Annotated in this window: 50 protein-coding genes (2 of these 50 running past the window's edge); 11 read left to right on the top strand and 39 right to left on the bottom strand. The window is 33.5% G+C overall.

Annotated features, from left to right (window positions below):
* The 9 genes from JC605_RS03540 to JC605_RS03500 form a co-directional block, all read right to left on the bottom strand.
* A protein-coding gene (locus JC605_RS03540; protein ID WP_198854897.1) for a SusE domain-containing protein crosses the window boundary here: on the bottom strand, positions 1 to 353 show its beginning. It extends 730 nt beyond the left edge of the window; only the first 353 of its 1083 coding nucleotides appear in the window; it begins with the start codon at positions 351 to 353; its stop codon lies beyond the left edge, outside the window.
* Positions 354 to 451: 98 nt separating this feature from the next.
* Entirely contained in the window at positions 452 to 1945 is a 1494-nt protein-coding gene (locus JC605_RS03535; protein ID WP_198854896.1) for a RagB/SusD family nutrient uptake outer membrane protein, read from the bottom strand.
* Between the two features lie 8 nt (positions 1946 to 1953).
* On the bottom strand, positions 1954 to 5181 hold the full coding sequence (locus JC605_RS03530; protein WP_233074019.1) for a SusC/RagA family TonB-linked outer membrane protein: 3228 nt from the start codon (positions 5179 to 5181) through the stop codon (positions 1954 to 1956).
* 190 nt (positions 5182 to 5371) lie between these two features.
* Positions 5372 to 6550, bottom strand: coding sequence for a FecR family protein (locus JC605_RS03525; protein ID WP_198854894.1), 1179 nt, complete (start codon positions 6548 to 6550; stop codon positions 5372 to 5374).
* 470 nt (positions 6551 to 7020) lie between these two features.
* A complete protein-coding gene (locus JC605_RS03520; protein ID WP_198854893.1) occupies positions 7021 to 7584 on the bottom strand; it encodes an RNA polymerase sigma factor in 564 nt (187 codons plus the stop codon).
* A gap of 385 nt (positions 7585 to 7969) precedes the next feature.
* Positions 7970 to 8626 (bottom strand): hypothetical protein, encoded by a 657-nt coding sequence (locus JC605_RS03515; protein WP_008466087.1) that lies wholly within the window; start codon positions 8624 to 8626, stop codon positions 7970 to 7972.
* Positions 8627 to 8750: 124 nt separating this feature from the next.
* Positions 8751 to 9122 (bottom strand): YraN family protein, encoded by a 372-nt coding sequence (locus tag JC605_RS03510; RefSeq protein WP_198854892.1) that lies wholly within the window; start codon positions 9120 to 9122, stop codon positions 8751 to 8753.
* A 182-nt stretch (positions 9123 to 9304) separates the two neighbouring features.
* Positions 9305 to 10204, bottom strand: a complete 900-nt coding sequence (locus JC605_RS03505) for an LD-carboxypeptidase (RefSeq protein ID WP_111378905.1) — start codon at positions 10202 to 10204, stop codon at positions 9305 to 9307.
* Between the two features lie 154 nt (positions 10205 to 10358).
* Positions 10359 to 11435, bottom strand: coding sequence for a serine hydrolase (locus tag JC605_RS03500; RefSeq protein ID WP_198854891.1), 1077 nt, complete (start codon positions 11433 to 11435; stop codon positions 10359 to 10361).
* Positions 11436 to 11564: 129 nt separating this feature from the next.
* On the opposite strand from JC605_RS03500, the gene JC605_RS03495 reads away from it, so the two are divergent.
* Positions 11565 to 12662, top strand: a complete 1098-nt coding sequence (locus JC605_RS03495; protein ID WP_198854890.1) for an endonuclease/exonuclease/phosphatase family protein — start codon at positions 11565 to 11567, stop codon at positions 12660 to 12662.
* 103 nt (positions 12663 to 12765) lie between these two features.
* Entirely contained in the window at positions 12766 to 13305 is a 540-nt protein-coding gene (locus JC605_RS03490; RefSeq protein ID WP_198854889.1) for a 3-hydroxyanthranilate 3,4-dioxygenase, read from the top strand.
* 122 nt (positions 13306 to 13427) lie between these two features.
* On the opposite strand, the gene JC605_RS03485 is transcribed toward JC605_RS03490, so the two are convergent.
* Entirely contained in the window at positions 13428 to 14384 is a 957-nt protein-coding gene (locus JC605_RS03485; protein WP_198854888.1) for an MBL fold metallo-hydrolase, read from the bottom strand.
* Positions 14385 to 14564: 180 nt separating this feature from the next.
* Between JC605_RS03485 and JC605_RS03480 the strand changes: the two genes are divergently transcribed.
* Positions 14565 to 16118: an aldehyde dehydrogenase family protein gene (locus JC605_RS03480; protein WP_198854887.1), complete on the top strand. Its 1554-nt coding sequence runs from the start codon at positions 14565 to 14567 to the stop codon at positions 16116 to 16118.
* A gap of 64 nt (positions 16119 to 16182) precedes the next feature.
* On the opposite strand, the gene JC605_RS03475 is transcribed toward JC605_RS03480, so the two are convergent.
* The 18 genes from JC605_RS03475 to aspS all read right to left on the bottom strand — a co-directional run bounded on the left by JC605_RS03475 (position 16183) and on the right by aspS (position 36210).
* Positions 16183 to 19032 (bottom strand): T9SS type A sorting domain-containing protein, encoded by a 2850-nt coding sequence (locus tag JC605_RS03475; protein ID WP_198854886.1) that lies wholly within the window; start codon positions 19030 to 19032, stop codon positions 16183 to 16185.
* 469 nt (positions 19033 to 19501) lie between these two features.
* Positions 19502 to 20272 carry a Bax inhibitor-1/YccA family protein gene (locus tag JC605_RS03470; protein ID WP_198854885.1) on the bottom strand — a complete coding sequence of 257 codons (771 nt, stop codon included), beginning with the start codon at positions 20270 to 20272 and terminating at the stop codon, positions 19502 to 19504.
* A gap of 161 nt (positions 20273 to 20433) precedes the next feature.
* Positions 20434 to 21825, bottom strand: coding sequence for an NADH-quinone oxidoreductase subunit N (locus JC605_RS03465; RefSeq protein ID WP_198854884.1), 1392 nt, complete (start codon positions 21823 to 21825; stop codon positions 20434 to 20436).
* Positions 21826 to 21891: 66 nt separating this feature from the next.
* Entirely contained in the window at positions 21892 to 23331 is a 1440-nt protein-coding gene (locus JC605_RS03460; RefSeq protein WP_198854883.1) for a NuoM family protein, read from the bottom strand.
* A gap of 10 nt (positions 23332 to 23341) precedes the next feature.
* Positions 23342 to 25225 carry an NADH-quinone oxidoreductase subunit L gene (nuoL, locus tag JC605_RS03455; protein WP_198854882.1) on the bottom strand — a complete coding sequence of 628 codons (1884 nt, stop codon included), beginning with the start codon at positions 25223 to 25225 and terminating at the stop codon, positions 23342 to 23344.
* A 6-nt stretch (positions 25226 to 25231) separates the two neighbouring features.
* Positions 25232 to 25552 (bottom strand): NADH-quinone oxidoreductase subunit NuoK, encoded by a 321-nt coding sequence (gene nuoK, locus JC605_RS03450; RefSeq protein ID WP_008466103.1) that lies wholly within the window; start codon positions 25550 to 25552, stop codon positions 25232 to 25234.
* Entirely contained in the window at positions 25552 to 26091 is a 540-nt protein-coding gene (locus JC605_RS03445; RefSeq protein WP_008466105.1) for an NADH-quinone oxidoreductase subunit J, read from the bottom strand. The genes nuoK and JC605_RS03445 overlap by 1 nt, the downstream gene beginning before the upstream one ends.
* Positions 26092 to 26637, bottom strand: a complete 546-nt coding sequence (locus JC605_RS03440) for an NADH-quinone oxidoreductase subunit I (protein WP_109191389.1) — start codon at positions 26635 to 26637, stop codon at positions 26092 to 26094.
* 88 nt (positions 26638 to 26725) lie between these two features.
* Positions 26726 to 27778, bottom strand: a complete 1053-nt coding sequence (gene nuoH / locus JC605_RS03435; protein WP_198854881.1) for an NADH-quinone oxidoreductase subunit NuoH — start codon at positions 27776 to 27778, stop codon at positions 26726 to 26728.
* Between the two features lie 6 nt (positions 27779 to 27784).
* Positions 27785 to 28813 (bottom strand): 2Fe-2S iron-sulfur cluster-binding protein, encoded by a 1029-nt coding sequence (locus tag JC605_RS03430; RefSeq protein WP_091490522.1) that lies wholly within the window; start codon positions 28811 to 28813, stop codon positions 27785 to 27787.
* Positions 28814 to 28905: 92 nt separating this feature from the next.
* Positions 28906 to 30276, bottom strand: a complete 1371-nt coding sequence (nuoF, locus tag JC605_RS03425) for an NADH-quinone oxidoreductase subunit NuoF (RefSeq protein ID WP_179003261.1) — start codon at positions 30274 to 30276, stop codon at positions 28906 to 28908.
* Position 30277: 1 nt separating this feature from the next.
* Positions 30278 to 30808 carry an NAD(P)H-dependent oxidoreductase subunit E gene (locus JC605_RS03420; protein ID WP_012023324.1) on the bottom strand — a complete coding sequence of 177 codons (531 nt, stop codon included), beginning with the start codon at positions 30806 to 30808 and terminating at the stop codon, positions 30278 to 30280.
* A 56-nt stretch (positions 30809 to 30864) separates the two neighbouring features.
* On the bottom strand, positions 30865 to 32103 hold the full coding sequence (locus JC605_RS03415) for an NADH-quinone oxidoreductase subunit D (protein ID WP_111368854.1): 1239 nt from the start codon (positions 32101 to 32103) through the stop codon (positions 30865 to 30867).
* Between the two features lie 21 nt (positions 32104 to 32124).
* A complete protein-coding gene (locus JC605_RS03410; protein WP_198854880.1) occupies positions 32125 to 32646 on the bottom strand; it encodes an NADH-quinone oxidoreductase subunit C in 522 nt (173 codons plus the stop codon).
* Position 32647: 1 nt separating this feature from the next.
* On the bottom strand, positions 32648 to 33196 hold the full coding sequence (locus JC605_RS03405; RefSeq protein WP_198854879.1) for an NADH-quinone oxidoreductase subunit B: 549 nt from the start codon (positions 33194 to 33196) through the stop codon (positions 32648 to 32650).
* A 150-nt stretch (positions 33197 to 33346) separates the two neighbouring features.
* Positions 33347 to 33712, bottom strand: a complete 366-nt coding sequence (locus JC605_RS03400) for an NADH-quinone oxidoreductase subunit A (protein ID WP_095929654.1) — start codon at positions 33710 to 33712, stop codon at positions 33347 to 33349.
* Positions 33713 to 33955: 243 nt separating this feature from the next.
* A complete protein-coding gene (locus JC605_RS03395) occupies positions 33956 to 34150 on the bottom strand; it encodes a cold-shock protein (protein ID WP_007137066.1) in 195 nt (64 codons plus the stop codon).
* A gap of 308 nt (positions 34151 to 34458) precedes the next feature.
* Entirely contained in the window at positions 34459 to 36210 is a 1752-nt protein-coding gene (gene aspS, locus JC605_RS03390; RefSeq protein WP_198854878.1) for an aspartate--tRNA ligase, read from the bottom strand.
* Between the two features lie 156 nt (positions 36211 to 36366).
* On the opposite strand from aspS, the gene JC605_RS03385 reads away from it, so the two are divergent.
* Positions 36367 to 37359 carry a TlpA disulfide reductase family protein gene (locus tag JC605_RS03385; protein WP_198854877.1) on the top strand — a complete coding sequence of 331 codons (993 nt, stop codon included), beginning with the start codon at positions 36367 to 36369 and terminating at the stop codon, positions 37357 to 37359.
* Positions 37360 to 37570: 211 nt separating this feature from the next.
* Positions 37571 to 37918, top strand: coding sequence for a toxin-antitoxin system YwqK family antitoxin (locus JC605_RS03380; protein WP_198854876.1), 348 nt, complete (start codon positions 37571 to 37573; stop codon positions 37916 to 37918).
* Between the two features lie 53 nt (positions 37919 to 37971).
* Here JC605_RS03380 and JC605_RS03375 read toward each other — a convergent pair whose 3' ends face one another.
* From JC605_RS03375 to JC605_RS03345, 7 genes are all read right to left on the bottom strand, one after another.
* Positions 37972 to 39084, bottom strand: coding sequence for a PepSY domain-containing protein (locus tag JC605_RS03375; protein ID WP_198854875.1), 1113 nt, complete (start codon positions 39082 to 39084; stop codon positions 37972 to 37974).
* A 64-nt stretch (positions 39085 to 39148) separates the two neighbouring features.
* Positions 39149 to 40699 (bottom strand): PepSY domain-containing protein, encoded by a 1551-nt coding sequence (locus JC605_RS03370; protein ID WP_198854874.1) that lies wholly within the window; start codon positions 40697 to 40699, stop codon positions 39149 to 39151.
* 5 nt (positions 40700 to 40704) lie between these two features.
* Positions 40705 to 41004 carry a hypothetical protein gene (locus tag JC605_RS03365; protein WP_198854873.1) on the bottom strand — a complete coding sequence of 100 codons (300 nt, stop codon included), beginning with the start codon at positions 41002 to 41004 and terminating at the stop codon, positions 40705 to 40707.
* A gap of 13 nt (positions 41005 to 41017) precedes the next feature.
* Positions 41018 to 41350 carry a hypothetical protein gene (locus JC605_RS03360; protein ID WP_198854872.1) on the bottom strand — a complete coding sequence of 111 codons (333 nt, stop codon included), beginning with the start codon at positions 41348 to 41350 and terminating at the stop codon, positions 41018 to 41020.
* A gap of 61 nt (positions 41351 to 41411) precedes the next feature.
* On the bottom strand, positions 41412 to 43904 hold the full coding sequence (locus tag JC605_RS03355) for a TonB-dependent receptor (protein WP_198854871.1): 2493 nt from the start codon (positions 43902 to 43904) through the stop codon (positions 41412 to 41414).
* A gap of 217 nt (positions 43905 to 44121) precedes the next feature.
* The gene (odhB, locus tag JC605_RS03350) at positions 44122 to 45360 is read right to left on the bottom strand and encodes a 2-oxoglutarate dehydrogenase complex dihydrolipoyllysine-residue succinyltransferase (protein WP_198854870.1); all 1239 of its coding nucleotides are present in this window, start codon (positions 45358 to 45360) and stop codon (positions 44122 to 44124) included.
* Positions 45361 to 45446: 86 nt separating this feature from the next.
* Positions 45447 to 48221 (bottom strand): 2-oxoglutarate dehydrogenase E1 component, encoded by a 2775-nt coding sequence (locus JC605_RS03345; RefSeq protein WP_198854869.1) that lies wholly within the window; start codon positions 48219 to 48221, stop codon positions 45447 to 45449.
* Positions 48222 to 48337: 116 nt separating this feature from the next.
* Here JC605_RS03345 and JC605_RS03340 point away from each other — a divergent pair, with 116 nt between their 5' ends.
* Entirely contained in the window at positions 48338 to 48889 is a 552-nt protein-coding gene (locus JC605_RS03340) for a hypothetical protein (protein WP_198854868.1), read from the top strand.
* A 24-nt stretch (positions 48890 to 48913) separates the two neighbouring features.
* On the opposite strand, the gene JC605_RS03335 is transcribed toward JC605_RS03340, so the two are convergent.
* The 4 genes from JC605_RS03335 to JC605_RS03320 all read right to left on the bottom strand — a co-directional run bounded on the left by JC605_RS03335 (position 48914) and on the right by JC605_RS03320 (position 53166).
* The gene (locus JC605_RS03335; RefSeq protein WP_198854867.1) at positions 48914 to 50038 is read right to left on the bottom strand and encodes a SprB repeat-containing protein; all 1125 of its coding nucleotides are present in this window, start codon (positions 50036 to 50038) and stop codon (positions 48914 to 48916) included.
* 74 nt (positions 50039 to 50112) lie between these two features.
* Positions 50113 to 50466 (bottom strand): hypothetical protein, encoded by a 354-nt coding sequence (locus JC605_RS03330; RefSeq protein ID WP_091490550.1) that lies wholly within the window; start codon positions 50464 to 50466, stop codon positions 50113 to 50115.
* 66 nt (positions 50467 to 50532) lie between these two features.
* Complete coding sequence (locus JC605_RS03325; RefSeq protein ID WP_198854866.1) at positions 50533 to 51507, bottom strand: polyprenyl synthetase family protein; 975 nt, start codon at positions 51505 to 51507, stop codon at positions 50533 to 50535.
* A gap of 144 nt (positions 51508 to 51651) precedes the next feature.
* On the bottom strand, positions 51652 to 53166 hold the full coding sequence (locus tag JC605_RS03320) for a matrixin family metalloprotease (RefSeq protein WP_198854865.1): 1515 nt from the start codon (positions 53164 to 53166) through the stop codon (positions 51652 to 51654).
* A gap of 320 nt (positions 53167 to 53486) precedes the next feature.
* On the opposite strand from JC605_RS03320, the gene JC605_RS03315 reads away from it, so the two are divergent.
* From JC605_RS03315 to JC605_RS03295, 5 genes are all read left to right on the top strand, one after another.
* On the top strand, positions 53487 to 54008 hold the full coding sequence (locus JC605_RS03315) for a YceI family protein (protein WP_198854864.1): 522 nt from the start codon (positions 53487 to 53489) through the stop codon (positions 54006 to 54008).
* Positions 54009 to 54116: 108 nt separating this feature from the next.
* Positions 54117 to 54716 (top strand): TetR/AcrR family transcriptional regulator, encoded by a 600-nt coding sequence (locus JC605_RS03310; RefSeq protein ID WP_198854863.1) that lies wholly within the window; start codon positions 54117 to 54119, stop codon positions 54714 to 54716.
* Between the two features lie 93 nt (positions 54717 to 54809).
* The gene (locus JC605_RS03305) at positions 54810 to 56144 is read left to right on the top strand and encodes a TolC family protein (protein ID WP_198854862.1); all 1335 of its coding nucleotides are present in this window, start codon (positions 54810 to 54812) and stop codon (positions 56142 to 56144) included.
* 12 nt (positions 56145 to 56156) lie between these two features.
* A complete protein-coding gene (locus JC605_RS03300) occupies positions 56157 to 57224 on the top strand; it encodes an efflux RND transporter periplasmic adaptor subunit (protein WP_198854861.1) in 1068 nt (355 codons plus the stop codon).
* Between the two features lie 92 nt (positions 57225 to 57316).
* A protein-coding gene (locus JC605_RS03295) for an efflux RND transporter permease subunit (RefSeq protein WP_198854860.1) crosses the window boundary here: on the top strand, positions 57317 to 57671 show its beginning. 2822 nt of this gene lie beyond the right edge of the window; the window shows 355 of its 3177 coding nt (coding positions 1-355); its start codon is at positions 57317 to 57319; its stop codon lies off the right edge, out of view.

Here is a 57671-nt window from a genome sequence, read left to right as displayed (position 1 = left end):
GCAATTTTATTGAAATCTCTAACTGAAAAAGTCTTAGTCAAAACATCTTGTCCTACTTCAATACGAGTTGCGTTTAGCCATGCATTTGAGCCTGTTATATCTGAAGGAACATCAAATTGTACTGCATATGTTACAGGCGCTTCAATAGGAAAAGTAACTTTATCCCAAGAAATGGTAATTGCATCTGTATCTGCATTGTCTTCCAGAAGCACAAAAGTGGTACTTGGTGTAATTTTTATTTCAGATGGGAACTGAACATCTTTTAGATAGGTCAATTCGGCATCATTTTCACAAGCAGCTCCAACAATAAGCAAGGCTGTAAGTGCAAATAATCTATTTATATATTTTTTCATATGTAGTTATTATTTGTTTTAAAGTACCATGAGACTGCCGAACTTCTTTTATTGAATTTATTTTTGAGGAACGGCAATTTCATATCAAGTACTTTTAATTAGTAACCTGGATTTTGTTTAAGACTTGGATTAGCATTTAAAGCCGAAGTTGGAATAGGATATATTTTTCTATATTCTTCTGAACTTTCCATGAATTGTTTTGGAGATAAAAAGGTACCAAAACGAATCATATCTTGTCTTCTGTGACCTTCCCAGTTCAATTCTAATCCTCTTTCGTTATAAATATCAGTTAGAGTTGGCACATTATCCAAAGCGCCTAAACCAGCACGTTGTCTAACAGCATCGATAGATGGTTTTGCAGCGGCAGGATTATTTAAACGAACATTACATTCTGCCATCATTAAAAGAACATCTGCATATCTGTAAATAGGGAAGTCGTTTGATGCTCCTCCGCCGTTTCTTGGGGTTGCTGGGTAGAATTTAACGTTACGAACACCTTCTTGCGCACCAGCTCCAGGATTATCCAATGAACTTATATCAAGAGTATAGTTTGTTCCACCTGGTTGTTCTCCTATTAAGAATTGTTTTTTACGAATATCATTGTCAGTATATTTTAGATAAAAATCTTTTGGAACAATTGTACCATTCCATCCGCTGTATCCAAAAAGAGCTTGGCAGTGAGGACCGTATAAACTTCTAACAGTAAAAATATTTCTAGACACAACATCTACAGTAGTGTATATAGAAAGGATAGTTTCGTCATCTGGTAGCACATCGCCAAACAATTCATAATACGTATTTCCAAGCGGACTTGAGGCATTGTTTGATGCAGGGTGAAGATTAAAGTTTCCTTCAGAAACCTTTTGACAAGCAGCTAAACACTCAGCCCATTTTGCTTGCCCTGTATAAACTTCTGCATTTAAGTATACTTTTGCTAATAAGGTATAAGCAGCCCATTTATTGAAACGCCCGTAATAATTTCCTCCTTTTGTTCCAGAAAGCAATTCTACGTTTTCAGTCAATTCTTTTACAATGAAATCATAAACTTCTTTACGACTCACTTGCGGAATTTTATCTACGGTTGTGTTATTGTCTGTGTAGAAAGGAATGTTTCCGTAATCGTCCATTAATAGATAATAGAAAAAAGCGCGCAATACTTTAGCTTCTGCAATCTTTGAAGCATCGGCTTTGGCGGTTTCCAGTTGAGAAACAGCTAAATTGGCAGCGAAAATAGATTTGTAAAGCCAATTCCAAGTATTGTTTACCATTAAATCTGTTGGAAGCCATTGATGCATGTAAACACGAGCAAAATCCAACTGCCAGTCACCTGTATTTCTATGCGGAATAACTTGTTCATCTGCCGACATACAGTTTAAATCGTACCAGCCGTTATCAGCTCCAGCATAACCCTTTCCATCCCAATTTCCTCCAATTTGACCATAAACACTGGCAAGGGCAACATCAGCACCTTCGGGTGAATTATAAAAATCGTTCTGAGGGTATTTATCGTACACATTTTCATCAATATTGGTGCAACCAACAAGAGACAGGAAAGTTAAACTCCCTAGTATTAATATATTTTTGATTTTCATTTCTTTTACTATTTAAATTTTACATTTAAACCTATAGCGATACTTCTTGTACGAGGATAAATTCCTCTATCTGCACCAAAGTTGTCCTCAGGTTTTCCACTTCCACTCAAAGTTACCTCTGGGTCTATACCAGAATAGTTGGTAATAAGTAAAAGATTGTTTCCAGTAAGTGAGATTCTAACAGATTCGATGTATTTAACATCTGTGAAACGAAAATTATATCCAGCAGTAACATTTTCTAGACGCAAGAATGAACCATCTTCTAAATACATATCTGAGGCATAAGGAGAAGAATAAATTCCTTCGTCTACAGCACTTGCTAAAATGTTAGATTTACCAATATTTTCAAGGCGGCTTATGTTGGCACGTACTTGGTTATAGATTTTATTTCCTCCCGAACCTCTCCACAACATTGAAGCATCAAAATTTTTATGAACAAAAGTTGGATTAAATGCATAAGTATATTTTGGTAATGCAGATCCGCTAATAACTCTATCTGGGCTTCTGTCACCTTGATCAATTATACCATTTCCATCACGATCTTCAACAGTTTCAATTCCTGCAGCATCTACACCCGTATGATGTAAAATATTGTAAGTTCCAACAGGCTGTCCTTTTATTAAATAAGAGTTAGCGCCATTTGCTCCCCAAGCAACATAATCTGTGTTTAAAGGAACTCCATTGATGCTTCCGCTTAAATTAAGCACTTCGTTTTTTATTAGCGAAACGTTTCCTGCAAGTGTAAGAGTTGTATTTTCATTTTTAATTACATCATAAGCAAGAGAAACCTCAAGACCTTTATTCAAAATGCTTCCTACGTTTGCCTTAATTTTATTGTAAGGATATGGAGGCTGAGGTACTGTATAATCAAATAATAAATTATCAGTTGTAGAAGTATAAACATCGATAGTTCCTCGTAGTCTACTTTCTAACAAAGCAAAGTCAAGACCAATGTTGGTTTGTTTTTTTGTTTCCCATTTCAAATCAGGATTTGCATTTTGACTTGGAAAAAAGTTTGTGATTTGCTGACCTCCAAAATAAATTGTTGAAGGATCTCCAAGTCCGACTAATGCAATTGAACCTTGCGGCAATAAATTTTGCTGATTTCCTGTAACTCCATATCCTGCACGTAATTTAAGCTCATTAAATAGTGTTTGGTTTGCCATGAATGACTCCTTAGTTACTTGCCAAGCTACAGAAGCAGAAGGGAAATATCCCCATTTTTGATTAGATCCAAAAACAGAAGCACCATCTTTTCTTAAACTTGCCGTAAATAAATAACGATCGGCATAAGAGTAGTTAATACGATTTAAGAAAGAAACTAAAGTTCTGTCTGACTTAGACGATTTCATATCTCCAGGAAGAACTTTAGAGAAATCTCCAAGCTGTAGACTATTATAAGTTGTTATGTCGTTAATAAAACCTCTTATTTGAGAATAATTATCTTGATATAATTGTTTTTGCCATTCGTACAAAGCCAAAACATTAAGACTGTGAAGACCAAAAGTCTTTTTGTAATTCAGGCTAATATCCATCAATTTTTCATTTTGTCTGCTATCTGTGATATTAGCAAAGCCTTTTTGATCAATTGCGTGCGAATCTGTAGATTTTGCAGGATCATAAAAACCTATAGTTTTATTGGTTTTTCTCCAGCTTCCAAACCATCCAGCTGTTAATCCGTCAAATAAATCTAAGTCAGCTTTTAAACTTCCAAATAAATTATCAGCCTCAGACTCATTTATAATTTCCTGTTGTGCAGCGTATGGATTTAAGTATTGAAAAACGTTTGGATCTGTAAAATACGTTCCGTCAGTATTAAAAACAGGATCAGTTGGGCGCATTAAATATGCATTTGTAATTAAGTTAGAAACATAATTTACACGTCCGATAGATTGAATACTAGATGTTGTAAAATCGGTTCCGTTGTTTAAATTATAAGTCAGTTTTAATTTTCCGTCTAAGGCAGTTTGTGATGCTTGAACACGGGCAATGTATTTTTTATTGTTTGAATTAATTACAACCCCATCTTGCAAAATGGCACTAATTGAGGCTCTATAACTAAATTTATCAGCACCACCGCCAAAAGACAAAGTATGGTTTTGAGTTACTCCAGTTTTAGTCAAAAGACCATACCAATCTGTGTCAGAACCATGATTTGCAGATGCAGGAACACCAACTTTTTGTGCAGCTTCCCACCATTGATTTGCATCTAGCATATCCAATTTTTTTGGGATAAAATCAATAGAAGTATTTCCAATGTATTCTATAGTAGTTTTGCCTGCTTTATTTTTTTTAGTAGTAACCATAATTACACCAGAAGCACCTCTAGAACCATAAATAGCTGTTGCCGATGCATCTTTTAAGATATCGATATTTTCGATTTCAGTTGGTGGAATCTGACTTAATAAGTCTAAGTTTCCCTGAATTCCATCTACAACAACTAAAGGATCGTTTCCCCCAATAAGAGAAGAAATACCTCTAATACGCACACTCGGAGCACCTCCTGGCTCACTACCAATTTGATTGATATTTACACCCGCAGCTTTTCCCGAAATCAATTGTAATGGATTTACAATTGCTCCTTGATTCATATCTTTTGAATTGATAGAAGATACTGCTCCAGTAACATCCTTACGAGCTGCAGTACCGTAACCTACCAATACAACTTCTTGTAAATTTGTTGCATCTGGTTCCAGTTGAACATTTAAAGTACCATTACCAGCTGCAACTTTTTTTGTTTTATATCCTACAAAACTTATTACAATCACAGAAGAACTGCTTTCGACAATAAATTTAAATTTACCATCATAATCAGTTACAGTGCTGTTTTTTGTGCCTTCTTCTAAAATAGACGCACCAGGAAGTGGAGCACCATTTTCGTCAGTAATAATTCCAGAAATAGTTTCTTTTTCATATTCAATATTTTGTGATTTTAGTTCTGGCTTTTTAAGGATAATTTGCGTGTCACGAATTTTAAATTCAGTAAACGTTCCTTTAAAGATTTTATCCAAAACAGTGTAGATCGATTGTTCTTTTACAGAAATCGAAACCGTTCGATCTAAGTCGACATCACTCATTTTGTAAATAAATCTGAAATCCGTTTTTTGTTCAATGGTCTCAATAACCTTTTCGATTGTTGAATTGTTCAAATCAAGAGTAACTTTTGTTTTTTGGGCATAAGTACTTGCTTTGATATTAAACATGGCGACCAAAATAAGTAGTGTAGTTAATTTCAATTTTAGGTCATTTTGGAACAATGAGTATAGAAACCCATTATTCTTAGATTTTTTTTTCATAATTTTGTTAATTGATTGTAGTTAATTCGTTATATTCAATCACTTAGTTAATCGGAAATTGTTCGCAGCTCTTTCCGATTTTTTTATTCCCGTAATGTTATCTCATCATATATAGTATTGGTTTTAGTGGTTATTTAATTAGTATTTGATCGTTTTTTATGGTGTAATTAATGCCATGAACGTCATTAAAATAACTCATAACATTTTCAATTGATTCTTCTTTAAAGCTGGCATTAAATTTCTCATTAGCCAGTTTTTCATTTTTATTAATGATCGTTACGTTGTAGCGTCTTTCTAGTTTAGTAATAATGTTTTTGAAAGTCATATTTCTAAAAGTAAGTCCGCCATCTATCCAAGAAGTATAAATTTCTGTAATAACCTGTCTGGTAAAGATTGAAGCATTTTCTTTGTTGAAGCTTCCTTTATAACCCGGTTTTAAAATGGTATTTTTAGAAGCGTCAAATTCTTCGTTTGAGCGATACATTCCAACAGAGCCTTCAACTAAAACTACATCGGTAACGGCATCTTCAGGATAATTAGAAACATTAAAATGTGTTCCTAAAACGCGTACATTTAAGTTGTCAGCATTTACAATAAAAGGGTGTTTTTTATCTTTTGCCACATCAAAAAAAGCTTCTCCATCAAGATATACTTGACGATTTTCTCCAGCAATAAATTTTATCGGATATTTTAAAGTAGAGCCAGAGTTTATATGAACCATAGTTCCGTCAGATAATTGTAGGCGAAATTTTTTGCCAAACGGAATTTTAAGAGTGTTGTAAGCCAACTTATCAGAATTAGTTTGATTTTGGTAAACCAATTTATCACCACTTTGATTCCCGACAATATTTCCGTTTTTGTCATGAACTTGAACTTTTCCATTTTCAGAAATAATCTGAACGCTACCGTCTTCCATTTGAAGAACAATGTCAGAACTTTTAAAATCGAACGGGACATCTGCAGTTTTACTAAAAAAACCTTGTTTGTAAGCAAATCCAACTCCAAGAAGAACCAAAACAGAAGCAGCAATAGAAATGTACTTTCTGTAATTTGATTTTTGAGGCTCTAATTTGATAATTGTTTCTTGATCTTTTGCTGTAGATAAAATGTTGTCAAAAATTAAATTGGCTTTCTGCTCATCCATTTTTGGCATTTCGCCTAAGAGATTTTTTACTTCCTCTACTGTCGGAAATTCATCGGTAAGGTTATTATTGCGGCAATAGGCAACAACTTGCTCTGTTTCTTCGGCAGTACATTGATTTAAAATAAACTTCTCTAAAAGCGTTTTTATTTCAGAATTTGAATTCATTAAGAATGTTTTTAGGTTCTGTGTTTCTATAATACAGCTGAGATGCAATTGAGTACTACTCAAACGTTATAAATTTTTAAATTTTAACATTTTGTGTTTTTTATGTGTTTGATTGTTAGTGTTTTGTGAATAAGAAAAGAGTGAAATAATTTTCGAAAATAATTTCAATTGCCTCTAGCTTTAGCTGGAGGTTAAAAAAAATTAGTGTCAAATTATGGCTTTAGCCAAATGAGATAATTTTGGCTAAAGCCTAAATCTTAATTTCTCATAAACCTCCAGCTAAAGCTGGAGGCAATAGATTTTTTTTTGCCACAGATTAAAAAGATTAAAAGGATTTTAATACGTTGAAATTCTTCTCATTTCAGATTAAAAAAAAAAATCTGTGAAAATCCTTTAAATCTGTGGCAAAAAAATAATCAAAAAAAAATCACTCCGAAGAGTGATTTTAAGGGCAATATTTGTGGTTTTGGTTAGATAATTTCATCGTGAAGTTGAAAAAAACCGCGCATCGATTCGAGCGCTTTGCTCATTTGGTTCCGGACTGTATTTATCGAGATTCCGAGTTCCTCGCTTATTTCTTCGTAGCTCATTCCTTTTTTCCGCGACATTTTAAAAATCTGCCGTCGTTTTGGCGGGAGCTGTTTTATAGCTTGTTTTCGAAGTTTTTTGCAATCGGCTTCCCGAACCGCATAATCTCCGTATTCATGTGATTTCTGACTTTCGTAGAAAACGGCTTCTTTCAATAAAATTTCATTCGCAGCCTTATTCAAAACATTAAAAGCCTGATTTCTGGCAATTGTAAAAATGTAGGATTTAAAAGATTGTTCTACATTCAAACTTTCGCGATTGAGCCAGACTTTCAAAAAAACATCCTGTACATTTTCCTCTGCAGCTTCTTTTGATTTTAGAAGACTGATGCTATATCCATAAATATCTTGGTGGAATAAATCAAAAAGTTGGCGAAAGGCTTTTTCGTTTCCTTTTTTGAGTTCACTTACCAATAATTTTTCACTATGGTTGGCCGCTTCTAACAATTTAATTTGCGTTTATTTAATTCCAATGGTATTAAACTATCAAAATGCGAGGTCTGATGTCTGACTTCATCGCAAATATATAAAAATAATATTCGCAACAAATTATATATAAAAAAACTTAATTCGGATTTTTTGTTAGTTTTTTAAAGAAAGAAACAAAAACTCTTGTTAAGTCGCAGTCGCACTAGTAAGTGTTATTTTGACGCTATTGCAAAATAAATTTTAATTATGAATTTGACTTTTGAGAATATTCTTATCTACGAAATATGAAATTTGGTCTTTTATCTCATTTTATTTCAAAAGAAAAATCCTTTTATCTATAGAAGACAAAAGGATTTTAGTGTTATAAACTCTAATTTGATTTTTAAATTAGATATTTTCTAAATTAGTTTTTTAAGTCTTTAATTACTTTAAAAGCAACATCAACTTGATCTTCTCCAACTAAAATGGTAAACTCATTTGAAGTTGAAATTACCTCGTTGATGATGATTCCTTCCCAAGCCAAACGTTGGAAAATGAAGTAGTAAATACCAGGAACAACAATGTTTTCTTTTGGTAATTTTACTGTAATAGAAGCTAAATTATCTAATTTTTGGATTAATTTTTCTCTCATGAAATGTTTCTCAACTAAGTGATTTACACTACTGCTGACAACGATATTAGTTTCGTTTACTCCACGAGATGAGGTATAAAAAATATCAGACAAAGCATTAATATCAGAGATCAAATCTGCTTGTTTGTTTAAAACAGTTTCAGATGCTGCAAAAGTGTAATCTGTAAGTTCAGAGCGAACCGTGATTTCACCAATATTTTTAATTACTTTATTGATTTTGTGATTTAGTTTAAAATCTAATTCTTCCGTCAGTCGTTTTAAAGACATTACTACAGCGCCTTGTTTCACTTCTTTACCAAACTCACTTTCTAATTCGGTCATAATATTTCGCGAAAGTGAAGTTAAGTTGATAATTCCGAGTGACAGGGCATTTAATAAAAATGGTTTTGTTTTAATGTAGTTTTCTACAATAGAAGAAACAGTTTTCATAATTCTTTTTTTTTTTTTTTGGTAACAGTTGAGTTGGTAGTTAATTTAACATTGCGATGTTATAATTCTTTGCAAATATAAATAAAAAAACAAATTGTTACAATTATAACAATAAAAAATTATGTTAAAAGTGATAAAAAGCGTCAGTAAGATGTTCAATTGCAAATGATTCCCCGTTTTTATGGATTGCAACGATGTCAAAACGGATTTCTAAATCTTCCTGAAAATCCTTTTCCCTATCGTTTATGTAGGCATTTACTGCTTTTATGAGTAATTGAATCTTTTTTTGCTTCACAAAATCTTGCGGAGAACCAAAATCTAAACTCGAACGAGTTTTAACTTCAACAATCGCTAAAACATAATCTTTTTGTGCAATTATATCTATTTCTGCTTTTTGGATAACAAAGTTTCGTTCTAGAATTGAATATCCATTTTCTTCCAAATAAGCCGTTGCGAGATCTTCGCCTAATTTTCCTAAATCGTTATGTTCTGCCATTATTGTAGTATTCAGTCTCAGCCACAGTTTTCACTGTGAATCTTTGAGTTTATTTTTACTAAATGAAATTATTGCACGAAAAAACGCAAAATCACAAAGCATTTTAAAACTTGGCGATCTTGCGTCTTTGCGAGATTTTATGTGGTATTGTTAGATTTGCTTAAATAACAAGCAATGTGATACTACTTTTTAAAAGTAACTGTGCTTCCAGAAGCAGTAACTTCTATAGAAACGGTATTTCCCATAATTAAAGCTCTGTTGTCTCTAATATGCCCTGCTGGGAAATTAAAAATTACAGGAATATTGTATTTTTTGGTTACGTCATCTATAATTTCTAAAGCATTTTTTCCCCAAGGCACTTCATTGTCTTTCATGCTTGTCATTCCGCCAATGATAATTCCTTTTAGATTTTCGATGCATCCGTTACGTCTTAGATTCATCATCATACGGTCGATGTGATACAGATATTCATCTAAATCTTCGATAAATAAAATTTTATCTTTGCAATCAATTGCAGAAGGAGATCCTAATAAACTGTATAAAATAGATAAATTCCCTCCAACTAATTCTCCAGTAGCACTTCCTAAACGATTCATCGGACTTGGACTAATAGAGTAGGAAATAGGTTCGTTAAATAAAGCGGCTTTTAACGAGCTCACAGCATCTGGAGTTGCTCTAGGTACTGTTACCGGCATAATACCATGAATAGATTTGTAGCCCATCGTATTCAAATGATTATGAAGAACCGTTACATCACTAAAACCGATAACCCATTTTGGATGCTGTTTGAATTTGGTAAAATCTAGTAAATCTAACATTCTAACAGTGCCATATCCGCCACGAACGCACCAGATCGCTTTAATATTTGGATTGTCCATTTGTTTCTGAAAATCGGCAGCTCTCTGTTCATCTGTTCCAGCCAATTGATTATAATCTAAACCGATTGTTGATCCGATTACGGCTTCTAAACCCCAACTGTGCAATAAATCTATTGTTGGTTTTAAATTGTCGTCGATGTTTTTTCTTGCTGTTGCCAAAAGTGCTACAGTATCTCCTTTTTGTAAATAAGGCGGTGTTATCATGTTTTGTTGAGATTGACAGTTGAATGATTGTAAAGCAAAAATAAGAAATGCGAGTTTACAAAAGACAAAGTGTCTCTTTATATAGTGAAAGCAGTTTTTATTCATTTTTTTCTTTTGCTTAAAATTATAAAATTAATTTTTAAGGTTTAATAATTTAACCTCCATATTGTTTTTGCAATTCGGCAAGAAGCAACATTAAACCTTTGTCAGCTTCTTCAGATTGCACATTCGCAAATATTATAAAAGCCTTATCGATATCTTTGCAAATATACACTTTGGTTAAAAATGTTCCTGGATTTCCGTAGTGAAAAGAATATTTTAAACCCGATTTTTCATTTATTTCAGAATACCATCTAAAAGAAAATTCAGGAAAACCGAAATGCATTTTATTAAATTCTTCTTCAGACAATACTTTTGATTTCCCTAACAAACCTTGTAGCTGCATCTGCGTAAATCTGCAAAAATCAGGGAGGTTTACATTAATATTTCCTGCTGATGAAAGCCAATTTAATTTATAATTTACAAATGGTTTTTCAGGCTTCAAATTCTCATCATGTCCCCATGGCTGGTTTACATTAGTAACGTTTGGCTGTCCAAAACCAAAGTTTATGTTTAGCTTTTTGCCCAATTCTTTTACTAAAGTTTCATAACTTTTTCCAGTTGCTTTTTCGAGCATCAAACCTGCCGCAACAAAACTTGGATTAGAACCATACCAATCTTGTTTCTCAGTAACAATTTGTTTTTGCTTAAAAAACCAACTTATAAATTCATAACGTTGTTCCTGATTGTTGCCCTTAATTTCTTGTTGATTTGGCGTTTCATTTCCATAAGACCAAGTTGGAATTGGTGCTCTAAATGTCAAGAAATCTTGCAAGGTTACGTTATAGATTTCTGGATTACTTCCTGCTTTTAATTCAGGATATAAATCAAAAAATTTAGTATTCCATTCTATTTTTCCTTCTTTAACTAAAGTCGCCGCGATATAACTTGTGATCGTTTTTGTGATGGATCCTAAACGGAATATATCATTAATTTTTGCTTTATGAGAAGACTTGTAACGTTGAAATCCTAAAGCTTCAATTTCAAGAATAGAATCTGAAGAAACAACTGCATAAGCCAATTCTGGAATTTTGTATTGTTTTCTGATTTCCTCTGCTCGAGAACTGCTTTTCTGTCCGTAAAATGTATTTAAAGAGCTTAAGAAGAAAGTAAAAAACAGTATTTTTTTCATGTTATAAATTATCAGATTTTTTGAGCAAGGTACAAGACTTTTACAAGAAACAAATGTAATATTTTGAAATTTTATTCAAGTAAAAATCTTACATTTTTTAGTTAGATTTGTCTTTTTAAAATCTTATATATGCCTTTAAAATTTAGATTTTGTCTGCTTTTTCTTTTTGGAACGTCAGTCCTTTTTAGCCAATCCAAAAAGTACAAAATACATACAGTTGCTTTTTACAATTTTGAAAACTTTTATGATACTGTAGATGATGCATTCACAAATGATGATGAATGGACGCCAAATGGAGCACAGCATTGGACAACAGAGAAATACCAGCAGAAACTAAAGAACTTGGCGAGGGTTTTATCTGAAATTGGAACACCAGATAATTCAAATGCGCCAACTTTAATTGGGGGAGCAGAAATAGAAAATAGAGCAGTTTTAGAAGATTTGATAAAAGAGCCAAAATTACAGCCGTTGGATTTAGGAATCATTCATTTTGATTCTCCAGATAAGCGTGGTATCGATGTGGCGCTACTTTATCAGAAAAAGTATTTCAGACCAACTTCTTATTCGAATATTCCTTTAATTATTTATAGAAAAGAAATTCCTAAAAAAGAAGAAGAAACAGAAATTTTAGATGACGAAATAGAGGTTAAGAAAGAAAATAAAAATCGAGTTTTTACAAGAGATCAACTTTTGGTTTCGGGATTTTTAGAGGATGAAGAAATACATATTATTGTCAATCACTGGCCATCGAGATCAGGCGGAGAAAAGGCAACTAGTTTATTTCGGGAAGCAGCGGGAAAATTGAACAGGAAAATTATTGATTCTTTGCAAAAGATTAATCCTCAGGCAAAAGTATTGACAATGGGAGATTTTAATGATTCACCATCAAACAAAAGCATAAAATCAGGACTAGGTGCAAAAGGAATAAGAGCTGAAGTTTCGGAATTTGGAGTTTTTAATCCGTTTGAAGAGCTTGCCAATAAAGGTTTAGGAACTATTGCTTATCGTGATTCTTGGAATATTTTTGATCAAATTATTATGACAGCCTCTTTGGTTAAATCGGATTTTTCGACTTTTAATTTTTGGAAAGCGGGCATTTTCAGCAGACCTTATCTTATTCAAAATTCGGGGCAATACAAAGGTTATCCGTTGCGGAACACTTTGGCGGAAGCTGGCTTTAGTGATCATTTTCCAGTTTATATTTATTTGATAAAAGAATTTAAATAAGTATTAAGTCTCAGCCACAGTAATCAATCTCAGCAAAACTGAAAACTGCGACTGAGACTGAATACTTTTCACTACCTTAGCTTTTCATAAATTTTGAATAAAAATGGCTATAGCAAAACCTTTTAACCTGACCCAATGGATTGACGAAAACCGTCATTTACTAAAACCGCCTGTTGGAAATAAAAACTTATATGTTGATTCTGGAGATTATATTGTAATGATTGTTGCAGGTCCCAATGCGCGAAAAGATTACCATTATAACGAAACAGAAGAACTTTTTTATCAGTTAGAAGGAAATATCAAGGTTGTCATTCAGGAAGATGGTCAACGTAAAGAAATGGAATTAAATGCAGGCGATATGTATCTGCATCCTGCAAAAGTGCCCCATTCTCCTGTTCGTTCAGAAGGTTCTATCGGACTTGTGATCGAAAGAAAACGTGCTGGACAAGGTTTTACAGATGGTTTGCTTTGGCATTGCGATAACTGCAATCATAAACTGTACGAAGTGTATTTTGAACTTCATAATATCGAAAAAGATTTCCTTCCTCATTTTGAACACTTCTACAATTCAGAAGATTTAAGAACCTGCGATAATTGCGGAACTGTTATGGAAACTGATCCGAGGTTTGTGGCGAAGAAATAATATTTTATTGGATAGAAATAGAAAACCCGGCAAGTTTTTTAAAACCTGTCGGGTTTAATTATGTTTTATATTTAGAAATTAAAATAAATCCTTTTAATCTTAAGAATCTGTGGCAAAATAAATTACAGCTCAAACTTTTTCCCTTGCGTAGGATAAATAATTTTCAATCCTAAATCGTTTTGAGCTTTTAACTGCTGTTTAATTTTTGCAATATTCTTTGCAGGCGGTTTCAAATGTGTGATAATAATTTTAAAGTTTTCAAGAGAACCTTTTCCAGCTAAATCCTCTAGAATATGAAGTTCTTTCATTAAATAATTTGGAGTTAAGTGACCAAATAAAAATTTATCTGGCTGTTCATTTGGAAATGAAACTTCAATAAAAATTCCTTTCAATTGTTTAGCTTTAACCAATGGAGCAACTGCGGTCCATAAATCGCGAAGATTATTGCTTTTTTCTACTTCATCAGGTCCTGTGTCGCCTAAATATAAGGCATAATCATTTTCATTTTTAATTAAGAAAGCAGTACTCTCAAACGGATTAACATGGCTTAAAGAAAATGCTTTAACTGTCATTTTGGTATTCGTCAAAGAAGTTTCTTCTCCCAAATTTAAAGTCTGAAAATGGTATTTTTTTAAAGGAAATCCTGGTCCTGCGTCTCCAAAATTAGCCCAAGTCTGATCGTTGAAATAATGGTTTTCCATCATTTCCATACACTTATTTGTAGCATAAACTGTTTTAGAAGAATCGGCAGGAGAATTAATTATCAAACCTGAAACATGATCTAAATGTGCATGCGAAATCAAATATCCTTTGATGTATTTTCGTAAAACTTCACTTGTAGAAACTTTAAAAGTTTTCTTCTCAATAGCTTTTTCAATTCCGGCGTTTACAGTTCCAGCATCAAGGCAGATATAATCAGTTGTGTTGGCTGGAGCGATTAAATAAGCAGAAAGATTTTTTTCGTCAATACCACCCATTACGCCTAATGGAACTACAGAAAAAGAACTTTTTCCTTTTTGAGAGAATATATTTGTTGAAATTAAGAGAAAACAAAGCAGAAGCCTAAAAGAATGGGTCATATTTTTAATTTTAAGTACTGCAAATTTCATTAAATAAATTCAATATTGAAGTTTCGTTTCTGTTAATACTATAAAATAAGCTTAAATTTACGTTCATTTATGAATTAACTTCAATCAAAAATTAATTCTAAAACAATATCTTTACATAAAAATATAACAATTTTAACCAAAAAAGTTACAATGACAACAATAGCATCGCAATTTGGAATGAAGGAAGCTCTTGATAAATTGGGCATCAAGACAATAAATGAAGGAACATCAACAGGAATTAACAATTTTTCTTCTGGAGAAATTTTGGAAAGTTATTCGCCAGTTGATGGAAAATTAATTGCTTCGGTAAAAATGTCAACGGCAGCAGATTACGAAAAAGCAATTCAAACCGCAGCAGAAGCTTTTAAAACATTTAGATTAATTCCTGCTCCACAACGTGGTGAAATTGTACGCCAATTTGGAGAAAAATTAAGACAAAATAAAGAGGCTCTTGGTAAGTTGGTTTCTTACGAAATGGGGAAATCATTGCAAGAAGGATATGGTGAAGTTCAGGAAATGATAGATATCTGTGATTTTGCAGTAGGTTTATCGCGCCAACTTCACGGATTAACAATGCATTCTGAAAGACCAGGACATAGAATGTATGAACAATATCATCCGCTTGGAATTGTCGGAATCATTTCAGCATTTAATTTTCCAGTTGCAGTTTGGTCTTGGAACACAGCTTTAGCTTGGATTTCTGGTGATGTCTGTGTTTGGAAGCCATCTGAAAAAACACCTCTTTGTGGTATTGCCTGCCAAAATATAATTGCTCAAGTTATAAAAGAAAACAATCTTCCAGAAGGAATTTCGTGTTTAATAAACGGAGATTATAAAATAGGAGAGTTGTTGACAGCAGATACTCGCATTCCGCTTATTTCGGCAACAGGTTCAACTAGAATGGGGAAAATTGTAGCGCAAACTGTTGCAGGAAGGTTAGGGAAATCATTGTTAGAATTAGGAGGAAATAACGCCATTATTGTTACTCCAGACGCAGATATTAAAATGACTGTTATCGGAGCCGTTTTTGGAGCTGTTGGAACTGCTGGACAAAGATGTACTTCTACTAGAAGATTGATTATTCACGAAAGTATTTATGATAAAGTAAAAGATGCCCTGGTTGCAGCTTATAAACAGTTAAGAATCGGAAATCCGCTTGACGAAAAAAATCATGTTGGACCACTAATTGATACTCATGCAGTAGAAATGTATGCAGCAGCATTAAATAAAGTAGTTGCCGAAGGTGGAAAAATCCTTGTTGAAGGAGGAGTATTATCTGGTGAAGGTTATGAAAGTGGCTGTTATGTAAAACCAGCAATTGCAGAAGCTGAAAATTCGTTTGAAATTGTACAGCATGAAACTTTTGCTCCAGTTTTATATTTAATTAAATATTCTGGTGATGTAGAAAATGCGATAGAAATTCAAAATGGTGTTGCACAAGGATTATCTTCTGCAATTATGACGAATAACTTACGTGAAGCTGAAAGATTTTTATCTGCAACAGGTTCTGACTGCGGAATTGCAAACGTAAATATTGGAACTTCTGGTGCTGAAATTGGAGGTGCTTTTGGAGGTGAAAAAGAAACAGGAGGCGGACGCGAATCAGGGTCTGATGCATGGAAAATTTACATGAGACGTCAAACCAATACAATCAATTATACAACAAATCTTCCGCTTGCGCAGGGAATTAAATTTGATTTGTAATTCATAATATTTGAACTTAAAAAAGGCTTCCAATTTTGGAAGCCTTTTTAAATTAAGTTAGTTTTTACTTTTTAATTAGTGTTTGGTTAAACGACCCATCGACAGTATAAATTTTGGCTAGGTAAGTGCCAGGAATTAAACTGCTTGTGTCAATACTTTGAGAATTTCCAGAAGTAATTACTAGATTTCCAGAAACATTGTAAATAAGTACTTTTTGTACCTTCTGTTCGGAATCTGATAAATATAAAGTACTTGAAACTGGATTGGGATATAAAATTATTTTTGAAGTTTCTATGGTTGTTGTCTCGGCGATCGCAGCCATTTTTAGAGTCGTTCCGCCATAAACAGTGCTAATATAGAATAAATTAGCAACAGAACCTTTTGTTATGGTATGAGAACCAGCAGCTATTGAAGCAGTTACAATACCAGCTGAGGCTGTATACGAAACATTATCTACTTTAATAGTTCCATTAAAACTCGAATCAAATACTAAAGTTAAAGTAGACGCGCTAGTTGTCGTATACGTTATAGATGTGCTTGATTCGATTTTTAGACGCTCAGTAAGTGTTAGTCCATTGTAAGTTACAGAACCTGGAGTTGAATTCATATTTCCTGTAATAGAGTAGAATGTACTTGTTTTACCAGATGTAGTAAAATTATGTAATTCAGATCCGCCACCCGAGCCTGTAGTAACTGTTATGGTTCCCGATGCAGATACTGGTGTTCCAGCTGTTCCTGAAGTGGTTACCGTATAAGAAACATTTGCAGTTGGAGTTCCAGTAATAGTTATCGTTTTTGCAGTTGTATTTTTTACAAAAGACAATCCAGAAGCTGGTAATCCAGTTACAGATGCATCTGTAGCATTTCCGCCCCAAGTAAATACAATCGAAGCAATAGCAGTTCCAGAGGAAACGGTTTGGCTGTTATTGCCAGATGAAGCTAATGTTTGTGTTCCAGCTGGAGTTACTGTTACAGTTCCAGAACCAGTAGCTGGGGAACCACTAGTTCCAGAAGTTGCAATGGAGTACGAAACTGTTGCAGTTGGCGTACCCGAAATAGTTATCGTTTTAGCTGTAGTATTTTTTACAAAAGTCAATCCAGAAGCAGGCAATCCAGTTACGGTTGCATCAGTTGCATCTCCGCCCCATGTAAATACAATTGAAGAAATTGCTGTACCGCTTACAACAGTTTGATTGTTATTTGAAGCAGATGTTAAAGTTAAAGTCTGTGTTCCAGCAGGTGGATTTCCTTCGCCTTGTACAGCAACTAAAGTTCCTGTGTAGTTTGTAAGTGTCGTTTTTAATGCTGTGATGACTAAAGAAGAAGTGTCATCTGTAGCATTATTGAATGTCCATTTTAAATCTCCTCCAGAAACACGTCCTGCATATTGCGTTGTTTTTGTTTTCGCTGCAGCTGGAGTATCAATTACTAAATTTTTCACATATAAATTAGCATCTGTATCAAAGTTGTTATAAGTATTTGCACCAGATTTAGATTTTACAGAACTACTTACAACTTCGCTTCTTGTGCTTGCTACATAAGCATCAAAATCGGTTGTAGAGCTAATTTTTCCAGAGATATTGTATAACGGATTTGGATCATTGTAAGCAACAAAACGCATGTTGTTTGTTCCGTTTGAAGCATCAAATGTATTGTTATAAGCTTTGATGCTTCCTCCAGCTTCGCCAGAGAATGTTCCCATTGTTCCTGCATTATTTACTTGGTTGGTTTCATCCCAAATGTCAGAACCTTGTAGAGAAGTTAGCATTGGATGTTTACTGTTTCTAAAGTAATTTCCTTCAACAAAAAGTGATGAGCCCATAGTTGAGCCCGCTCCATATTTAGCAACTCCATCATAATAGTTGTTGTAAATATGTGCTGAATAATAACGCACGCGTGGATGACGAGAATCTGAGTGGTCAAACCAGTTGTGGTGATAAGTTACGTACAAACCAGAAGTTGTTCCTTCGCTTAAACCAAGAAGACTTGCTTTTCCATTATCCCAAAAGTGGTTGTAAGACATTGTAATGTAAGTTGAAGATTTATTATCTAATGCTCCATCGCCTTTTATTTGGTCAGCATCGCTTCCTGCATTTCCATAAAATAAATCACAGTTATGAACCCAAACGTGATCATTGCTTTGCTGCATTCCCACGTTATCACCTGCAGTACTGTCGCAGTTCATAAATCCAAGATTGTTTACTTCTATATTTGAAGCCGATTTCAATCTAACTCCCCACCCGTTTGCTACAGCGTCATCGCCAATACCTTCGATTGTAACATAGCTTGAAGCATTGTTGGAGTTTTCAATAACAACATCGCCACCTTCCATAACAGTCATATCTGTAATATTTCCAATTAGACGGATAATAAATGGGCGAGTGTCTTTTCCTTTTTTGATAGCGTAAAGAATATTCTGTAAACCAATACAAGGATTTGCACTTGCACCAGTAATATTCATTGAAATTGTGTTTTTCGTATTTTGGGTAATGTACAAAATTACAGCATTGTCTTTAGGCGTTCCGTCTGCTTTGTATCCTCCAGGAACACGACCGCCTTCAAAAGCAAATCCATTTCTGTCGTGTGCGGTTACAATTAGATTTCCTGTTGTAGCTCCAGTTCCTTCTGTCCCATTTACAACAGGTTTTACTTTTACAGTGTAAGTTCCGGCTTTAAGTCCCGGAATGTCAGCACGGAAATAGGAACCATAACTTCTAATAAGCTGGTCGTCTATTTTTTGATCTGTAAGTCCGTTACCAGTGTAATACACATTGTAAGTCTGGGCACCACTGACTGGTTGCCATTTTACAAAAGCCGATTCTAGCCAGCCAGAAGCTTCATTAATTTGGATAGTTTGGGCCCATAATTGGACTGTCATGAGAAAGACAGTCATGAAAAGTAGGTTTTTTTTCATAATTGTTTGTTTAAGATAGTTAATAATAAGTAAGTGGTTTTACTTTCGACTTCAAGTGGTTTAATTGTAATCGATTACACGAAATTATATATTAATTCTTAATTCTTTATTTTTTTTAGCTAAAAAAATAATTTACTTTATTTTTTTAGCTTTTTAAATGTTAAAAATGCAACAAATTGCATGAATTGTAATTTATTACATGTTTTGATTTCTTGAAAAAAGCCGTGTTTTTCTAGCTTTTGATTATTTCTATCTTTAAACGGGTAGAATATAGAAGATTTATAATTTTTTTTAATTACAATAAATTACATTTTTATTTTTGTAAGAAATAAATTATTTTCTTATTTCGAATAACAGATTATTCTTAGAAGTTTTAAATTTAATTTTGCGAAAAAGCAATCTATAAGTATAAAAAAAAGCCTTTCTGATTTTACTCAAAAAGGCTTTAGATTATTTAAAAGAGACTTATTTAGTCTTTGCTAGAAAGTTTTGATAAAAGTCTTAAGAATTCAATATACAACCAAACTAATGTAATCATCAATCCCATTGCTCCATACCATTCCATAAATTTTGGCATTTTTTCTCTTGCACCTTTTTCAATTAAATCAAAATCTAAGAAAAGGTTAAGAGCAGCTATGATGATAACAAAAACACTAATACCAATACTCATCATAGAATTTCCGTAATGAACAGGTGTCCAGCTTGTAAACATTGATACAACCCAAGAAATTAAATAATAAGTAGCAATAGCCAATGTTGCAGCAACAACAACAGATTTGAATTGTTCTGTAACTTTTACGATTCTAAATTTATATAAACCTAAACAAACCAAGAAAGTAACAAGAGTTGCACCAACTGCATTGATTACGATTCCAGGAAATTTTAATTCAAATATTGCAGAAATACCTCCTATGAATAATCCTTCAAATAATGCATATCCTGGAGCTAGGTAAGGAGATAATTGTGGTTTGAATGAAGAAACTAATACTAAAATGAAACCAACAATTGCACCTCCAATTGTAGGAAGCATTGGGTTTATTCCGTTAAAAGTCATCCACCATGTCACCATAGCAGCTCCGCATAAGATTAGGAATAGGATTGCTGTTTTGTTGATTGTTCCAGACACCGTCATTTCTTGATTGTAATCAATAATCTGAGCGTGGTGTACTTCTGTTCTTGGTTCAGCATTAGACGAAAAACGCTTACTGTTTAAAAATGGATTTTTTGAATTAAAGTTCATAATTTAATACATTTAATTGAACTCAAATATATGGAGATTTTTTGAAGTGCAATTGTCTAGAAGAAATTTTTAACATGAATTTCTGTTCTTAATTTAAGGCATAAAAAAAATCCATTAAAACTGATTTAATGGATTTTTGAGTATTTTTTAAAGAAATAATTTTATTTCAATAAGTCTAAAACTAATGATGGAAATAAACCTAAAGCAATATTTAAAACAATTGACACCACAGCTGTAGCATAAATAAGGAAAGGTCTTCCTGTTCTTTCTTGATTTGGTTCTTTAGAATATATTGCTATGATTAGTTTGAAATAGTATCCAACACTTATGATAGAGTTAATTACAGCAACAATTACTAAACCAATGTATCCTGCTTGAATAGTTTGGTTGAATAAAAATAACTTAGCAAAGAATCCAGAGAAAATAGGAATTCCGGCCATTGATAATAATGAAGCGGTAAGAACTGCAGCCAATAGCGGATTTGTTTTTCCTAAACCGTGGAAATTTGTAATATCTTCATTGTCATGATCTCTACAAACATATAAAATTACACTAAAAGCAGCTATACCAGCTAATGCATAAGCAGCAGTGTAGTATAATAAAACTCCAGCAGAAGCTGAAACAGTTAATAATGTCATTAACATGAAACCTGCGTGAGAGATTCCAGAGAAAGCAAGCATACGTTTTACGTTTACTTGTCTTAATGCCATAATATTACCAACAGACATAGACGCAATAGAAATAATAACTACGATAACTTCAAATGTATGTAGAAGGTCTTGGTTGTCTAATGAAGCAATTAAGTTCATACCAGAAACCAACTTGAATAAAGTTGCAATTGCGACTACTTTTGCTAAAGTACTCATTAAAGCTGTAGTTAAAGCAGGAGAACCTTCGTAAACATCTGGAGCCCAGAAGTGGAAAGGAACTGCAGCTACTTTAAATAACATTCCAACAACCATTAAAATCATTCCAATTGGAAACCATATTGGTAACTCTGCAGAAAGTGCACTTTCGTGAATGTCACTAATGTCAAAACTTCCCATTGCACCGTAAATCAAACAGATTCCGAATAAGATAATTCCTGAAGCGAAAGAACCCATTAAGAAATATTTCATACCAGCCTCATTGCTTTTGATATTTAAACGATCGCTTGCAGCAAGTACATATAAAGCAATAGATAAGATTTCAATTCCTAAAAAGAACATTGCTAAATTTCCAAAAGAAACCATTGCTACAGCACCAGCTAGTAAGAAAACTTTAATTGCCACATAATCTGAAATTTTCGTTGGGTGCTTGTGGTAAAAATTATGACTTAATGCTACAAGGAATATAGTCAAAACGATAAACAATGATGAAAAAGCCGTAGAAAACTTGCTTACTGCTATCATATTGTTGTAATAACTTTGTTCTGTTCCAAATTCACAGTAATTAAGAGCCAACACACCTATTAAACCCATAATGGTAATAGGAACAATGGCCTTTCTTAAATTAAGAATTTCAAACAATAGGCAAAAAATACCCAATCCTGTTATAGCTATTAATGTATTCATTTTTATCTTTTTGATTTAGGATTCCAATTTTTAAGTGTAATCCTAATTTATTTTTTGTTTAAAATATTAGTTCTTATTGATAACTTGTAAAATGGTTTCCAAGCTTGGTGTAATCAAATCTGTAATTGGTTTTGGATAGAATCCGAAAAACAATAAAACCGCAATGATTACAACAAATGAAACTCCTTCGTTAAGTGTAACATCAGCAAAAGTTTTTGCATTTGTTTCTCCTAACATTACATGCTGGAACATTCTTAACATATAGTAAGCTCCTAAAATAATAGTAGTTCCACCAAGAATAGCAAACCAGATATTAATTTGAGATAAACTGTATAATACTGTAAACTCTCCAACAAAGTTAAATGTACTTGGTAATGCAACAGAAGCTAATACTAAGATTAAAAACATTGATGTGAATTTTGGAGACTGAGTACGAATACCACCCATTTCTTCAATTTCTCTAGTTTCGAATCTTCTGAAAATTACTTCAGCAGCGAAGAATAATCCAACTACAACAAAACCGTGAGCGATCATTTGCATAACTGCACCTCTAAAACCATCTAGAGTTAAAGTGTAAGATCCTGCAGCAATTAATCCAACGTGAGCAAGAGAAGAATAAGCCAATAATTTCTTTAAATCTTTTTGTCTTAATGCAACGATTGATCCGTAGATAACACCAGCAATTCCTAAAGCTATAAATATATACATGTATTCTTTTGCAGCGATTGGCGCAATTGGCAATTGCCAACGAAGTACACTATACAATCCCATTTTTAGCATGATACCAGATAAAAGCATTGTTCCAACGGTTGGTGCTTTTTGGTATACATTTGCTTGCCAAGTATGGAAAGGAATAATTGGAATTTTGATAGCATAAGCTAAAAAGAAAGCCAAGAAAATCCAGAATTGCTCACAAGCAGATAAGTTTACTTTGTATAAATCTTCGATTAAGAAAGAACCTGCTTTCGTGTATAAATAGATAAAAGCAGTTAACATGAATAAGGAACCAGCAAGCGTGTAAATAAAGAATTTAACCACTGCTTTTCTACGCTCTTCAGCATCTCCGTTACCCCAGATCAAAGCAATAAAGTAGATTGGAATAAGAGCTAATTCCCAGAAAATGTAATATAAAAGACCATCAGAAGCTAAGAAAGTTCCAGTCATAGCAAAAGCCATGAATAAGATCAAAGCATAAAATCCTTTTGCATTTTTATATTCATTTCCAAAAGACGAAAATATAATAATCGGAGTTAAAGCAGCAGTTAGTAAAACCATTGCAAGTCCAAGTCCATCACCGTTTAAAGCGAATGAAATTTTTGGTTGATTAATCCAGCTGTTGATTACGCTAATATTTTCACCTGCGTTATAATTATTCAATAATACAATTGAACATCCTAAAGCGGCTAAACTAAAAAATAAAGCAACTTTCGAAGCTAGTTTGTCACCAGAAAAGTAAGTGGCAAATGCACCAATTAAAAGTATAATTAATATAGTAGAAACGTTCATAGTAATAATATTATTGAGCTAAAAATATATAGGAAACAATTGCACAAAGTCCTAAAACAAATACAAATAGATATAATCCTATACTTCCGGTTTGTAATTTTTTTCCTTGGAAAGCAATTTCGTTTGCTATTTTACCTAATCCAAAAACAAGAGCAGACAATCCTGTCTCGATATAATCTCTAAAGAATTTAGATAAACTATTTACTGGTGCTACAAATACAGCGTCGTAAACTTCGTCTACATAGTATTTGTTGTATAACACTTTGCTTAAACCAGTAATGTTTTCATCAGATTCTGGAACATTATCTTGTTTAAAGTATTTTACGTAAGCAATTAAAATTCCTAGTAATCCGCCTAAAACTGCAACACCCATTAAAGTGTATTCTGTTGTGCCTAAATGATGCTCTTCTCCTGCCACTTTTGTGAAAAGAGGAGCAAGGTAACCATTTAACCAGCTGTTTCCAGGTAAACTGATTAATCCACCAAAAGTTGCTAAAATAGCTAAGATGATAAGCGGAATAGTAATTAATGAACCACTTTCGTGTAAATGATGCTTTTGCTCTTCAGTTCCTCTAAATTCTTTGAAGAAAGTTAAGAACATCAAACGGAACATATAGAAAGCTGTCATAATTGAAGCAACAGATCCAACAACGTATAATGGAATGCTGTGGTGGAATGCTGTCAACAAAATTTCGTCTTTAGAAAAGAATCCTGAGAAAAATGGAACTCCAGAAATTGCTAATGAAGAAATTAACATTGTCCAGAATGTGATTGGCATTGCTTTACGCAAACCTCCCATTTTACGCATATCTTGTTCTCCGTGTAATCCGTGAATTACAGATCCAGAACCTAAGAATAAACAAGCTTTAAAGAAAGCGTGAGTGATTACGTGGAAAACCGCTACTTCATAAGCTCCAAATCCTAATGCTAAAAACATTAAACCTAATTGAGAAACTGTAGAGTAAGCTAATACTTTTTTGATATCGTTTTGAACTAATCCAATTGTAGCCGCAACTAATGAAGTGATTGCTCCAATAATTGCAATTACAGATTGAACATCTGTTGCAAGGTCGAAAACAAAGTTTAATCTTGTTACCATAAAGATACCAGCAGTTACCATTGTAGCCGCGTGGATTAAAGCAGAAACTGGAGTTGGTCCAGCCATCGCATCAGGTAACCAAGTGTATAACGGAATTTGAGCAGATTTACCGCAAGCTCCAATAAACAAGCATAAAGCAGCTAAAGAAAGTAAAGGTAAATTTAAGTTTGAAGCTCCAGCAATTGCAGTTTTTAAAGTTGCATAATCTAATGTTGAAAACATTGATCCAATGATGAACATTCCGATTAATAAACCTAAATCTCCAATTCTGTTCATGATGAAAGCTTTTTTCGCAGCATCATTGTAATCTTGGTTTTTATGCCAAAATCCAATTAATAGGTAAGAACAAAGTCCAACACCTTCCCATCCGATGAAAAGAACTAATAAGTTGCTTCCAATTACAAGTGTAATCATGAAGAATACGAATAGATTTAAATAAGCAAAGAATTTGTGCATATTCTCATCATCGTGCATGTAACTGATAGAGTATAAGTGAATCAAAGATCCGATTCCTGTTACAAAAAGTAACCAAAGAACAGATAATTGATCTAATAAAAATCCAAGATTGATTTTTAAGTTGCTAATTTGAATCCAATCAAATAAAGTAACTTCGATTCCTTTTCCAGTTGAAGTTATTTGATTAAAAAGTAAAAGAGAAACTACAAAAGAAATTGCTACAGCAATAGTTCCGATTGCACCAGAAACTGTTTTGCCTAAGCTTTTTCCAAAAAAGACATTTACTAGAAATCCTAGTAAAGGAGTTAAAACTAAAATTAAAGCTAAATTGGTATCCATTTCTGATTATCCTTTTAAATTTTTTAAATTATCGATACTGATTGATCCGATATTTCTAAAGATAGAAACTAAAATGGCCAATCCTACCGCAACTTCGGCTGCAGCAACCGCCATCGAGAAGAACACAAAAACTTGTCCTTGTGCATCTTGATGATAAGTTGAAAAAGCAACAAATAAAAGGTTTACCGCATTCAACATAATTTCGATAGACATGAAAACGATAATAGCATTTCGTCTGTACAATACACCAAAAATTCCAATACAGAAAAGTACAACACTCAAAAAGATGTAGTTTTCAATACCTATTTGATTTAATATATTACCCATTATTTATTTAATTTTTCTTTTTTAGACAATAGAACTGTTCCAATCATAGCAACCAAAAGTAAGATTGAAGCAAATTCGAACGGAACCATATATTCGTTCAATAATATTTTACCTAAAACTTTAATCGATTGGAAATCTTCTCCAGTAGAATCGTATTCACCAACAATTGGTTTCGAGTTGATAAAAATTGTAATTAAAACAATCAATATTAAACAGAAAGAAACAATAGCACCTAAACGTGTAATTCTAGGTCGGTGAACTTCTCGCTGTTCGTTCAGGTTCATCAACATAATGGTAAACAGGAACAAGATCATAATAGCTCCGGAGTAGACTATTATATGTACAACAGCTAAGAACTGAGAATTTAATAGTAAATAATGACCAGCAATAGAGAAGAAACAAATTACCAAATAGATGGCACTATGAATCGGGTTTCTGCTGAAAATAGTCAAGAAAGCAGTAATAACGGTAATAAACGCTAAAAAGCAAAAGATAACTTGAATAGTTGTTGCGTGTGCAAAATCAGGAATATGTATCATTTAGTTAGCGTTTTTAAGTTGAGCGTTTTTCATAGCCATTTCTAAAGGCATCACTAATTTATCTTTCCCGAAAATGAAATCTTCTCTATTGTAATTAGCAGGAACCAATACTTTAGATTCTGTTAAGTAAATAGCGTCTTTTGGACAAGCCTCTTCACATAAACCGCAGAAAATACAACGAAGCATATTGATTTCGTAGATTTCAGCGTATTTCTCTTCTCTATATAAATGTTTTTCATCAGGCTTGCGTTCAGCAGCTTTCATTGTTATAGCTTCTGCTGGACATGATAAAGCACATAATCCGCAAGCAGTACAGTTTTCACGGCCTTGCTCATCACGTTTCAACATATGCTGACCACGATAAACTGGACTCATTTCACGAACCTGCTCTGGGTAATGAATGGTAACTTTCTTTCTAAAAAGGTGTTTTACAGTAATAATTAAACCTTTTACAATCGCCACAAGATACAATCGTTCAACAAAAGACATGTCCTTATTTGACACCACCTTTTTTCTACCCGATAATGATATAGTTTCTATTGACATTTTTACTATTATAGTTTATGATTTATAATTTGATATCGAATCAAATTTAAAATCTATTTTGTTTTTTATTTGAAGCTAACTTCGGTTCTTAGAATCCTAAAGCAGCTAAGATTTCGTGTCTTAAAATAACAACACCCGTAATCATGATATTAATGATTGAAAGCGGAATTAAAATTCTCCATCCTAAGTGCATTAATTGGTCATATCTAAATCTTGGAATCGTCCAACGTACCCACATGTAAAAGAATATGAAAAAACATATTTTTACAAATAATGCCGCAATACCTAATAAGTTAGCCACATTTACACCTACATTTTCTACCATCCATTGCATTCCTGGGTAGTTGTATCCACCAAAGAATAATACAGAAATAATAGTAGAAGAGATAAACATACTTGCATATTCAGCAAATAAATAGAATCCCATTTTCATAGATGAATATTCTGTGTGGTAACCTCCAATTAATTCGTTTTCACATTCTGCTAAATCGAAAGGAGTTCTGTTTGTTTCAGCAAATGAACAGATTAAGAAAATTAAGAATGATAATGGCTGATAGAAAACATTCCAGTTCATTCCTTGCTGTTGTAATGAGATTTCTTTTAAACTCATTGTTCCAGTCATCATCAATAAAGCGATTATTGATAATCCCATTGCAACCTCGTAAGAAACCATTTGAGAAGCAGCACGAATAGCTCCCATCAAAGAGAACTTATTGTTAGAAGCCCATCCACCGATCATGATACCGTAAACTCCAACAGAAAGAACTCCAAAAATGTACAATAATGCGATATTAACATCTGTAGCTTGAAGAATAATGTCTCTTCCAAAAAGGTGTAAACGATCTCCCCACGGAATTACAGCACTAGTCATCAAAGCAGTACTCATTGCAATCGCAGGTCCAACTACGAATAAAAATCTATTTGGTGTGTTTGGGAAAAACTCTTCTTTAGAGAATAATTTCATACCATCTGCAAGCGGTTGTAATAAACCTCCCCATCCAGCACGGTTTGGTCCAACACGATCTTGCAAGAAAGCAGCAACTTTACGTTCTGCCCAAGTAGAATACATCGCCATAATCATTGTTACCGCAAAAACGACAACAATTACAACACTTTTTTCTATAATAAATGCACTTTCCATTTCTTACTATTTTTGATCTTTATCAGTTAATGGAATTGCAGCCATACTAATCTTTTTACGGTCAATATCTCTACCTAAAAGGATATTCTTTTCTGTATCGATTGTAACTTTCTCTAATTTTTGAGTGTAGTTATTTTGGTTGATAACAGAATCTTTTTCAAATTCTCTCGGACCTTCAATAACCCAGTCATTTACATCTTTGTGATCAAAACGACAGCTGTTGCAGATGAATTCTTCAACTTCATGGTACTCGTCTTTACGACCAGTTACACGTTGAATTTCTCCACCAAACATCCAAACTGTAGTTTTACCGCAACATCCTGGAGTAGTACATTCTCTGTGCGCGTTATAAGGTTTGTTAAACCAAACTCTTGATTTAAAGCGGAAAGTTTTATCTGTTAAAGCTCCAACCGGACAAACGTCAATCATGTTTCCAGAGAACTCATTGTCAATTGCTTTAGAAATTCCAGTAGAAATATTAGCGTGGTCACCGCGATCTAATACTCCATGAACTCTGTTGTCTGTCAATTGATCTGCAACTTGTACACATCTTTGGCATAAAATACAACGATTCATATGAAGTTGAATATTTGGACCAATATCTTCTGGTTCAAATGTTCTTTTTTCTTCAATGTAACGTGATTTCGGATTCCCGTGCTCGAAACTTAAATTTTGTAAATCACATTCTCCAGCCTGATCACAAATTGGACAGTCTAATGGGTGATTGATTAATAAAAATTCTGTTACAGATTTACGGGCTTCAGTTACTCTTGCAGACGATTTACTGTTTACTTCCATACCATCCATACATCCTGTTACACAAGATGCCATTAATTTTGGCATTGGTCGTGGGTCAGCTTCACTACCTTTAGAAACTTCAACTAAACAACAACGACATTTACCGCCGCTGCCTTTTAATTTTGAGTAATAGCACATGGCTGGCGGAACTAAATCTCCACCAATCATACGTGCAGCCTGCAGGATCGTTGTTCCTGGTTCTACGTCTATACTTTGACCGTCTATGGTTACTTTCATCTCTTATTGATTTGAATGTTGAAAGTCGGAATATTTAAAAGAGTTGCTGTCCTTTTTAATATTTTTAACTTTATAACTTTCTCTATATATTTTTATACGATTACTTTACCGCCTACTAAATGCTTAACTTGTGAGAAAGGCTCGGCAACAAAGTGATCTCTATTTTTAATTTTTTCTGGGAAACGAACGTGATATTCGAACTCATCTCTAAAGTGACGAATCGCTGCAGCTACTGGCCAAGAAGCGGCGTCACCAAGTGGACAAATTGTGTTTCCTTCAATTTTACTTTGAATGCTCCACAATAATTCGATATCTTCTTCACGGCCTTGACCGTTTTCGATTCTCCATAAGATTTTTTCTAACCATCCTGTTCCTTCACGGCAAGGAGTACATTGTCCGCAAGATTCGTGGTGGTAAAAACGAGCAAAGTTCCAAGTGTTTCTAACAACACAAGCTGTATCATTGTAAACAATAAATCCTCCAGAACCTAACATCGATCCGGTTGCAAAACCACCATCACTTAAAGATTCGTAAGTCATTAAACGGTCTTCGCCATTTGCTGTTTTGAAAATCAATTCAGCTGGTAAAATTGGCACAGAAGAACCTCCTGGTACAAATGCTTTTAACGGACGGCTTGAAGACATTCCTCCTAAATATTCATCAGAATTCATGAATTCGTCAACACTTAAACCTAATTCAATTTCGTAAACACCAGGATTTTTAATGTGTCCTGAAGCAGAAATTAATTTAGTTCCAGTAGAGCGTCCAATTCCAATTTTAGCATAATCATCACCAGAATTGTTTACAATCCAAGGCACAGTTGCAATTGTTTCAACATTGTTTACTACAGTTGGATTTGCCCAAAGACCAGAAACTGCTGGGAAAGGTGGTTTAATACGAGGGTTTCCTCTTTTACCTTCCAATGATTCTATTAATGCTGTTTCTTCTCCACAGATATAAGCTCCAGCTCCACAGTGTACGTGAAGTTCAAGATCATAACCTGTACCTAATATATTTTTTCCTAACCATCCGGCAGCTTTTGCTTCGGCGATTGCTCTTTCTAAAATTTTGAAAACCCACATATATTCTCCACGAATGTAGATATAAGATAGGTTAGCGCCCAAAGCATAGCTAGAAGTAATCATTCCTTCGATCAATAAGTGAGGAATGTATTCCATCAAAAATCTATCTTTGAATGTTCCTGGCTCAGATTCGTCGGCGTTACAAACTAAGTGTCTTGGTCTTCCTGATTTTTTATCGATAAAACTCCATTTCATTCCAGCAGGGAAACCTGCACCACCACGACCACGTAATCCTGATTTTTTTACTTCTTCGGTAACTTCGTCTGGGGTAAGGGTTTTTAAAGCTTTTTCTACAGAAGCGTAACCACCATTTTGGCGATAAACTTCGTAGGTTTTAATTCCAGGAATATTGATTTTATCTAATAATATTTTTTGTGACATCTTATTTATCGTGTAATATTATTTTATCATCTCTACAATCAGCAATGATCTGATCGATTTTCTCTTCTGTTAGTTTTTCTTTGTAGAAATCTCCCAACTGCATCATCGGAGCATATCCGCAAGCACCTAAACATTCTACACCAGCAATGGTAAACATTCCGTCTGGAGTTGTTTCTCCCATTTTAATGCCTAGTTTTTCAGAAGTATAATCCATCAAATCTTCGGCACCTCTTAAACAACAACAAGAAGTTTGGCAGAACTCAAACATGTACTTACCAATTGGCTTTTGGTTGAACATCGTATAGAAAGTTACAACTTCATAAACCTCGATTGGTTTGATCTGAAGAATTTCAGCAACTTTGTCTTGCAATTCAATACTAAGCCAGTTGTTATGTGCATCCTGAACTTCGTGCAAAACAGGCAATAAAGCTGATTTTTGTTTGCCCTCAGGATAATGACTGATTAATTCATTGATACGAGCGATCAATGCTTCAGTCATATTTATTTCTTGTTTGTAATGTTTTCTTTCCATTTTATTCTTGTTTTGCCGCAAGGGCGCAAAGGCACAATTTTTTTAATCTAAATTGTTTAGGCGTCTAATTCTCCTGCAATTACGTTCAAACTTGAAAGAATGATAATTGCATCAGAAAGCATGGCACCTTTAATCATTTCTGGGAATGCTTGATAATAAATAAAGCAAGGTCTTCTGAAATGTAATCTATATGGAGTTCTACTTCCGTCTGTTACTAAATAAAAACCAAGTTCTCCATTTCCTCCTTCTACAGGGTGATAGATTTCTGCAACTGGTACAGGAACTTCTCCCATTACGATCTTAAAGTGATAAATTAAAGATTCCATAGAAGTGTAAACATCTTCTTTTGGAGGAAGGTAGTAATCTGGAACTTCAGCGTGATATTCGTTTCCTGGAGGCATTTTTTCTAAAGCCTGACGAATAATGCTTAAACTTTCCCAAACTTCAGCATTACGAACACAGAAACGATCGTAAGTATCTCCTGATTTTCCAACAGGAACAATAAAATCGAAATCTTCGTAAGATGAATAAGGTTGTGCTACACGGACATCGTAATCAACTCCAGCAGCACGTAAGTTTGGACCTGTAAATCCGTAAGCCATTGCTTTTTCAGCAGTAATTCCACCTACGTTAACAGTTCTGTCAAGGAAAATTCTATTTCTCTCGAATAAGTTTTGGAATTCCTGCCAAACTGGAGGGAATTCTTCAAGGAATTTATCTAGTTTTTTGAAAACTTCTGGAGACCAGTCTCTTTCAAAACCACCGATTCTTCCCATATTTGTAGTCAAACGAGCTCCACAAATTTCTTCGTAGATTTCGTAGATTTTTTCTCTAAATTGAAAAACGTATAAGAAACCAGTATACGCACCAGTATCAACCCCTAAAATTCCGTTACAGATAATGTGATCTGTAATACGAGCCAACTCCATAACGATAACTCTTAAATATTGTGCTCTTTTTGGAACTTCAATACCTAATAGTTTTTCTACTGTCATCCACCATCCCATATTATTAATAGGAGAGGAACAATAATTCATACGGTCTGTAAGAGGTGTAATTTGATAAAAAGGACGATTTTCGGCAATTTTTTCGAATGCTCTATGGATGTAACCAATAGTTGGCTCAGCCTCAAGAATTTTTTCACCATCCATCAATAAGATATTTTGGAAAATACCGTGTGTTGCAGGGTGAGTCGGACCTAAATTTAGTACAGAAAGTTCACTTCCGTCGTCGTTTAGTCTCTCCTTAATTATTTTAGCATAACGATGCTCTGGTGGTAATAATAGTTCTGACATTTTATAATGTTGAATTATTTTTTAGCAATTTGATGTTGTTCTTCCGAAGAATCGGTCATCCTTATCTGTTCTTCCGCTGTCTTCCATTGGGAATTCTTTTCTCATTGGATGAGACTGCATTTCGTCCATATTTAAAATACGTTTCAACTGAGGATGTCCAATAAAGTCAATCCCGTAGAAATCGAAAGTTTCTCTTTCCATCCAGTTAGAAGACAAGAAAATATTTGAAACTGTTTTAATTTCTGGTTTTTCGCCGTTTAAGAAAACTTTGATTTTTAATCTTTTGTTTTCGTACCAGTTGTGTAAATGATAAACAACGGCAAACTGGCGTTCTGTTTCGTTATCTGGATAATGAATGCCGCACAAATCTGTTAAGAAATGAAAACGTAATTCTGGATCGTTTTTAAGGAAAAGAATCAACGGTGTAATTTTATCAGCTGAAGCTTCTAAAGAAAAAATATCTCTTTCTTGTTGAAAGTTAAAAACATCGTTACTAAATGTTTCTACAAGTTTGTCTTGAATTTGGGTATTTTCTAAGGCCATCTTATGAGATATTATATGAAGCTAATAATTCTTGGTATTCTGGTGAGCTTCTTCGTCTCACAGATTCGCTTTTAACCAAGTCCTGAAGTCTCATAACTCCATCAACAATTTGTTCTGGTCTTGGCGGGCATCCTGGTACATAAACGTCAACCGGAATTACTTTGTCAATTCCTTGAAGAACAGAGTAAGTATCAAAAACTCCTCCTGAAGAAGCGCATGCTCCAACAGCAATTACCCAGCGAGGTTCTGACATTTGCTCGTATACTTGTCTCAAAATAGGAGCCATTTTTTTAGAAATAGTTCCCATTACTAATAACATATCGGCTTGTCTTGGCGAGAAACTCACACGCTCAGAACCAAATCGAGCTAAGTCATAGTGAGATGCCATTGTTGCCATGAATTCGATACCACAGCATGAAGTCGCGAAAGGAAGCGGCCATAATGAGTTAGCTCTTGCTAAACCAACAACATCACTAAGTTTTGTGGCGAAGAAACCTTCACCAGTAATTCCTTCTGGCGGCGCAACCATATTTACTTTTGAATCGCTCATTTTATTTTAGATTTCTGATTTTAGATTTTAGATTTTTTGAAATCGTAAAAGGTAAAATCAATTTTTTAAATCAGTATTTTAAATTCGAATTCAAATTTTAAATCTCAATAGTAGATAAATCTAAAATTTCAGATCTAAAATCTAAAATCATTATTCCCACTCTAATGCTTTCTTTTTGATGATATAGAAGAAACCAACTAAAAGCAAAGACATGAAAACTAACATTTTTAACATTCCTTCAATTCCTAAGTCTTTGAAGTTTACCGCCCAAGGATAAAGGAAAATAACCTCTACGTCGAATAATACGAACAAAATGGCAACTAAGAAGTATTTTACAGAGAATGGAATACGGGCGTTACCAACAGATTCGATACCGCATTCGAAGTTTTTATCTTTAACTTCAGAGGTTCTTCTTGGTCCTAATTTTCCAGAAATAATGATTGTTCCTACCACAAAACCAACAGCTAGAATAAACTGCATTAAAATAGGAATGTAACTGTATTGATCAGATTGCATAAACTTCGTGTTTTATACTTAAAAAATGAGCCACAAAGATAACTTGGAACTCTGTAAAACACAAGCTAAAAAAGGATTTAAGTAGGGTAGTAAACCGCGTTTATGTCTAATTTTTATTCATTATAAATAACATTGCGTTATTTTAATATTTTTTTAAGAAATGGGTAAAAAAAAACGTCCCGATACTTCGGGACGTCTTCTGAGACCATTCAGAGGCAAAAAAAATAAATTGCTATATTTTTCTTAGATTACTGCTACTTTAGCAGCAACTTTCCCTTTTCTTCCTTCTTCTTCTTCATAGCTTACACGGTCACCTTCGCGTAATTCTTCCGCGTTAATTCCTGAAGCGTGAACGAAGATGTCTTTTCCTGTTTCTTCGTCTGTAATGAATCCATAACCTTTAGATTCATTGAAAAATTTTACTGTACCTGTACGCATTTGTAATGTAATAATAATTTATAATAAACAAATGTAGTATATAATATCATACAAAAGACATCTACGTGTTAATTTTTTGTAAAAATTATTGATTTACAGTGTTTTTACGTGGTTTATTGCGTCAATTTGTTTATAAAATACCATAATTTGCGAATCATTAATTGTAAGAATAAGAAAACATTACGTTTGTAAGAATATGATAATTCAAAAAAATAATGATTTAAGATTTTTCTTAATATTTGATTAAATTAAAAAAGCCACTGAAATTTCAGCGGCTTTTTGTTTTTTTATGAATAAATTACTTCAAATTAAGCTATATCTACTTTAATACGAAGTTCTTTCAATTGTGCATCATCAATTGCAGCAGGTGCATCGATCATAACATCGCGTCCTGAATTGTTCTTAGGGAAAGCGATGAAATCTCTAATTGTTTCCTGACCTCCAAGAATTGCTACAAGTCTATCAAGACCAAAAGCAAGTCCTCCGTGAGGTGGTGCTCCAAATTGGAAAGCGTCCATTAAGAATCCGAATTGCGCTTTTGCTTCTTCTTCGGTAAATCCTAAATATTTAAACATTAATTGTTGTGTCGCTTTATCGTGAATACGAATAGATCCACCTCCAATTTCGTTTCCGTTTAAAACCATATCGTATGCATTTGCGCGAACTTTTCCTGGTTCTGTTTCCAGTAAAGCCATGTCTTCTGGTTTCGGAGAAGTAAATGGATGGTGCATTGCATGGTAACGACCGCTTTCTTCGTCTAGTTCTAATAATGGGAAATCTACAACCCATAATGGAGCAAATTCTTCAGGATTACGTAATCCTAAACGAGTTGCTAATTCCATACGCAATGCAGAAAGTTGAGCACGTGTTTTGTTTGCAGGTCCAGAAAGAACAAAAATCATATCGCCAGGATTTGCTTCTGTAGCTTTTGCCCAGTTTGCTAAATCGTCTTGATCGTAGAATTTATCTACAGATGATTTGTATGTTCCATCTTCATTACATTTTACATAAACCATTCCAGATGCACCAACTTGTGGGCGTTTAACCCAGTCAATTAGTCCGTCGATTTCTTTACGAGTATAATTTCCAGCACCAGGAACAGCGATTCCGACAACTAATTCTGCTGCATTGAATACAGGGAATTCTTTATGTTGTGCAAATTCGTTTAGTTCTCCAAACTTCATTCCGAAACGAATGTCCGGTTTGTCGTTTCCGTATGTTTTCATGGCGTAGTCGTAAGTAATTCTTGGGAATTTGTCTACTTCAATACCTTTAATTTCTTTAAGCAAGTGTCTTGTCAATCCTTCGAAAATATTCAAAATGTCTTCTTGCTCTACAAATGCCATTTCGCAGTCAATTTGAGTAAACTCAGGCTGACGGTCGGCGCGTAAATCTTCATCACGGAAACATTTCACGATTTGGAAATATTTATCCATACCTCCAACCATCAAAAGCTGTTTAAAAGTTTGAGGAGATTGCGGTAATGCATAAAACTGACCTTCGTTCATACGGCTTGGTACAACGAAATCTCTTGCTCCTTCAGGAGTCGATTTAATTAAATAAGGAGTTTCAACTTCGCAGAAATCTAAATCAGATAAATATTTACGAACTTCCATTGCCACTTTGTGACGGAATAATAAACTGTTTTTTACTGGATTTCTTCTAATATCCAAGTAACGGTACTTCATTCTGATATCTTCTCCACCATCTGTTTCATCTTCGATTGTGAAAGGAGGAGTAAGTGCAGTATTTAAAATCGTTAATTCTGAAACTAAAATTTCGATTTCACCCGTTGGAATGTTTTTGTTTTTAGCTTCACGCTCAATTACAGTTCCTTTTACTTGAATTACAAATTCTCTTCCTAGAGTTTTAGCCAATTCAAAAACGGTTTTATCAGTACGACTTTCGTCGAAAATAAGTTGCGTAATTCCGTAACGGTCGCGTAAATCGACCCAATTCATAAATCCTTTATCACGTGATTTTTGAACCCAGCCCGCAAGTGTAACTACGGTATTAATATTTGAAGCGTTTAATTCGCCACAATTATGACTTCTATACATAATCAAAATTTTAGACTGCAAAAGTAAATACAAAATTCAAGATAATATAGTAAAGTGGAAAGTTGATGCAGAATAATTTTAAATATTTTGTTAATTCTCAAATTGGAAAGGTTTAATTTATTTAGTTTTGAGTATCTAAAACTAATTGAAATACCTATGAAAAAACTTTTTGTTGCAGGTTTAGTAATTTTTAATGCTTTGAATATTGCCGCTCAAAGTGGAAATTCTATTAAGTTCACAGCTAAAATAGATAATAGAAATAGCGACACTTTAGTAATTAAAGGAAGAGATTTTGAGAAAGTAATTCCGATTGATAAAAAAGGAGTTTTTGTTTCTGCTTTTGATGCTCCTCAAGGATTTTATGTGTTTTATGATGGCAAGGAATCTTCTAATCTATATTTGAAACCAAATTCTGAGATCAATTTAACGCTGAATGCTCAGGAATTTTATAAAACGATTGTATATAAAGGTAAAGGAGTAGAAGAAAGCAACTTTTTAGCACAGCAAGCTATAAGAAACGAAAACTTTACAAAAGATGCTTTTACAAAAGAACCGAACGAGTTTACTGCTTTGCTTGATGACAAATTGAAATCGGATACAGAAAAAATAGAGAAGAGTGATTTTTCGGCAGATTTTAAAACAACTTTAAAACGCAGTTTTGAAAGTTACCATGAATTAGTCGCTCGACAGTATGAAAGAGTTTCAAAAGCAAACAAATTTACGGGGAAAGTTTCTCCAGGGTTTGATTATGAAAATTATAAAGGAGGGAAAACCAAGCTTTCTGATTTTAAAGGAAAATACGTTTTTATAGACGTTTGGGCAGTTTGGTGCGCGCCTTGCAGAGCTGAGATTCCTTATTTAAAAAAACTTGAAGAAAAGTATCATGGAAAAAATATTGAATTTGTGAGTATTTCTATTGATAAACTGAAAGACAGTGACAAATGGAGAAAATTTATTGCCGATAAAAGTCTTGGCGGTACACAGCTTTTAGCAGATAAGGATTGGGAATCTGAGTTTATTGTTAATTATAATATAACTGGAGTTCCAAGATTTATTCTGGTAGATCCAAGTGGTAATATTCTAAAATATGATGCAGAAAGACCTTCAGATCCAGAACTAGATAAACAGCTTACAGCATTATTGAACTAATTTATTTACGAAATTTACAACGTTATCGTAAAATTTAAATAGTTCTAAAATACCAGTAAAACCAGTGCTTGAGTGCTGGTTTTTTTATTTTATGGATTTTTCCAATGTTAAGTTTTTAATCAATGTTATCAAATTGTTAAGCAAAAGTTTTTTTAATGTAAACAATTAACTATATTTGATAAAGATTTCTTAACATTAAAGACCTAAAGATATGAAAAAGAGTGTAATTTTAGCTGCAATATTGTTCTCTGGAATTGTAGTTGCACAAGAAGGAAAGCCTGAATTAGAAGCTGCTGGGAACAAGGTAAAAGCAACCTATTACTATGAAAATGGTAAAGTGCAGCAAGAAGGCTTTTTTAAAGATGGTAAATTAGACGGTGTTTGGGTATCTTATGACGAAAATGGAAACAAAAAAACCGTTGGAGAATACGCAGACGGAGTTAAAACTGGAAAATGGATTTACTTTAATGAAGACAGCTTGAAAGAAGTTGCTTATGTTGACAACAAAGTAAGTTCGGTTAAAAATTTACAGAAAAATGCTTTAGCAAACAGAAATTAATCATATAATTTCAGTACCAATTATAAAAAGACCGCTTTAAATGAGCGGTTTTTTTATGGCTTTACTTTTTTAGATTTCTTTTTTCTTCCAAACCAAATTACAAATCCGCTGACGGGAAGCGCTGCGGCAATTAGACTTACTATAAAAGCGATAATTTTTCCTGGAAGATTTAAAACTTGTCCTGTATGTATTCCGTAATTCATTTCAACAACTTGCAATCCTAAACTCTTTTTATCGAATGTCTGACTTTGAATAAGTTTTCCGCTTGACGGATGAAAATAATAATTGCACTGCTGGTCGTAACGCAATGTGTGCGGATATGCGCCTGTACTCACAATGTCACCTTTTTGTTGTGGAATCATTACAAAGAACATTTCTGCTTTTGGCTGTAATTTTAAGGTTTGAATAAAAGCTTTGTCAATTGCTGTGGCCGAATTTGATTTGAAAGTGGTTGTATCGATTGTAGGCGTTTTTGTCTCGGCTGCTTTGTCTCCACCGAAATTGAAAGATTTATAAATTCCGTCTCCAACCCATTCATATGTAAAAGTAAGTCCAGTTATGGCTAGAATTAAAGCAATTAACGAAATATAAAAACCAGAAGTATTGTGCCAGTCATAATTTAGTCGACGCCATTTTGCGGACCATTTTACAGTAAAACTTCTTTTGATGTCGCTTCTTCGTTTTGGCCACCATTGTATAATTCCTGAAATAAGCAATAAAATAAAAATGATGGTTGAAACACCAATAATATGTTTTCCGATATAATCGGGCAGGAGCAGATACAAATGAATGTATTCTACTATAATAAAGAAATCGGTTTTTGGATTTTCTGTTTTTAAATATTCACCTGTGTAGGGATTGAAATAGAGATATAAATTTTCTGTATCTGAATAGGTATAAACAATTGCCGATCTGTTTTTTCCGTAATAAGCAACCATACTGGCTTTATTCGCAGGAGCAATTTCTTTTGCTTTTTGCTGCAATTCAGATGGTAATAGAAAAGGTTTGTTTTGAGGTTCTACCAAACGCCAATCTTTTCTTGTAATGTCTTTTATTTCATCATGAAAACAAAAAATACAGCCCGTTATACAAACTACAAAAACAATAAGCCCAGAAATTAATCCGAGCCATTTGTGTATAAAACGTATTTTGGTTTTGAATCCCATATTTTGATTAAAAACGTAAAATTATACGCAAAATCAATAGAGGACAAATAAATTGAGCTAATTTTTAAGAAACTGCTTTTTTGGGTTTTAAATGATAAGCTGTATATAATGTAATTGCAGCTAAGAAAATCCAAAAAACGTCGATAAAGAAAATCTGAAATTTGTTTTCTATAAATGAAGTCCAAAACCAATTTCCAGAAACAATTCCGTTTGTAATTGGAATTAAGAACCCTAAAATACTTCCTGAAACCAAACAGAATTTATTCGTAAAAGCATCATTCTTTTTGATGATAAAGAAAATGGCGAGCAATAGCCAACCTCCAAAATAAAGAGCATATAAATTAGATTGGCTTAAAGGATAGAAAATCTTACTTCCAATAAAAGCTAATGCCGTAATTGGATACATGCTTAAGCAAATTGCCAGATAAATACGAACAACGGCATTGTTGAAACGTCTTTTCTTTTCCGGCATATTGTTTTTTTGTCTTGCAACAAGCCAAATCATGACTCCAGAAATAATAACAAAACAGGTTATAATTCCTAAAAGGAAACTTACGATTTTTAAAGCATATCCGCCATAATCGCCAAAATGAATTCGGTACAAAACATTTTTTACAACATCTAGGTAATTAGTTTGGGCAATTGGATCTTTTTTGGCAATTTCTTTTCCATCGACAATTCTATAAACTACTTTCCCAATTCCTGTAAATTTCTTATTGCTTAAAAGTTCTCCTTCGACCAAAACGTGCATATTGGCATCTCCATAATTCTGGATAAAAACACGAGTAATTTCAAAATCTTTCCAGTTCTTTTTGGTTTTGGCAACTAGCTCACCAATATTAAATGGATTGGCTAACTTTTTATTTTCAAATTTATAATCGGCATCTGTGTATTCTAATTCTTTATATAATTTATCCTGATCACCATTGTATAAGGCAGCTACAGCTGGCGCTACTATTAAAAGTTTAATCATGAAAAAAGCACCTGTAACGGCATATACAAATTGAAACGGAAGTCCAATCATTCCTAATGCTGTATGTGCATCTGTCCAAAGTGTCTTTAATTTTTCTTTTGGACGGAAGATATAAAAGTTAGAAACGATTTTATTCCAATGCAATAAAACTCCTGTCACGATTGCGAATAAAAAAAACAGAGCGGTAAATCCGGCTAAATAATATCCCGTAGGATATGGAATTTGCGCCAAGAAGTGCAGACGGTATAAAAGTTCACCAAGAGAATAAGATTCTTCGTAAGTATAAGATTTGTAATTTTTATTGTCTAAATAGAAAAACTCTCCTGCTTGTTGTTTTTTTGGAGCCAATGTGTCTTTGGTTCCTTCCATATAAACAGCAACTCGATTTTCTATTGAAGGTTTAGAAATAGTGATATTTCTTCCGTGCAAAACATATTTTTTATCTAAATGCTGCAGGGCGTCATTGTAATCCACTTGAATTTCTCTTGTGATTGCTGTAGATTCACTTCTTTCCCAATTGATGATTTCATCTCTAAAAAAAGAAAAAGATCCAGCGAAGAAAATTACAAAAAGAACTACACTGATCACGATTCCGCTGACAGTATGTGTATGAAAATAGATATTGTAATGACGGTTATTCATATATATTATTGTGCCGTATTATAGGTTTGACCCAAATAAATAAAAAGACAAAAAAGTAAAGAAAGCAAGATGTAAATTCCCCATATTTTCCAACCGCTTTTGGCTAAAAAAGCAATGATCATTAAGGCAACCCATAAAATAAAACCAGTAAAAGCCATTGTCATTAAAACATTGGCACGGTTAAACCAAGAAGCAAGAGCCAAATGAAAAGTGACAGAAACAAAGTATCCTCCCAAAATTGCAGCAGTAATTTTGGAAAAACGTGGCCAAAAAGAGGGATTTAGATATTTTGAATTTGCTGGCATAATTTGATAATGATTACTGGTAATAGAATTCTGTTAGTGCAATAAAAACCAGTAGCGCCAAAAGTAACTTACTGTTTATTTTTTTTAGTGGTGTAAGGATAATGATTAAACTTCCTACAGTCATGAGCTGAATAAAAAACATCAAAGTGCCACAGCCTAGTGATTGCGTAAAAAGCCACATTGAATAAGCGAAAAGCAAAAGCATTAAGCCGATGATTTTAGTTGGCTTCGGATTTTTCTGCATCCATTTTTCAAAACCTAAATCATAAGACAAAACAGCTCTTTTTGAAGTGTAATACAACGTGTAAAAAGCTAAAAAAACGATAAGACTGGCAGTTGTAATCATAATCTTTAAAATTTAAAAAAACACCTTTCCTATAAGAGAAAGGTGTTTTCATTATTTTTTATTAGAATCTGTATGCGAAGTTCGCAGATACGCTTCTCATATTTTTTGGGTGAATTGTTGACCAACCATCATAAGTATCAACATTAGCAATATTGTCTAATTTTAATGTCAATGTAAATTTCTCTGTTCCGTAGAAAATAGAAGAATTTAAAACAGTGTAAGAAGGAATTGTAAACTGACCTACAACATTTCTGTTCATAATTAGGTTTTTGTCAGCATAGTTTCCACCAAAACCTAAACCAAATCCTTGTAAATCTCCTTGAGGGAATTTGTAGCTTGCCCAAAAGTTTGCTGTGTTTCTTGGTCCTGAACTCTCAGGTCTGTTTCCTACGAACGAAGGATCTCCAGCATTTAATACAGCGTCTACATAACTGTAACCAGCAACAATGTTTAAACCAGCAACTGGATTTGCAACGATTTCTGCTTCAAAACCTTTGTTTCTTTGTTCTCCATCTTGGAAAGAAGTTTGAGTTGGTACTCCACCTGTAGAACCATAAACAGTATAAACCTGATCTGTTACTTTGATATCATAATAGCTAAATGTTGCGTAAACTTTATCTTTAAGAACATTTAATTTAGTTCCGATTTCAAATTGATTAGCGTGTTCTGGTTTGAAAGTTCTTGGAATAACTGCACCATTTAAACCAGTATCAGTTGTTGGAGCTGTATTAGTAAAACCATCCATATAGTTGGCAAAAATCGAAACTTTGTCAATAATTGGCTGATAAACTAAACCAAATTTTGGTGAAAAAGAAGTCTGATTAAAATCATCAGCATTTGTAGTAACATCACCAGCAGTCATAAAACGATCTACACGTAAACTTGCCATTGCAGATAATGCAGGAGTAATATTGATTACATCTGATGCATAAGCACTAATAACCTCTTGTTTTGTTTTGTTATTGTTTGCGCCAGCTTCTGCTAAAAGTTTATCAGAACCAGCTTTTGTTAGGATACCACTGTCACCATTTGTAATATATTTTGCAGGATCTGTTATGCCAAATACGTATTGGTTTACAGTTGCTACATCTAAGTTTCCGATATAAACTCTTCCATTTGATACATATCCAGAACCATTATCAACTTGCCCTCTATTAAAGTAATCAAAACCAACAACAATTCTGTTTCTTAAGTTTCCAAGTTTAAAATCACCAATAAAGTTTTGTTGAATATCTGTTGTTAAAGTTGTTGTATCTTGGTAATTCATTGAACGTCCTAAAACAATTCCTTGATTTACTTCTGCAGGAAAATATTGTGTGCCTTCATAAAGATAAGTGTAATATCCTTCAGATTTAGATGATCCTCTTGATAGAACCGTTTGAGAAGTCCATTGATCAGAGATTTTGTAATTCATTTGTCCTTGAAGAGAGTAAGAAGGAGTTTCAATTGCAAGTTCGTTACTTGTATAAGAACGTTTGTTATTATAACCTAATTCATCCATATTATGAACTCTCAGAGGTGCTCCTCTATCTAAAAATAGCATAGTAGGATTCGTCTGTTTGTTGTTCATGAATTCAGTATTAATAAAAAACGAAAGTCTGTCGCTCGCTTGGTAAGATAAAGATGGAGCAAAGAAAAATGATTTTCTAAATCCAGCATCTTGAAAGCTGTTTTCTGTATGATATGCAGTATTAACTCTAAAATTAATTTTGTGTTCATCATCTACAGGAGTATTAATGTCTGCAGTTACACGGTTTAATCCGTAACTTCCTGCTGTATAGCTTACTTCTCCTCCAAAGTGATCATAAGGTTTTTTAGTAGTCAAGTTGATTAAACCTCCATAAGAAATTAAACTACTTCCGAATAAAGTTCCAGAAGGCCCTTTAATAACTTCAATTTTGTCAATATTTGCAGGATCGATACTTCCGTTATTCAAAGCAGGTAAACCATTTGTCATTGTTGGCTGCACAGCAAATCCTCTTAGAGAGAAATATCCTGCACCGTCGCCACCACGTCCAGTAGAAGCCCAAAGCGGAGATAATCCTGGTGCATTTTTAAGAGCGTCATCTATATTTGTAACAACTTGCTCTTTTAAAAGTTCACCAGTAATTGTAGTATAAACTTGAGGGTTTTCAAGATTTTTAAGAGGTAATCTTGATACTTGTGTTGTTTCTTTACGCGCTAACGGGTTTTTTCTGTTTGAGCTTAAAACAACTTCATTTAATTCTTGAGAGTTTTCACTAATTCTAAAATCCTCAATAATTGAGTCGCCACCATTAAGGTTAACGCTTTTTTCTTTAGAAGAATAACCAATTCCAGAAACTTTGATTACATAGTTGCCTGGTTTAATATTTTTAATTTCATAGAAACCGTTCGCGTCTGTGCTAGTTCCTATTTTTGTTCCTTTCAATATTACAGATACGTTGTCTGCTGCTTGATTATTTGTTAAGCTAATTTGGCCTTTAATAGTTGCTTTTTCTTGAGCCAAAGCTGATACGCTGGTCATTAAAGCAAAACAAAAACTCAAAAAAGAAACTGTAAATTTTAATTTCATTTTTATTTAGAATTAATTTTGATAGTGCAAATTTAATTGTTGGATAGCAACTAAACAAGTTATTCTTATTTATTCTAAATTAAATATTTTTTAAAGGGTAAAATTTACATTTTTTCAAAAAATTAACAACTTAAGCTAAAATTAAGCCAATCTTAAGCAAAAAAACCTGCTCAATTAATGAACAGGTTTTTATTATTGTCAAAAATTACTTTAAAAATTACAACTCTAAAGCACGTTTAGCGTCGCCATTCATCAATAATTCTACTGGGTTTTCTAAAGCCTCTTTTACAGCAACTAAGAAACCAACAGACTCACGTCCGTCAATGATTCTATGATCGTAAGAAAGTGCAACGTACATCATTGGGTGAATTTCAACTTTTCCGTTTACAGCAATCGGACGCTCGATGATGTTGTGCATTCCTAAGATTCCTGATTGAGGAGGGTTGATGATTGGAGTAGATAACATACTTCCGAAAACACCACCATTTGTAATTGTGAAAGTTCCTCCAGTCATATCGTCAACTGTAATTTGACCATCACGAGCTCTTAAAGCTAATCTTTTGATTTCAGCTTCAATTCCACGGAAAGTTAAAAGTTCAGCATTACGAACAACAGGAACCATTAATCCTTTTGGTCCAGAAACTGCGATTGAGATGTCAGCAAAATCATAAGCAATTTTGTAATCACCATCCATCATAGAGTTAACATCTGGATATAATTCTAAAGCTCTTGTAACTGCTTTTGTAAAGAATGACATGAAACCTAAGCCTAAACCACCATGTTTAGCTTTGAAAGCATCTTTGTATTCATTACGAATTTGGTTGATTGGTGTCATGTTTACTTCGTTGAAAGTAGTAAGCATAGCAGTTTCATTTTTAGCTGAAACTAGTCTTTCTGCTACTTTACGACGTAACATAGATAATTTTGTACGCTCAGTTCCACGGCTTCCTCCTGTTGGAGTTCCCATAGAAGGTACTGCATTTACAGCATCCTCTTTAGTAATTCTTCCGCCTTTACCAGTTCCTGAAACTGTAGCTGGAGCAATATTTTTTTCGTCTAATATTTTTCTTGCTGCAGGAGATGGAGTTCCCGCTGCATAACTTGGCGCTGCTGCTGGAGCTGGAGCTGCTTTTGGAGCCTCAGCTTTTGGTGCTTCTGCCTTAGGAGCTTCCGCTTTTGGAGCCTCAGCTGCTGCCGGAGCGCTTCCTGCTGGTTTAGCAGCATCTGTATCAATTAAACAAACTACAGCACCTACTGCAACTGTATCACCTTCTTCAGCTTTTAGTGTAATTACACCGCTCATTTCAGCAGGCAATTCAAGAGTAGCTTTATCTGAATCAACTTCAGCAATAGCCTGATCTTTTTCTACATAATCTCCGTCTTTTACTAACCAAGTTGCAATTTCAACTTCTTTTATTGATTCCCCTGGTGATGGGACTTTCATTTCTAAAATCATCTTGTTTTTGTTTAAAGTTTAGTCAGTTTAAAGTTTCAGGCTTTGTGTAACATGAAACTTTAAACTTGAAACAATTATTTTTTTAATTATCTAAATAAGTTTTTATCGAATACCATTCTAATAGCATCTGCATGACGACGTTTTGCACGTGTGTAACTTCCAGATGCTGGAGCAGAATATGCTTTTAATGAAGCCAATCTCCATTTTACAAGATCAAAATTCATTAACATAAAGCTGTAAGCTCCCATGTTTTTAGGTTCTTCTTGCGCCCAAACATAATCATCAGCATTTGGATATTGTGCAATAATTTCTTTGATTTGATCTACAGGGAAAGGGAATAATTGTTCGATACGAACCACTGCAACATCATTTCTTCCGTTGTTTTCTCTTTCTGCTACAATATCATAGTAGAATTTACCTGTAACAAAAACTAAAGTTTTTACACCTTTTTTATCTACTGTGTTGTCATCAATTGTTTCTTGGAAACTTCCGCTTGCGATTTCTTCAACTGTAGATACACATCTTGGATCACGCAATAAACTTTTTGGAGAGAAAACTACCAAAGGTTTACGGAAATTCGTTTTCATTTGTCTTCTTAACAAGTGGAAGAAGTTAGCTGGCGTTGTACAATCTGCAACATACATGTTGTGTCTTGCACAAAGTTGTAAATAACGCTCCATTCTTGCAGAAGAGTGTTCTGCACCTTGTCCTTCATATCCATGAGGCAATAACATCACAATACCATTTTGGTTGTTCCATTTATCTTCGCCACAAGAAATGTATTGGTCAATCATAATTTGAGCTCCGTTAGAGAAATCTCCAAATTGTGCTTCCCAAATTGTTAATGCTTTTGGGTTTGCTAATGCATATCCATAATCAAAACCTAAAACACCATATTCTGATAAAAGCGAGTTGAATACGCCAAAGTTTCCTTTTTTGTTTTCAATAGCATTTAATAAAATTACTTCTTCTTCAGAATCTTCTACTTTTACAACAGCGTGACGGTGAGAGAATGTACCACGCTCAACGTCTTGTCCAGAAATACGAACATCAAATCCTTCTGTTAAAAGTGAACCGTAAGCCAATGCTTCTGCAGTTCCCCAATCTATAGTATTGTTATCATAACCAGCTTTTCTATCTGTAACAATTTTACTGATTTTGTTGATGAATTTTTTATCTGATGGTAAAGTTGAGATTGTATTGATGATAGAATCTAATCCTTCTTTAGCAAAAGTAGTATCCACTTTTTGAAGCATTTGCGTATCTGTTACCTGAACAAATCCGTCCCATTCGTTTTTCATGAATGGAGTAATGATTGTTAAGTCTTTTTTACGAGAAGCTTCTAAGTTTTCTTCTAATCTAGCTTTATATTCTTTTTCTAAAGCATTAACATAAGAAGCATCGATTACGCCGTCAGAAAGTAATTTATCTGCGTAGATGTCTCTTGGATTTTTATGCTTAGCAATGATTTTGTATAAAACAGGTTGTGTAAAACGAGGTTCATCACCTTCGTTGTGTCCGTATTTTCTATAACCTAATAAGTCAATAAATACGTCACGTCCAAATTGCATTCTGTAATCTAATGCAAAAGATACAGCGTGTACAACAGCTTCTGCATCATCAGCATTTACGTGTAATACTGGAGATAAAGTTACTTTAGCAACGTCTGTACAATAAGTAGAAGAACGAGCGTCTAAGTAGTTTGTTGTAAATCCAACTTGGTTGTTGATTACAATGTGGATTGTTCCTCCAGTTTTGTAACCATCAAGTTGAGCCATTTGAATGATTTCATATAAAATACCTTGACCTGCGATTGCAGCATCTCCGTGTACTGCGATTGGCAATACTTTAGAGAAATCATCAGCATAATATTTATCTTGTTTAGCTCTTGTAATACCTTCAATTACAGCTCCAACAGTTTCTAAGTGAGAAGGGTTTGGTGCTAAATTGATGTTGATGCTTTTTCCAGATCTTGTTTTTTTGTCGGCAGTAAGACCTAAGTGGTATTTTACGTCACCGTCAAAATATTCTTGATCGTAATCTTTTCCGTCAAACTCACCAAAGATATCTTGAGTCGATTTTCCGAAGATGTTTGCCAAAACGTTCAAACGACCACGGTGAGCCATTCCCATTACGAATTGTTCAACACCTTTCTCAGCAGCTTGCTCGATCAAAGCATCTAAAGCTGGTATGATAGATTCTCCACCTTCTAATGAGAAACGTTTTTGTCCAACATATTTAGTATGAAGGAAATTCTCAAAAGAAACAGCTTCGTTTAATTTATTTAAGATTGTTTTCTTTTCTTCTGTAGAGAAATTAGGCTGATTAACATTGACAGCCAATTTATCCTGAATCCATTTTACAACGCCAGGATTTCTAATATACATATATTCAATACCGATATGCTGGCAGTAAATAGCTTTAAGACGATTTACGATATCTTGTAAAGAAGATGGCGCCATGCCAATTGTTTGTGCAGCATCAAAAACAGTTGAAAGGTCTGCTGCAGATAATCCGAAGTTTTCAATATCCAAGGTCGGAGATGAAGTTCTACGGTCACGAACAGGATTTGTTTTTGTGAATAAATGCCCGCGCGTACGGTATCCGTCAATTAATTTTAGTACATTGAATTCTTTTTGCAGTTTTTCTGAAACCAAACTACAGTCTGCGTTATCGCTAGTCACGTACTCAACGATAGTTTGCACAGGGTTTTCGTCGTTATAAGTTGTTTGTCCAAAGTCAAAACCTTGAAAAAAACTTCTCCAGCTAGGCTCAACGCTGTCTGGGTTTACTAAATATTGATCGTATAATTGTGCAAAAAACTCGGTATGCGCTGCGTTTAAAAATGAAAACCTATCCATAATATGAGTGAATATACTTTTTGTTATATAGAAAGGCAAAAGTACAACAATCACATTTATTTAAATCTTTTTTTTACGTACTTTTACGTAAAAATTTGTTAAAATAAACGTTAACTATGAATAAAATTCAATTTTCAATCGATTGCAGATATTTTTTTGTGATTTTGGCCGTCTTATTTTCAAGTTATAGTATTGCACAACAAAAATATGTTATAGACAACAGTAATCATTTTTGGGATAAGGTTCAGTTTGGAGGTGGATTAGGTCTCGGATTTGGTTCAGGATATACTAATGTTTCTGTAATGCCAAGCGCTATTTACAATATCAACGAAATTGTAGCTGTAGGAGCAGGCCTTCAATTTGGTTATTTATATCAAAAAAATTATTACGAATCTTTCGTTTGGGGAGGTAGTCTTATTGGTCTAGTAAATCCTATTCCGGAAATCCAGTTATCAGCTGAATTGGAACAAGTAAGAGTTGATACCCAATATGAAGCCACCTACAATTTCCCATCGTATTCAGATAGTTACTGGAATACTGCTTTGTATCTTGGAGCAGGTTATAGAACAAAAAACGTAACAATTGGTGCTCGTTATGACGTTTTATATAATCCTAATAAAAGCCTTTACGGTTCTGGATTTATGCCTTTTGTGAGGGTATATTTTTAATCTAAGTTACTAAAATTCTATTTTCTAGATTTGCTGATAAATGTAAATGGTTACAAACTCGCCATCATCTACTTTTATCAAATAACCTTCTGCATCATAAAAATATTTGAACGATTGTGTTTTTTGCGTAATACCATTGTCAACTATAGATTGTTCAATAATATGTAGATAAGGATTTGGCAATGTCTGGCCTAACAAAGATGAAAAAGTAGTAGCGATTTTATAATAAGGTTCGTTATTATAGATACCAGCCTTTGTTTTGTCGTATTTTGTGAGAATAACTCTTCCATTGGCAACTTCGCCTAATGATTCAATAATTTCATATCGGGTTTCTTTAACTTCAGTATCAGTATATTCAAAAGTAGACGCATTTAATTTTCCTGTTCGTTTAGTGACTCTTTGCTCAGAATCATAGTTGTAGACAGTTAAATAATTATCAATTAAAACTTTAGTAATTAAACCATTTTCATATGTATATGGAGTGCTGTTGTTTATGACATTTCCATTGCTGTCATATTCATAAGAAAATTCAATTCCAGAAGATCCCATTGATTCTGGACCTTTTTGAATTTCAATTTGAGTTAATTGTCCTGCATTATTATAAATATAATTTCTAACGTCTCCTTTAGGTGTATTTGTGTTAAGGGTATTTTCATTATCAGAATATAAATTATCAGTTAATGAGTAATCTGAAGTTTCGTCAATTTTATAATCGCTTTTTTTGTATTGAATTGATTGAACTAAATGTTTTGTAACTGCTTTCGTTTTTGAAGCTACAGTATTTTTATTGATGTTTTTAACAGCAGGTCTAAGTAAAGACGATTGTGGAAGCGTGGCTTTAGGCTGTAAAATTTTTGCCGTTACAGTTGTTGTTAGTCCTTTACTGTCTTTTATGGTAAAAGTATAATCTCCAGCAGCCAATTCTGTTTGTAATGGTGTAATGGTATAAGGTGGAGTTCCTCCAGCAGGAGTAATGGTTACTGAGCCTGTTTTTGCGCCATAAACGGCAACATCAACTTGTGTGAAAGTTGCAGTTAAAGGTTTTGTTTCTTCAGGAGTTGGTTTTTCTGGTGTGACAGGAGAATCTTCTGAAGAACAGGATATTATTAGAAAAAGAAAGAAAGATAAAATCAGCGTAATTTTTCTCATAGATTTAAGAAATTATCTGACAAATATTATTCTTTTTTTTAAATAAAAGAAATAATGCGTTTGAAAAAAGAACCTTATTTATAATAATTTCTAAACCAAACCTTCTGCCATTCTCTTTTTAAAATCAGAAAGGCAACTTGTTCAGCAAGAATAACTAAATCAGATCCGTCGAGCTGTTTGATTTCGTTTTCAGGAACGTCAATGATGTATAATAGATTTAAATATTCAGCAAATTTATACTGAATCATTCGATAGATTTTTTCGTGGAGCTGAATTTTTAATTCGTCAGGCGAAATGCTTAACGGAAAATCAATTCCTTCATTTGCCAAATTAAAATCCTTATTAATCTGTTCGATAAGATTCAAATATAAAGTCTCTGCTTGCGCTTGTGCTAACAAAGATTCTGTATTTACCGGTGCTACAAACATGATATTTTTGATTTTAGATTGATGATTGTAGATTTTTTACTGAATACTGACACTGAATGCTGAAAACTAGACTTTTCGTCCCATTAAATTTTCGCCAAAAGTTCTCAAAACATCTTTCTTTTCGGTATTTATATTCATTTTTTCTAAAGTTTCAAAAGCTTTAAAAGTGTACATTTCGATTGCTTCTTGAGTAGCTTTTGATGCTCCAGATTCATTAAAAATAGTCTTGGCAGTTTCTATTTTTTCTGAATTATCTTCTAATTGTAAAGTAAATAATTGTTCTAATTCTGAAGCTTTTTCTTTAGAAGAAAACTCCAAGGCTTTTAGATATAAATACGTTTTTTTATTCTCTATAATATCTCCGCCAACTTGTTTTCCAAAAGTTTCAGGATCTCCAAAAGCGTCCAAGTAATCATCCTGAAGTTGAAAAGCCAATCCTAAATTTAATCCGAAATCGTAAATTAAGTCAGCTTCTTTTTCAGAAGTTTTAGCTACAATTGCACCCATTTTCATGGCAGCGGCAACCAAAACCGCAGTTTTATATTCAATCATTTTAAGATATTGAGAAATCGTAACGTCTTTACGCGTTTCAAAATCTACATCCCATTGTTGACCTTCGCAAACTTCAAGTGCTGTTTTACTGAATAATTTTGCAAGATTTCTAAAAACTATTGGTTCGTATTGTTCAAAATATTGATACGCTAAAATTAGCATTGCATCTCCAGAAAGAATACCAGTGTTTAAATCCCATTTTTCATGAACTGTAACTTGACCTCTTCTTAAAGGCGCATCATCCATAATGTCATCATGAACTAACGAGAAGTTATGAAAAACTTCAACCGCCATTGCTGCGGGAAGTGCAATTAAATAATCAGTATCAAAAACCTCGGCTGCCATTAAAGTTAAAACCGGACGTATACGTTTTCCGCCAAGTCCTAAAATATATTCTATAGGTTCGTAAAGATTTTTAGGCTCTTTATGTATGTTTTGGCTTTCTAGATAATTGATGAAAAAATCTTGGTACTGACTTATATCGTGCATAATGAATTTCTGATTTCGTGCCCCAAAGATACAATTCAAATATGAATTATGAGATTGAAATGAAAATCTTAATCAAGATTCTTTTTGGGAGATAATCTTAAGAAAAAAAACACCTTCAGAATTTGAAGGCGTCTTTTCGGGATATTATTGAATGATAATTTGATGGCTTTCAATTTCGCCGTTAATGTCAACTTTTAAAATATAAATTCCTTTTTTGAATTTGCTTACATCGAGCGAAGCTGTATTGCTTAAAATAGAAATTTGTGTCAGCTCACTGCCATTTAAATCATATAGTTTACCAATAATTTTAGCATTAGCAATATTGTTTTTTGAATTACTAACGGAAATGTTTAAAATATTTGTCGCAGGATTTGGGTAAATAGTGACACGATCTTCAGATTGTATTGTAGACGTTTCTATTGCTGAAGTTTCTGCAGTTGTTTTTGCCGCAAATGTACCATTGCAAGAACTTAAGGTTACCACTTGTCCGTAAATTGTGTACGGAACACCAGTACAGGTTGTATTGGTAGTAACAGAGAAACTAAAAACAGGATAAGTTCCAGATGGAATTTTGCTTAATGGGATTTTGAAAAGATATCTTTTAGAATTGATTTGAGTATAAGTAATTCCGGGATTGCTAATTCCAGTAGAGAAATTTCCAAATGTGTAATTATAACTTACTGTATTATCTGAATTAACAATGTCTATAGGAACATAATGGTATGTATTGTCGCAATATTCGGTATAATCAGTTGTAGCGGTTTTTTTTGTGCCAAAATAAAGAGGTTTTTCTCCTATATCTACAGTTCTTGTTATGGTTTGAACTCCGTTGATCGTTGCTGTTACTGTTCCTGTTTGATAAGTATTTCCTACAGTGCTTTGTACGTTTATTTGTGCTGTATTTGGTGTGTTTGGAGGTAAAGTCATAGCAATTGTAAGATTTGGCGATGTGCTCCAAACTATAGAACTTCCAGCAGGAGGAGAAGGAGTCAGGCCAACAAAAGTTTGAGATGGCGAACCACAAACGGGATTGCCTCCATATAAACTATAAATTTTAGGGTAAACTGCACTAATAGCTTGTATATCATCGGTTGACAATGTTCGTTGCGATCCATTATAATACGCATACATGATTGCTCCTGGTACATTGCTATGTTGTAATCCTAATGAATGTCCTAATTCATGAATGGCGACTGTAACCAAATCTATAGGCTGCGAAGATGTGTATTGTACGCTTGTTGTCCAAGTTTCAGAGTCGTCAAAATGTAAGTCTCCAGCATATGCTCCGTTTGGTGGAGGGAAAAAAGCATGCGCTAAAACACCATTTACAGCATCAAAAGGTGCTCCATCTCCATGATCTCCAACGGCCCATTTAATGACAATATCGGCGTTTGCTGCACTCGTAACCTCCGTAAAAGTCAAACTTGTAACACTTGACCAAACTTGCATTGCTTGCACCAAAGCAGTTTTTTCATCTGTTCCTGCAATATCATTTGTCCCATTTTCAAAAAAGTAGGTAAGATTGGTATGATCCCATTTTCTTCCGTCAAGGCTAAAACTTGGATTGTTGTCTATTGGGCCATTATCATACAAAATCTGCGCATTTATCTGGGAGATACCGAAAATGCAGAATAGAAGTAAAGTAATTTTTTTTCTCATAATGTAAAATTTTTAGGGTTAAATAGTTGCGCTAAAATTATACGTATTGCTGTAAGATTTGTAGTATTATTTTAACAAATAATAGTATTAAATCTACATTGTCAGATAGTTATAGATAAACGACGATTTTTAACAGTTATGAATCGTTGTAAAAACACTGGATTTGATTTGATTAAAATTTTTTGTAAAAAACTTGGAAACTTTTTTGGTATTCAGGGTTTCCTGTCTATATTTGCAGCGTTAAAATGGAAACTCAGAACACTGTAAAAGTTTCCACTGAGGGTTTTAAAGATTTATAAACTCAATTAAATCAAGTATTTATGAAAACAAAATGGACTTTAGATTCTAGTCAGTCAGATGTTTTATTGAAAATGAGACGATCAAGAACTGCTTATTTGGGAGGAGATGCAAATAAATTTGATGGGTATGTGAATATTGAAGACAATGAGATTGAAGACGCTTCTGTCGAATTCTCATTAGATATCAATAACAAAAATGAAAGTTTCCAATCTATAGACGCTTATTTACAACTTCAAGATTTTTTTGAAGAAGATGAGCATCCCATTATAAGTTTTAAATCGACTTCATTTCAAAAAGTAAATCAGAATATTAATTTCTTCAAAGGAGATTTGACCATAAAAGATATTACAAGAGTAGTTGAATTGGATGCTGAATTTCTAGGAGAAAATATTTATAACGGAGAAAAGAAAGTGGCTTTTGAAATTAAAGGAAATATCAAACGTGAAGACTTTGGTTTAGATTTCAATTCTTTTAATCATTCTTCAGGAACTGCTTTGGGTAAAGAGATTAAACTTATTGCAAATTTAGAGTTTGCAATATAAATCTTACTAAACCAATAAATTAATGTAAAATTATTACAAATATATCGGAAACTATTTTTTTGATTTTAGTTTCCAGAGTATATTTGTAAGGCAATTCGAGAATTTAAAATGAAAGAGAAGATTATAGCAAAAGCAAGCGAATTGTTTTTAAAGCTTGGTTTTAAGAGTGTTACAATGGACGACATTGCGGGCGAAATGTGTATTTCGAAAAAAACGATTTACAAATATTTCTGTAACAAAGAAGTTCTAATTGAAGAGAGCACATCGTTGGTTCATGGCCAAGTGCACGAAATCATGGATACTATTATTGCTAAAAATTACAATGCTATTCATGAGAATTTTGAGATTAGAGAAATGTTTCGTGATATGTTTAAAAACAACATTGACACTTCGCCAATCTATCAGTTAAAAAAACATTATCCAGAAATTTATCAGAACATTTTGTCTTTCGAAATTGATCAGTGTACACAATGTTTTAGAGATAATATTGAAAAAGGAATTCGTGAGGGACTTTATAGAAGTGACTTAAATGTAGAGGTTTATGTTAAGTTTTATTACACTCTGGTTTTTCATATAAACGAAAATACAGTTTCTGAAAGTGAAGCGCAAAGAATAGAGTTGGAAGCCTTAGAGTATCATACTCGTGCAATGGCGACTGAAAAAGGAGTAGAGGAATTAGAAAAGCAATTAAAAAAAATTAGAAATTAATTATTATCCAAATTGTCGTCATTTATTCTAGAGAGTTGTAAAAGATAAAATGACGATGCCATCTCAAATTTTTAAAATAAATATTAACTACTTATGAAAAGAATCTTTCTTATAGTTTTGTGTACAATAGGCTTATCTGCCGCCGCACAAACCACTACTTTAACTCTGAAAGACGCGGTCAATTATGCACTTCAAAATAAAGCTGATGCAAAAAAGGCAAAACTTCAGATTGAAAATAGTGAGTACCAAATTCAAGAAATACGTTCGAGAGCTTTACCACAAATTAGTGCAAACGGAAGTCTTACTTATAATCCAGTAATTCAAACAACAGTTATTGATGGAGCAGCTTTTGGTGCGCCAGGAACTACTATTCAGGCAGCTTTTGGTCAAAAATGGACATCGACTGCTGGACTTTCTTTAACTCAAGCCATATTTGATCAATCTGTTTTTACAGGTTTGAGAGCAGCAAAAACTACACGTGAGTTTTATCAAATAAATGATCAGTTAACTGAAGAACAAGTTATTGAAAGAGTTGCAAATAACTACTATTCAGTTTATGTACAAAGAGAAAGACTTATTCTTTTAGATAGCAACTATGTAAATACTCAAAAAGTTCGTGATATTGTTCAAGGGCAGTTTAACAACGGTTTAGCTAAAAAAATTGACTTAGATCGTATTATCGTAAAAATGTCTAACATTGATACAGATCGCCAGCAGGTTAAAAATCAGATTGAGTTACAGGAAAATGCATTAAAGTTTTATATGGGTATGCCTATAGAAACTCAAATCGTTATGCCAAAAGAAGAATTTGAAGTTGTACCAGCTGCTTTAACACAAGAGCCAAATATTGAAAACAGAACAGAATATTTGCTTTTGAAAAAACAAGAAGAGCTTTTAGTATTCAATAAAAAAGCTGTTGAAGCGGGTTATTATCCGACACTTTCATTATCTGCAGGTTATAATTATATCGGGCAAGGACCAGAAATGCCTTGGTTTGCAAAACCAGAAAAAGGAGTTTATTGGTCAGATTTCTCAGCTATTGCTTTAAACTTACATGTGCCAATCTTTACTGGTTTTGGAACTCGTGCTAAAGTAAGACAGGCAGATGTTCAAATTAGAGAACTACAAGAAGATATCAAAGACACTAAACTTTCTCTTGATTTAGATTATAGAAATGCAATGACGCAGATTAACAATAATCTTGTGACTATTGAAAATCAGAGAGAAAACATGCGTTTGGCAACTGAAATTCTAAGCAATACCAAAAACAATTATCTTCAAGGTTTAGCATCTTTAACCGATTTGCTAGACGCAGAAAATGCATCGCTTGAAGCTCAAAATAACTTTACAAGAGCGGTTTTAAATTATAAAATTGCCGAAATATCTCTAATCAAATCGAAAGGCGAACTAAAATCTCTTACTAAATAACAAATTATTACAATGAAGAAAATAATTATAACAATCGTAATCATAGTCGTGGCTTTTGTCGGGATTAACTACATTTTAAATAAAAATAAAGCAGAAAACGAAGCTAAAACTGCAATTGTAGCAGAAAAAAATGCAGCGGTTTCTGTAAAAGTAGCGACAGTAAAAACAGAAGATGTTAATTTAGGTTTTACTGCAAACGGAAACTTCGCACCAATTCAAGAATTGACTTTCTCTGCTGAAAAATCAGGAAAAGTAATTAGTGTTTTAGCAAAAGAAGGTGACTATGTAAGAGTAGGACAAACTCTTTTGACAATGAGAGGCGATGTTATTAATGTAAACGCTCAAGCAGCAGAAGCAGCATATCAAAATGCAAAATCTGATTATGCGAGATATGAAAATGCTTTTAAAACAGGTGGTGTTACAAAACAACAATTAGATCAAGCAAAATTAGCTTTAACTAATGCGCAATCTAATTATACTCAAGCTAAAATCAATGTTGGAGATACAAGAGTAAAAGCTCCAATTAACGGATATATCAATAAAAAATATATAGAGCCAGGTTCTATTTTAACTGGAATGCCTGCAACTGCTTTATTTGACATTGTAAATGTTTCTAAATTAAAATTAACAGTTACTGTAAATGAAGGACAAGTTGCTAGTTTAAAATTAGGAAACAGTGTAGACATTACTGCAAGTGTTTATCCTGATAAAACATTTAGCGGAAAAATTACTTTCATCGCTGCAAAAGCAGATGCTTCTTTAAATTTCCCAGTTGAAATAGAAATTACAAACAATGCTAACAACGACTTAAAAGCGGGTATGTACGGAACTGCAAACTTTGGAGCTAAAAATCAAAAACAAAACTTGAAAGTTGTTCCTAGAAATGCTTTTGTTGGAAGTGTAAGCAGTAACGAAATATTTGTTGTAGAAAACGGTGTTGCTAAATTAAGAAAAGTAGTGGCTGGAAGAATTTTAGGAGATAAAGTTGAAATCATTAGTGGTTTAAATGACGGAGAAACTGTAATTGTTACTGGTCAAATCAACCTACAAGACGGAAATAAAGTAGAAATTATTAAATAATTTTAAGCCTTAAGCAGTAAGCCATAAAGCTTTAAGCATTTTAAAAATGCCTAAAGCCTATAGCGTATAGCCTACAGCAAAAAACAAAATATATGAAATTAGCCGAAATATCCATAAAACGTCCGTCGTTGGTAATTGTATTGTTTACAATTCTGACTCTTGGTGGATTGTTCAGTTACAGCCAATTAGGCTACGAGCTGATCCCAAAATTCGAAACTAACGTAATTACAGTTTCAACTGTATATCCTGGAGCTTCTCCGAGTGAGGTTGAAAATACAGTAACAAAGAAAATTGAAGATGCGATTGCATCTCTGGAAAATATCAAAAAAATTGATTCGAAATCTTATGAGAGTCTTTCGATTGTATCAATTACATTGACTTCAAATGCCAATGTTGATATTTCGATGAATGATGCACAGCGTAAAATTAATGCTATTTTAAGTGATC

It is taken from the genome of Flavobacterium sp. IB48, assembly GCF_016405855.1.
Lineage (GTDB): Bacteria > Bacteroidota > Bacteroidia > Flavobacteriales > Flavobacteriaceae > Flavobacterium > Flavobacterium ginsengisoli.
Note: the sequence above shows the minus strand (reverse complement) of the source record. Positions and strands in the feature narration are given on the sequence as shown.

Excerpts from the sequence above, each read along its gene's own strand:
- JC605_RS03410 (WP_198854880.1), bottom strand. The coding sequence starts at position 32,646 with ATGGCCTTAGAAAATACCCAAATTCAAGACAAACTTGTAGAAACATTT.
- JC605_RS03400 (WP_095929654.1), bottom strand. The coding sequence starts at position 33,712 with ATGCAATCTGATCAATACAGTTACATTCCTATTTTAATGCAGTTTATT.
- aspS (WP_198854878.1), bottom strand. The coding sequence starts at position 36,210 with ATGTATAGAAGTCATAATTGTGGCGAATTAAACGCTTCAAATATTAAT.
- odhB (WP_198854870.1), bottom strand. The coding sequence starts at position 45,360 with ATGATTTTAGAAATGAAAGTCCCATCACCAGGGGAATCAATAAAAGAA.
- nuoH (WP_198854881.1), bottom strand. The coding sequence starts at position 27,778 with ATGGAAAGTGCATTTATTATAGAAAAAAGTGTTGTAATTGTTGTCGTT.
- JC605_RS03395 (WP_007137066.1), bottom strand. The coding sequence starts at position 34,150 with ATGCGTACAGGTACAGTAAAATTTTTCAATGAATCTAAAGGTTATGGA.
- JC605_RS03305 (WP_198854862.1), top strand. The coding sequence starts at position 54,810 with ATGAAAAGAATCTTTCTTATAGTTTTGTGTACAATAGGCTTATCTGCC.
- JC605_RS03460 (WP_198854883.1), bottom strand. The coding sequence starts at position 23,331 with ATGAACGTTTCTACTATATTAATTATACTTTTAATTGGTGCATTTGCC.
- JC605_RS03365 (WP_198854873.1), bottom strand. The coding sequence starts at position 41,004 with ATGCCAGCAAATTCAAAATATCTAAATCCCTCTTTTTGGCCACGTTTT.
- JC605_RS03405 (WP_198854879.1), bottom strand. The coding sequence starts at position 33,196 with ATGAGCGATTCAAAAGTAAATATGGTTGCGCCGCCAGAAGGAATTACT.
- JC605_RS03510 (WP_198854892.1), bottom strand. The coding sequence starts at position 9,122 with ATGGCAGAACATAACGATTTAGGAAAATTAGGCGAAGATCTCGCAACG.
- JC605_RS03355 (WP_198854871.1), bottom strand. The coding sequence starts at position 43,904 with ATGAAATTAAAATTTACAGTTTCTTTTTTGAGTTTTTGTTTTGCTTTA.
- JC605_RS03320 (WP_198854865.1), bottom strand. The coding sequence starts at position 53,166 with ATGAGAAAAAAAATTACTTTACTTCTATTCTGCATTTTCGGTATCTCC.
- nuoK (WP_008466103.1), bottom strand. The coding sequence starts at position 25,552 with ATGGGTAATATATTAAATCAAATAGGTATTGAAAACTACATCTTTTTG.
- JC605_RS03380 (WP_198854876.1), top strand. The coding sequence starts at position 37,571 with ATGAAAAAGAGTGTAATTTTAGCTGCAATATTGTTCTCTGGAATTGTA.
- JC605_RS03345 (WP_198854869.1), bottom strand. The coding sequence starts at position 48,221 with ATGGATAGGTTTTCATTTTTAAACGCAGCGCATACCGAGTTTTTTGCA.
- JC605_RS03430 (WP_091490522.1), bottom strand. The coding sequence starts at position 28,813 with ATGAAAGTAACCATAGACGGTCAAAGTATAGACGTAGAACCAGGAACA.
- JC605_RS03440 (WP_109191389.1), bottom strand. The coding sequence starts at position 26,637 with ATGTCAATAGAAACTATATCATTATCGGGTAGAAAAAAGGTGGTGTCA.
- nuoF (WP_179003261.1), bottom strand. The coding sequence starts at position 30,276 with ATGTCACAAAAAATATTATTAGATAAAATCAATATTCCTGGAATTAAA.
- JC605_RS03500 (WP_198854891.1), bottom strand. The coding sequence starts at position 11,435 with ATGAAAAAAATACTGTTTTTTACTTTCTTCTTAAGCTCTTTAAATACA.
- JC605_RS03525 (WP_198854894.1), bottom strand. The coding sequence starts at position 6,550 with ATGAATTCAAATTCTGAAATAAAAACGCTTTTAGAGAAGTTTATTTTA.
- JC605_RS03490 (WP_198854889.1), top strand. The coding sequence starts at position 12,766 with ATGGCTATAGCAAAACCTTTTAACCTGACCCAATGGATTGACGAAAAC.
- JC605_RS03515 (WP_008466087.1), bottom strand. The coding sequence starts at position 8,626 with ATGAAAACTGTTTCTTCTATTGTAGAAAACTACATTAAAACAAAACCA.
- JC605_RS03465 (WP_198854884.1), bottom strand. The coding sequence starts at position 21,825 with ATGAATACATTAATAGCTATAACAGGATTGGGTATTTTTTGCCTATTG.
- JC605_RS03325 (WP_198854866.1), bottom strand. The coding sequence starts at position 51,507 with ATGCACGATATAAGTCAGTACCAAGATTTTTTCATCAATTATCTAGAA.
- JC605_RS03535 (WP_198854896.1), bottom strand. The coding sequence starts at position 1,945 with ATGAAAATCAAAAATATATTAATACTAGGGAGTTTAACTTTCCTGTCT.
- JC605_RS03360 (WP_198854872.1), bottom strand. The coding sequence starts at position 41,350 with ATGATTACAACTGCCAGTCTTATCGTTTTTTTAGCTTTTTACACGTTG.
- JC605_RS03385 (WP_198854877.1), top strand. The coding sequence starts at position 36,367 with ATGAAAAAACTTTTTGTTGCAGGTTTAGTAATTTTTAATGCTTTGAAT.
- JC605_RS03505 (WP_111378905.1), bottom strand. The coding sequence starts at position 10,204 with ATGATAACACCGCCTTATTTACAAAAAGGAGATACTGTAGCACTTTTG.
- JC605_RS03470 (WP_198854885.1), bottom strand. The coding sequence starts at position 20,272 with ATGAACTTTAATTCAAAAAATCCATTTTTAAACAGTAAGCGTTTTTCG.
- JC605_RS03300 (WP_198854861.1), top strand. The coding sequence starts at position 56,157 with ATGAAGAAAATAATTATAACAATCGTAATCATAGTCGTGGCTTTTGTC.
- JC605_RS03330 (WP_091490550.1), bottom strand. The coding sequence starts at position 50,466 with ATGTTTGTAGCACCGGTAAATACAGAATCTTTGTTAGCACAAGCGCAA.
- JC605_RS03340 (WP_198854868.1), top strand. The coding sequence starts at position 48,338 with ATGAATAAAATTCAATTTTCAATCGATTGCAGATATTTTTTTGTGATT.
- JC605_RS03420 (WP_012023324.1), bottom strand. The coding sequence starts at position 30,808 with ATGGAAAGAAAACATTACAAACAAGAAATAAATATGACTGAAGCATTG.
- nuoL (WP_198854882.1), bottom strand. The coding sequence starts at position 25,225 with ATGGATACCAATTTAGCTTTAATTTTAGTTTTAACTCCTTTACTAGGA.
- JC605_RS03375 (WP_198854875.1), bottom strand. The coding sequence starts at position 39,084 with ATGGGATTCAAAACCAAAATACGTTTTATACACAAATGGCTCGGATTA.
- JC605_RS03495 (WP_198854890.1), top strand. The coding sequence starts at position 11,565 with ATGCCTTTAAAATTTAGATTTTGTCTGCTTTTTCTTTTTGGAACGTCA.
- JC605_RS03415 (WP_111368854.1), bottom strand. The coding sequence starts at position 32,103 with ATGTCAGAACTATTATTACCACCAGAGCATCGTTATGCTAAAATAATT.
- JC605_RS03310 (WP_198854863.1), top strand. The coding sequence starts at position 54,117 with ATGAAAGAGAAGATTATAGCAAAAGCAAGCGAATTGTTTTTAAAGCTT.
- JC605_RS03445 (WP_008466105.1), bottom strand. The coding sequence starts at position 26,091 with ATGATACATATTCCTGATTTTGCACACGCAACAACTATTCAAGTTATC.
- JC605_RS03485 (WP_198854888.1), bottom strand. The coding sequence starts at position 14,384 with ATGACCCATTCTTTTAGGCTTCTGCTTTGTTTTCTCTTAATTTCAACA.
- JC605_RS03335 (WP_198854867.1), bottom strand. The coding sequence starts at position 50,038 with ATGAGAAAAATTACGCTGATTTTATCTTTCTTTCTTTTTCTAATAATA.
- JC605_RS03370 (WP_198854874.1), bottom strand. The coding sequence starts at position 40,699 with ATGAATAACCGTCATTACAATATCTATTTTCATACACATACTGTCAGC.
- JC605_RS03480 (WP_198854887.1), top strand. The coding sequence starts at position 14,565 with ATGACAACAATAGCATCGCAATTTGGAATGAAGGAAGCTCTTGATAAA.
- JC605_RS03475 (WP_198854886.1), bottom strand. The coding sequence starts at position 19,032 with ATGAAAAAAAACCTACTTTTCATGACTGTCTTTCTCATGACAGTCCAA.
- JC605_RS03315 (WP_198854864.1), top strand. The coding sequence starts at position 53,487 with ATGAAAACAAAATGGACTTTAGATTCTAGTCAGTCAGATGTTTTATTG.